A 53,097-nucleotide genomic window follows, 5' to 3' on the forward strand; every position below is an offset into this window, starting at 1 on the left:
GCCTTGTCCTTCATGAGTTTCCTCAACATCGCCGCAGCAAGGCTCTGGATTAGGTCTTTTGTCAACACGAGCTAAACCGTGACACGTCCAGTCATTCACAATGCTGGTTTTGTGCCACCATGAAGCTCCAACCAGCTCCCCGCGACATCCACCGAAATCGTCGCAGGCTTATAAGCCTCCTTGGGCGCAAGCATGATATTTTCTACGTAAGTCTGAGGGTTTCGATCATACAGCGGAAACCAACTCGACTGGACCTGTATCATAATCCGGTGTCCCGGTAGAAACGTATGATTGACCATCGGCAAGCGCACTGGATAAACCTGCTTCACATTCGCAGGGATCGCTTCGGGGTGCTCAAAACTTTTCCGATACCGCCCGCGAAGAATATTTCCAGAAACCATGAGCTGGTAACCACCCATGGCAGGCTGTTGAGCCACTTCATCTGGGTACACGTCAATCAGCTTCACAACAAAATCGCCGTCTGTGCCTGTCGTGGCGGCAGTCAGATGCATCAACGGCTCACCCGTTACAGTGAATGGCTTCGTCAGAACGTCAGACGTCAGAGACAGAACATCGGGCCGCGCAGCAGCGTTACGTTGATCCGTCGCAAGCCACCAGCGCCACTCGGAGCCTGCCTGCCCTTTTGAGATGACAGGACGGGAAACATAGGACACCGGATGTTCAGGATCAGAAACATAGCTCAGTTGCCCCGCATTAACCGGAGGCTTGCCAAAGCTCAGCCCATGATCAGGCTGGAAACGCAGGATCGAGCATCGGCTGTCACAATCTGGCGAAGGAAGAGCATCCATAGTCTCCCACTCGTTCTCGCCTGACCGATAAGCCGTCACGCGCGCGGGTAACGGGACTGTTCCATCCTTGAGATAATGCGCAAGAAACGGACTCAGGACATGTTTCCGAAAGTACAGCCCGGTATCGGAATGAAGATCCACTGCCCCTAGCGTACTGGCGGCATGAATTTCGCCCCCGTGATTCCACGGGCCCATTGCCAGCCAAAGATTGGATCGTGCATCGGAGTTCTTACGCAACGCGTCGTACATCGCGATGGCGCCATAGTTGTCTTCCTGATCCCAGAGGCTGTGAACCAGCATCGTCGGAACCTTCAGACCTTCTTTAGGCAGAAGTCGGTCTAGGGCCTGCAACTGCCACCATGAATCATACGCGGGATGAGCCAAAATCTGCTTGAAAAAGCCAATTTGATCCATACCGCGTGACTTACCAACAGCCCCAGCGGAAACACCGCTCAGGAAGAGCGTGTATGAATCATAAGCGCTGTTCCACCATTCGACAGTGTTTTTCCGAGTAGCTCCCTGGTCGTAAATGTAGGGCAGCATTTCTTCACGAAACGCACCGTTATGGAACCAGTCGTCGCCCATCCAGCCATCAACCATCGGATTCATCGGCACAGACACCTTTAATGCCGGATGAGGATGGAATAGCGCAGTGATAGCCGTATATCCGTCGTAAGACACACCGAGAATGCCGACCTTCCCATTACTCTGCGGAACGTTATGTGTCAGCCATTCGATAGTATCCCAGGTATCGGTACTCTCATCGACGTCCGTGCCATTCAGTGGGCCCCGCATCGGGCGGTTCATGACAAAAGCCCCTTCAGAACCGTATTTTCCACGAATGTCTTGAAGAACCCGAATATATCCCCCCTCGGTTATGACATCCGGCATGTTGTCATAACCGGGCAAGATCGACGCCAGATGATTGCTTGAGCCGAGAGATGCCATATGCGCAGCATTGTAAGGGGTACGCGTCATCAGCATTCCAGCATTCTGCGCACCTTTTGGAACGAGAATAACAGTGTGTAGCTTCACGCCGTCCCGCATCGGAATCATGACGTCTCGACGCGTATAATCGAAACTGGCATCGGAAATATGAAATTCAGCCGGCATGTCCGTATAGACCGAGCCGTCAGCCTGCTGGGCCAGAGCAGGCTGCGAGAAAGCCAGCACACAGGCCGACACCATGAGAATGTTTTTCATAATCGTTCCAGGAATAAAGGGCGCGCACGGTGCAACCGGGATGTATATTACACATAATTGCACCGCACCATCATGTCACGTCAAAACTCAGCAGAGACTGTGCCGAAATATTGACGCGGCGCTGCGACGAAGAGATTGGCGTTATTGTCGCCTGAGACTGATGCCGCCCCGTAAATTCCGCCGATGTAGTTAGTATCAAACAGGTTGGTGATACCGAAGGTGGCTTTTAAATTCTGTGCAAAGCCAACTTTGCCGAAATTATAAGCCAGATTAAGATTTGCCTGCCAATAAGACGGAACATACTGGTCGTTGAGGTAGGTCATCGGACGCGCACCAACGTAATTAACGTTGAAGTTAAACATTGCCCGATGCCATGTATAATTCAAATTCGCCTTATACATGAATTTTGGATAATAGACCTGATGCTTACCCTTCAGGCTATATGTGCGACCGCTATAATTAATTGAAGACGTCTGATACTCTGCGTCGTTCCAGCTAAAGCTGTTCGTAATTTCCAGCCCACGAAACGGGCGGATCGTGGCGACTGCGTCAGCACCATTTATGGTCTCCCGTCCAACGTTCAGATAAGCGCTGTGTGCGGTCGCAGTGCTACCCTCTGTGATAGACGCCAGTCGATTATAGTAATCGGTATGGTAAAAATCTGCACTCCCCGAGAAAAAGCGGGAATCATATCGATATCCCACGATATAATTCCAGGTTCTCTCAGGCTTGATGACCTTTTTATTCGCATCGAACACGGATTGAGCAGACTGAGACGAATTGCCCAGACCACCCCACGGCGTCGCGCTGGACGTCTGTGAATAGTAGTCGTAGGCACGCAGGTTTTCGGCGATATCCCAGTAAATTTCATGATGATCGAGGAAATGATAATCAAAATTGAAATGAGGCAGGAATGCACCTGACGCTGTCAGCGTACCACTTGCTGCATGACGATAATACGTGTTCCACCCTTCAGCAGCGAGTTGATCTGTATAATCGTTTTTTGTACCGCCATGGGTCGTTTGTGTCAGTGACTTGAAACCGGCAAGCAGCGTCATGCCAGGCATGATCTTCCAGCGATCCTGGAGGAAGAACTGAAACGTGTTGGTATTATAGGCGTCATTATACCATGTGCTGCCGGTCCCTTTTTTGAACCCGGACAGCGGATTATGACCAGTTGTCAGACCGTCTTCATAGAGCATGGAATCATATATCCAGCGGCTATTTTCATACCAGACGCCACTTTCAATATAGTTGTCATGCGGGGCTTCATACGAGAACTTCTGCGTGAACCCCAGTCGTCGCATATCGGCATGTGACATGCCCAGCGCCATGGGAACCCCCGTGACCGACCCGTCCGCCTGCAACGAGGGCGTGCCATAGCTCGGCGATGTCACAAAGTTATTGGTTCCTCCATACAGACCACTGCTGACATTTCCATAAGCAACCGTGTCCGAGTGAATTTTTTCGGAGAGATCGAAATGACCCGTCACGGCCGAAAGATAGGTTCTCTGCACCTGGGAGGCGTCCCAAGCATAATCACCAATCTCATCATTGGACAGTTTCCCCTCATAACCTGGAGGAACATCCGACGTGTACTGAGCGTAATAGGCCCACTGTTTGGCCTTCTCGTAGTCCGGCTTCAGATAGGTCGTATCGCGTCCCATCTGCCGCCACATGTTTTTAGTGAGCGTCAGATAATTCATCTGCTGGAAATTGCCATAACCGAAGAACCCAGTGAGCTTTCCATGCTCGCCCACAGGCTGAACAATCTTGGCATCAGCCTGTAATTCGCTTTGCCCCCCTGCCCCTTTCCACATGTCCGTGTCAGTGCGCGCAAAAGAGGCATAGAATTTTGTGCCCGTAGAGTTCAGAATACCACTGTCTGCGCGAACATATGTTCGGTAAGCATTGTAACTACCAAACGTCTGGCTGATCTTGCCGCCCGCCTTGTCCTTCGGATCAGAAGACATGTACGTCATGGCGCCGCCAAGGTTCTGAGCAGAAAATGAGTCAAGTGCCCCGGCGCCTTGCGACATTGTCATGCCGCCAACATCATCCTGGATCATCGCCTGTGTGATTGAGACACCGTTATTATTGGCGAAACCTTGCGTCCCCAATGGTATGCCATCAAGCGTTGCGCCGATCTGCATCTGGGTAAATCCGCGCACATAGAACGTGTTGCCATAGGTATCGAGACCAAAGGCGTCGGTCGACGTGAAATTCGCACCTGGCGTAGTCATCGCGAGGATCTGCATGGGGTTTGTGCCTTCAACAAACCTGTCCATGACTTTACGCGTGACAGCAACTTCAGGCCCGTGACTCCGTACACGGGACACACTAACCGAAATCGATTCCGGATCAGCACCTTCAACCTTATGATGTCGCTGAGGTTTTGAAGCAGCCTGGGATACAGCTCGCGGCGACGAAGGACGGGCCTTCGTAGGATGGTGCGACTTCGTTGCAGCATCCGCTCCCGTAGACACCACACTTGCAACAGCCATGCTGAGGATGCTCGTCGTGAACAGATAACGAGATCTTCTTCTCAGCTTACCTGACGATTTCACAACACACATCCGCCGCACTCCGGGAAAGACTTTGATTAAATTACGTTACGTGTCCGATATATTACGCGTCCATATTGCTTTATTTTCGTAGGTGATAGACTGAGGTTAACTCGTCATCATTATCGAGACCTCGCAAGACCGAAAAATACCGACGAGATCCGAACATTAAGTTTTTTTGATCAAAAAATGCCTTCCTCGCGCAATATTTTCCAAATGACTGTAAGAGAGATATGAAGACCCTCTTCCCAGTTAGTGGGTGAATACCGTTACTCGTTTGTCCCCAGGAGAGTATGCATCGTGAGATTACGTCAGATCGAAGTCTTCTATGCGATCATGACGACGGGATCGCTCCGAAAAGCCGCAGAAGTCCTGAATGTTTCGCAGCCGGCGGCCAGCAAGGTTCTCCGTTATGCTGAGCATTCTCTTGGCTTCGCATTATTCGAGCGCAAAGGTGGTCGACTTGTCCCCACGCGGGAAGCGCAGATCATGCTTCCTCATGTGAATGTCATTTTCGGCAAACTTTCTGACCTGCGGCGCCTCACTCATAACCTGCGCTATGCCCGGGCAGGACATTCCATCAGTATCGGGTGCGTGCCAAGCCTGGGCCTGAGCCTCATCCCTCGTGTGGTCCGCAGTTATTGTGCTGATCATCCCGATACGGAGGTCACGATTGATGCGCTGCATGGCTCAGAGATCGTCTCACGAATTTTCAACCATGATCTCGATCTTGGCGTTGTATTTGGCAACTACTCACGAGAAGGCCTGACGCCCCAGCACATTGGCGACATTCCCTTGGTCCTGATTGATAAAGAGAAGGATCAAGGCCCCGTAGCACTGACGGATATTGATCAAAACCGTTATCTCGGCTTGTCCGAGAAAGATCCGACTGCTGACCTGCTTGATATGGCACTTGACGAAGCAGGCATATCTGCAACCCCAGCCATTCGAGTGCGGACGCATTTCATGGCGGCAGAACTCGTTCGATTAGGCGTTGGTTGCGCTATCGTAGATGCCCTGACAGTCCTTCATCATCCGGGGCTTCCCCGCCCTTGCACACTCTCTCCCCCTCTCAGCATCAAATGCACAGTCCTTTATCGCGCGGATTATGCTCTTTCACATATTTCGCGCGATATTCTCGGCCTTTTAAGGCACGAGCTCGACAAAGATCTGCAGGATTTGGAAGCAATGATTTAGCCTTAGGTTATATATTCTTCATATTTATCAATGGTTTATGTTCTAGTTTTCGTTGGTTTTTAAAACCGCGAAAACTAGTTCTCTCCCCACTTTTCCACCGCACTTATAGCCATATTTTCCTGGCTTGCAGACGCCGTATAAAGCGAGATCATGGACAGAGATTTATGTCCGGTTATCGCGGCGATTTCGTGCATACTACATCCGGCGTTTGCCAGTTCAGCCGCAGCAAGCTTCCGCAAGCCGTGAATATTCAAGCCTTCCCTCATTCCTAAGGCGCGAGTGAGAGCCATGACGGTGTTCGTCGCAGTGCCTGCGTGCAGCGGAAGTCCGCTCTTAGACGTGAGGATATGAACTGATTGAACTTCACGCTTCCAGGCGTCTAATTCCACTTTCAGTTTAGGATGAACTGGGATCAGGAGAACGGTCTTTGTCTTCTGCTGTGCAACCTTGATCGAAGTGCCATTGTAAGCGCTCCACAGCAGCCCAACCAAATCTGAACGCCTCTGCCCAGTGTAGCGCGCCAAGACTATCAGACGACGAAGATGCTCAGGGAAATGCGCCTCTGCAAAGTCTGCCTCCGCTGCCGTCCAGGCTAACAAATGGCCGGTCTGGAGCTTTTTGATCCGTGCTGCTGGATTGCTGACAAGCCATTCGCGATCAATGCCCCAATTCAATATGCTGACAAGCACCTTCACGGTCATGTTTGCCGTGCTCGGTCCACTCGTAACGGCCAAAGCATCGCGCATGCTGAGGACACTTTTTCGTTTTAAGAGGGTGATATCAATGTTCCCCAGCACTTCGATATGCCTGATGTGGATGAGATATGTTCGCTGCGATTGCTTGGCGAGTGCCCGGAACTCCGGACCGTATTCATAAGCCCTCAGAAGAGCCCCTACTGTTTGAGTAGGGGCAGGTTCTGCGGATTTAATTGCTGGGTATCGGTACTCTTTGACTGTTCCGTCTGCGAGACGCTTTTTGACGACGCGCTCTTTCGAAGATTTCATTCCTTATCGCCTCGTCTAAGATACCCGTTTCCACTGCTTTTTTCCCGCCAGATAAAAGACGGTCAATCTCTTCCCTGTCATAGCGCGGCGACTTCGGGCCAAAGTGATACGATGGAGCGGGTAGTTTTCCCTTTTTGACAAGGGTAAGGATTTGCCCGGTTGGTTTTCCGATATGCTGTGCGACATCCTTTGGCCTGAGCCAACGGCCTTGCGTCTCACTCATCTCAAACACTCCCCGGCTCAGCGCCGGACACAATCAGCAGCAGGAACACGAGGGCCAGCGCCTCGCAGATGGTCGGTAGGAGTTCAGTCACGCCGCATCCTCCAGCCATGCCCGGTGATCCCGTCGTGGAACCACACGGACAGCGAGCGCAGAGCGTGATCGACCCACACAAGGAACGGGTGCGGGGTCATGCCTCACCTCGGGGTTGTGCTAGAAACGAAGCAATATTCGTGAGCACTGCCAGTAGGTTAATGATCCAAACCCAAGCTGGATCACCATGCAGCATGACTTCGATGGCGAGCCCAAGATTTATCCCAGCAATAGAGATATTGACTTCGCGCATAGACATCACGCCTCACCCCCGACAAAGCGCCCTTGGAGGCGCATCATCCGCACGTCGTCAGTCGCCAGCGCCCTGCCCCAGCGTTTGTCTCGGTTCTCCTGCGACAGTTCCCGCAGCGTCTCCGCCATATGCTGCACCCAGATGGCAGCGCTCATGTTCTGGTCCAGGTCGCGGGTCATGCTGGCATCTCCTCAAGATCGACAGCGGCGTTGTCTTCGGCCTGCTGCTGTTCCTGCTGAACGAGTTCGCCGTAACGATCCGCGATCAGATCTTTCACCGCGTCGAGTGTCTCTTCAGAGATCGGCTTCCCTGCCTCAGCGGCTTTCTTCTGCGTCTTCGCCCAGTTGCTTTCGAGCGCGAGAACGCAGCCCGTGTCCGAGCAATTTGCCAAGCGGCTCTTGAACCACTCGATGTGGTTTACCTGACGTTCTTCGCGTGGAAGCTCCCGCTTCTGAGGTGTCACATCCACGGGGCGCTGGTTGCTGACGCTGTTGCGGAACTCGTCCTGAGGAATGTCTGCGGCTTCCTCGGCTGTAATCAGACCGCGCAACACATCCGGAAATGCATCACGGAGAGCAAAACCACGGGCTCGCATCTGAAGCATGCGGCGGGAATACTGCTTCCATGGTCCCTGCTTATTCCACAGGCCCGCATCTTTGGCGTCCTGCACGCTGAACCGGGCTTCAACAGGTGACTTGCCCTTACGCTTGGCAACGCAGATCGCCGTCATCTGGTCGCCCTCCCCGTCGGTTGTCTCAATCACGTCGTCGCAGACGGGAGACGCTTTCACGAGACCAAGAAGCGCATCGCCCCAAACGCTCGGACGCCCGTTGATGACTGCGATATTCTGAAGTGACTGCATGGGAGCGAGACCAAGCTCAGAACCCATCTGCACAGCAATCAGCACAGCGCCTGGCTTGCCATTGTACTGGCTCGGCACCATCCCGCTCTGAGATGCCATCTCAGCAAAGCGCATCAGTTCATTGAAGCTGGTGATCTGAATTGCAGGCGCATGACCCTGCATGGTCGTTACTGCGTTCATGACTTCAAACCTTCCGAATGGCGAGCGTTGGCGCGCCTGTGCTGAGTTTCGCGCCCGGCACTGAGCCGATGGCTTTGAGCATTTTCGTGAGACGCGAACGGTCGAGCTTGTCCGGCTGCGGGAGATACAGATCCGGATGAGCGGCCTTGAGCGCCTTCTCGTCCGTAACCTCTCCTGTCGTCGATCCAGCCCGCAGGGATGCAGCAACGCCGTTTCCCTCGACTTCGAACTGTCCGGTTGCCTGCATTTCTGCGAACAGCGCAGCCCGCATTCTCCCAACGTGCGCCTTAAATTGGGCTTCAGCCCGCTCGGCTGCATAGATCAGATCAACCGTTGCACTATCAGGGTCATTGGCTACTCGAAGCGCCTTCAACGCATCGATGTATGCCTGCACTCCGTCCTTGATGAACCCTGCATACTCGGCGTTCGCCACGTCGCGCAGGTCTTTTGTGAGAGCCTCGCTCATGCTGGCAGCCCCACTTCCATCATGACAAAAGCCAGACCGGGCTTAACGGCTTCTGCCAGCTTGCGAAGGCGAGCGACGGCTGGACCGTTTTCAATGGCTGCGATCTCATCCAGCTTGCCGATGAGCTGCGTTTCGTACAGCTCGCGCAGCCCTTGCGTTGGGGCGATGTTGCGCTGGTTACGGAGGTAGTCTGCCATCCGGTTCAACTGCCGGATCTTGCGGACTGTATCTGGGTGAGGAACGAATGACATAGACGCACCTCTCCCGTTCACTGCTTCACGCATTTTTCGAATTCCTAGTCTAGATTATCGGTAGCAGTTGAGTTCGACGTCGTTCATCGCAGTAACTGCGGCGTCTATTTTCTTTTTCTGCTTCCAGTATTCGTTATCACGGCGCCTGCCCCAGTATTTCTGTTCGAGAAGCTGGTAAGCGATTGCGAGACCCGCATCGATTGGCTGAAGCTCTTCCACCAGTTCGTTGGTCGGATCGGGCTTGCGCTCGTAGCGCTCAGCAAAGGCCACGTCGCTGAAGTTGTCAGGGTGCGCCATCAGTGCAGCTCCATCTCGCGGGCGATCTGTGCCTGCTTCTCGCGGTTGGCCGTGAGTTGCTTGGCGAGATGATACGCGATGCGCTCGATACCCTTGCGGGTCAGGCGGAAGTCTTCACGCACCTTGGTCTCACCTGTGAAGCGGTCCGTGTAGGGCGCGGCGCACATCCGGCAGTACTTCTTGGTGAGGCCGTAATGCGCGGCCTTCAGTTTCCCGCCTTCCCGGCAGGCCCATCCGTGCTTGAGGCAGAAATCGACAACGCGGTTCTGGCCAATCTGGAGTTCCCGGCCAGCATCACGAACGCCAAGGTCGCTGTCTGCTTCGGTGATGACCCTCAGTGCCTCGGCCTTGGGGCGAAGAACTGCAATCTCTTCGTCCTTTTCGCGGATGATGTCCTGCGAGAGAAGGAAAGCCTCGTTGATCTTCTGCTCACGTGAAAGGGTCTGCACAGTAAGCGGACCCTTTCCACTCACCATCGCATCAAAGGCGCGAATGACGGTCAGGCAGAATTCTGGATTGATCCACATTGCATAGTGAATGACGGCTTCTTTGTTGCCCCAAAAGCCGCGCCCTTCGTTCGGGCCGTACTTTACGACATCTACAGGGGTGAGACTGTTTTCCGCCTCACCTGCAAGAGTGCGCAGAAATTCCTGCGTCTTCTCGGCCTCATACCACTTCGTCGGGCGGTTTTTTTCAGCTTTACCCGAAAGCTGCCAGCAGTCGCCGAGCGAGTAGCGCCCGTTCGCGTCCTGCCTGATATTCGTTCCAAGGATCGTAAGCTGTGTCACGAGCGTTTCTCCCATCGCCGTTCTGGCGTGGGATTAACTTATGCGCATTAGTGCGCACATAGCAAGCGCAAAAATGCGCACTATATTAAAAAAAGAAACCCGGCCGGAGCCGGGTGGTGTATTGTTCCAAATCTTGAAGTCGCACAGGCCGCAAAATGACTGACATAAGAGATTATATTAGAATTATGCAGGGGAAGCCTACGCCGAGTGGGGAAAAGACAGACTTGGAAATTATAACTTCAATCATTGAGGTGCATTGCGATGTCAGCCCTGCAACCGCTGTGTCGACGGCCTATGAAATACTTCAGGAAATTTCTCGCTCTTATAAACATCATGATCATAAGACTGAGTAATCATTATGGCGTACATATGAACCATTCCCCGGAAAGCATAAGTCTTATCTGCGAATGATTTAATGAATTCGGATCCATAATAATATTTACTACCATATTTTTCTATATCGTAGGTAAATACCCTATCATCCCCCGGATATTTCATTTTTCTTGAGTTATATGAAGGTGAAACCAAAGAAAAAACTTCTTTTTCTTGCTTGTTAAAAAATCTTCGTCCGACACCATGCGCAATATTGTTTCTTATTGCTGAACATTGCACATGATGGTTTCCTATTTCTTTGAAGTCATCAATGTCTGAGAGAAAAGCGTTCTTTCTGGTAAAAAAAGTCCCAGCAGCGGCTTGCAGGACATCTTTCCGACTAGATGTGCAGACACCATAGGCGCGCTCTGCGGCGCTTGATGAGCTCTCGACAAATACTGAAAAAAGGTAGGACATTTCCTCTTCCAGCACTTCATAGACTGATAGAGCCTCTCCGACACTTTCAAATAGCAGCTTAGAATCAGCATCTGATCCATGCATCCCAGTAGGGAGTGGCCAAAATTCCTTAGCCGGGGGTATGTTGAAGATAGTTGGATTGGCACCTTTTTTCATGTCAACTTCATTCCCAGCGTTGTTTGAGTTGAACTCTTCTATTCCGGCCGAATACTCTGAATGATCAAACCCTCGATCCAGTATTCTGGACGGCATCCGTTGTCTGGCATCTCGACAAGATCAGCCATCGATGGGAGCACAATTGCCGCTGAGAATTCAGGATTTGAGCTGCGAGGCCAAAGCACGACCTTGCCGTCTTCCTTGATCTCGATTTGCTTGATTGTTGCTTCCTGGTCGCCATTGGTCTGACGGATCACAACGACCTTTTCCCCAGTCTTTGGCGCTCTAGCCAAGTCGCTGATCCGGACCGCAAGCACGATCGTTCCCTCTGGATACAGAAGGTCCATGGAATCCCCTCGCACTCGAAAAGCTACACGCGGGAGGCTAGGGTATCGATGGTCAGGTGATACTGAGACGAATTCTGTTGGGTAGTCCTGCGAGAAGCCATGCTGGAAAACGCCCGCTTGAACATAACCAATCACGGGTACGCGGTTAAAATCAGAAATCGGCTCAAGGGCAGGCTTTGCAGCAGGTTTCACATTGAAAGCTGCGGCGATTTTGGCTTCGGTCGTTGCCGACAAGCTATGAGTAGCCGCCTCATCATTCATAAAGCGCACTACGGTTGAAGGCGCTACGCCACTTTTCCGGGCGATGCCTGCATAGCTTTCATCAAACTTATCACGGATCTGGTCGATCCAAGCACGCTGCCTATCGCGGACGTCTGAGATGATCGGCTTCTTAGTCATATGCGCATTTTCGCACACAATGGAAATATCGTCCCTGCGCACTTTTGCGCTTGTTAATTGCGCAATAATGCGCATATCATATCTCCATGAACAACCTACCGACGCCCCAGCAGATTGAGCAAAGCGCCGCTGATGAGGGGCTGACCATGCGAGAGGTGTGTTCCCTCTCTGGCATGGCGAGAAGCACGTTTCAGCGATGGAAGTCCGGGAAGACTTCCCCGACCGTCACCACCATCAACCGGATGATGGAAGCCATTCATTCCAAGCGCGCCGCGAAGGAGCCCGCGCATGTCTGATAAAGAATTGCGCCGTTGGGCAATTGAACTCGTCATCTCAAAATTGCCGCGCTCTTGGCTGTCCATGTTCATTATCTCGGAAATCCTCGTTGAGTACATCCGCGATGGAAAGCTGCCGCCGCTCAACGACGAGAACAATCTGGATCTGAGTAAGTGGCTGGAAAACACCCAACAGGCGCCCGACACCTCTAATGAGGAGCCCGCGCATGTCTGAGCTATCGGGACCTGAATTCGACCGCCTGCAAAGTGCTGCAATCGAATTCCACGGCGTGCTTATTACAAAAGATCCGGTCCTTTGCCTGACCCCTGTGTCGCAAAATATGCGTTCGCTATTGTCCGCAAAACTTCAGCGGGAAGTTGAACGGTCCGTGTCGCCATGTCCTCTGTCAGGATTTCATCAGACACCTGGACTGTCAGAGTCCCTGAAAGAGGGAACCGTTCGTGATCTGCAGTCAAAGCTATCGTCAGCTCTGCTTTCCCTTCTGAAGGACCTTCGCCTTGGCGACGTAAAGACAGAAGTTTTAGCGTCATGGCTGACTGAGATTGAGACATCCAGTTCATCCTCTGTGTTGGCAGATGGTGATAGCGGGGACTCGGTTGCCGCCGATCCCCGCAATAACGGTACTCCCGATACTTCCGAGAAGGGAGTCAACGGCGATGCCTGACTTTCTGACTATTGAGGCGTTCATTGTGATCGGCTCGGGCATCGTGATGATCCAGGCCGTTGTGCTGTCTCTCGCCTTCATGGCTCCGTTTCGGGGGATGAAGTGATGACGGCGCATGGAAAGCGCGTTGGCATCAACTGGGATGCTGAAACGAAAAACGTCCTCAAAATGCGCCGTGATGGCCTGACTTATAGAGAGATTGGCCGTGCCTACGGTTGCTCAGAGTGGTCTGTACGCGATGCTATGAACGTGCGTGGCGCGAATGCTGCTCGGACAAAGCGGACGAAGACTGCCGAGGAAATCCGAAAGGCTCATCAGGAGAAGGCTGTTCGGGATGCTCTTCGCAAACTTGCGAAGGTGCAAGCCAAGAAGACGGCAGCGCTGTTGATCGGCGGTTATGTGTCCTTCAATGCTCTGACAAAACTCGACCATGACATTCAGGCTGGAATAGACCCGGTTGAAGCAGGACGGGCCATCTTCGGAAATCGCATCCCTCGCCCACTTCTCGGCGTGCGGGGCTGACCTCACCCGATGCGCGCCCCTAACTCCTCAGCAACGCGAAGCGCGATGTGGTCCCTGACCTCCTGGCACATGCCACGATGCAGGGTTGCCCATATCCGCGCCTGCACGATCAAGCCGCGAGCCAGTACCGGGTCGTCCAGGTCTTGTTCAAGCTGTGGTGTCTGGGGCGGCATGTCCTCCATCGCTGTTCTCCGTTCTTCGCTCAGTGACATGACGAAGAATGGAGCACGCTGATGGAAATTTCTCGGTTCAATCTTTCCCCCAAAAGTCACGCCCAGATGGTGACGAACGAACAGTGCATTGAGACCGTCAGCGGCGCTCTACAGGCGCGCTACGGGGAACTTCGAAATGCCGCCAAGCGCGTGTCACGAGCACGCGGCTGGACGGTGAAAGCTTTCACGAACTGGCTCTACGGCAAGAACGCGCCTCGGATGCATGACCTCATCGTCCTGATGGCAGACGACCCTGACCTTGAGAGCCGGATCAAAGAGATGGTCCAGGAGACCCGCGAATGTTTGCATTTACAGCAATACAGACAGTGAGGTGGCGTGGGTTCGGCTTTGACCGAGCTACGGGCCTCATTGAGTTACGTCTTGGTATCGTTGGCTTCGCCTTTGTGTCTGGCGACCTATGGACCAGGCACAAGGCCCTGCAGGTTCAGTGCGATGAGCTGATGCGCGAGAACACTGCCCTTCATGCGGAGGTGCGACATGACTGACCGCCTCGACCGATTGGACGTGTTCCGCATTCTACGTGAGACGATCCGAATTAAATACGTCAATCAGCGTACTTTTGCGGAGCGGATGGGCTGCACGCCGCAGTACGTTTCTGACGTCATGAATGGGCGTCGCGATATCCCGCTGGCTTTTTTGAAGGCGTGCGGAATACGTCAAATCACGTACTTTGAGCGCGTGGAGGCCGAGCATGAAGCGGCCTGAAGATCGTCTGCACGAGCAGGTCTGGGACGCGTTGCGTTACGCCCTGCCCTCCGATGCCGTCTGCACCAGTCACGAGAACCGACAGAACGGCGCTCGTGAAGGTGCCAGGCGCAAGCGTCGCGGTTGCCTGGCAGGCTGGCCCGATATTCAGATCCTGTGGCGCGGTCGAACCTATCTGATCGAATTGAAGGCGCTCCGTGGAACGCTGTCAGATGCTCAGCGGGAAATGCACGCACGCATTGAAGGTGCTGGCGTGTGCGTTGCGGTCTGCCGGTCTGTGGACGGCGTGTTCTCAGCTCTTACGGAATGGGGCTTTGAGCTTCGTGCGGAGGTGGTGGCCTAATGGCTCGCATACGCAGCATACATCCGGGTTTATACACGGACGATGCATTCATGACGCTCTCCATGGGCGCTCGAATGCTCCTTATTGGATTGTGGAGCCATGCGGACGACGGCGGCGGCTTTGAGTGGAAGCCCGTTGTCCTCAAGGCTCGCGTCTTTCCAGCGGACAACATCGACGTGACAGACCTCTTGGAGGAACTGGTACGGAATGATGTCATCCAGAAGTATGATTTTGGAGACCGTAGTTACGGAGCGGTTCGGAACTTCGGCAAGTGGCAGCGCCCTAAAAAGCCATCTCGGTTCGTACCTATGCCAGAACCGGTACGGAATTACTGCGCCTCAAAAGACATTTGCGCGGATACCATTCCAGAACTGGTTCCGGCTGAGTGTGGAACTTGTACGGAACCAGTTCCGAACCAGTACGGAAATTCGTCCGCAGAAGGTAGGAAGGTAGGAAGGGATCTACCTCTCACTACGTTCGAGGACGCGGCTCCGCCGTCGTCGCAAGATCAGGCACAAACCGAAATTGCTCGGATTGATGCTGCAGCTCCCCGGGCAGTTGATGCCAGGGATCAGCTTTGGGCCCATGGAACCCAAGTCGTTCAGCACTCGACCGGGCTGCCGATCAAACGCGCCAAGAGCCTGATCGGCAAATGGCTGCGGGATTGCGGAGACAGTGCCGAGACGCTGAACGCAATCCTCGACGAGGCTGTGAGCCTCCAGCCAGCGGTGTTCCAGGAGTGGGTGACGAAAGCCATCCAGCACCGGATGCAAACAGGCTTCCGGCAAATCGAGGATCAATGGGGCCTGACCGGCTACGACATCGACGCCAATGCCAAGCGCTTCGAGGAGATGGGCCAGTGAGCGATACCCTCGCCCCTCTGAACCGCGACCGCTCCCTGCACATCGCGGGCTGGCTTGGAAGATTAGCACGCACCACCCGACACCAGCAGCGACTATCGCCAGAAGAGACCAAGGCCATGCTCGCCGAGTACACGGAAATGCTGCTCCGGCGGGACATCCCTGGCTCGGCCTACTGCCTCGATGCCCTGAGCGCCGTGACGGAACAGTCCGACTGGTGGCCTGCTGTGGGTGCCCTCGCCCGGATGCTGGAAGAATTCGCTCTTGTACAGCGGGTTCGCCGGAGCAATGCGAGCCAGCCGCTCCAGATCGCAGGCTCGACCACGAAGGCCCGCGAGTTGTCCGAGACCGACAAGAACTGGCTTCGGAGCTGGCAGCAGAACGAGCAGATGAACTGGAACCTGCCGAACGAAACAGGCGCCACGGATCAGGAGCGATCGGAGCGGCGGAAGATCTGGCTGTCCATGCTTCGGCGCTATTCCCCGGCCGTGCACGAGATGGTCACCGGCGTAGAGGCTGGCAGTCGTGATCCTCGGGATTGGAAGGACACCGATCGGCTAGGTCACACATTGCGCCGGATCAGCGAAGGACCGTTTCAGCCGTCGTTTTTCCGCTGCGTTCAGGCCGCGGTCGGCAAGCACGCGCCGGAAAACATGGGCCTCGTGGTCGAAGCGATGAAAGCTGCGAATGTGCCACTTCAGGAGCAGCGGACAAGTGGGGGGAAGCGTTGATAAGGTTGATGGGGTTGATATGAAGTCGAAACCCACCCTGAGAGCCGCGAGGTTGTCCGTAGAGAGCTTTAAAGTCATCCGATAAAGGCATCTGACCCTAAACGGAAAAAACGCGCTGTGCGGCAAAATGCGTTGCTATGGGGCGTAATGTGGGTTACATTCGATGCAGATACGAAAAAAGGGACGGGATTGAGCCCCCGCCCCTTTTAACTTCACAAGCATCTAACCCGCCTGTGAAAATCTTGGTTTGATAGTTGATGAGTGGTCGGAATCACCGCCCACTCTTGGTTGAGTTGGATTCTTTAGATGAGAGTGCCACTGTCTAGCATATTATTCTCCTAACTTGGGAAGTCTTGCTTTTTCCGCGGTTAAATCCATTAACTTGGACCGCGATATATGAAGTGAACAATTGAATGGAAATGTCAATTCTATTCAGCATCACTCTTCGTATCATCGCCTTGATCTGCTTGGGAAGAAACGTCATTTTTCCACCACCACATAATCCCCTGATACGGCAAAACGTACTCGCTGATTCGATAAATTTTGGTGGTGGTATCATCCGAAGATTGATCTGCAAGCGGGTTCTTGTGTACCGATTTTGCAAAGAATTTTCTCGGTCGATCGCCAGCATCTACTATCGTCACTTTCATCGCCTTACTGGGCGTTCGTGTATGCAAGAATTCCGTATCTTCAAGCTCTTTGGTCATCGTATACTTTGCAACGACCTGAATTTCTTGATTTGGATCCAAAAACACCGTCCCTGCGTCATAGACGGCAGAATTTTCGTCCTTGTTTAAGGAAGTAATAAATTCCGCACTTGCGTCTTGAGGGCTTTTATCTAGATTTATTACTGTTCCGTTACTTGTGCACTCAATTTTTTCAACCCTTATTAAGGATTTCATTTCTTTATTTATTTGATTTGGCAAGCTTACTTTAGCTTGGTAATCTGTTTTTTCTGACGAAATATTTCTTATAGTGAAGGAGACATTTGATTTAATAATAAGAAAGTCATGATCGTATTCCTGCCCTTTATGAACATCTTTTATTTCGTATAAACCTTCAAAATCCCCTCGTAGTAACGGGCACTCAAGGTTGACGGATATGGCTTGACTTATAAGTTCTTTTGGTAGGTTTTTCCGTAATACAGAATTGAAAACGTTATTAGAAATTTTCTCAATCCTAGAATTCCATAAATTTTCTTCTTCTTTTTTTCTAAGAACATCGAAAATTGTCCACATCATTACAGAGACCATTGCGGCAAAGCCTATTTCTCGCAATACATCTTTAAATATGCTTTCATTTCCTCCAGGGGAGGGTTTGCACACAACAACAAAAAACAATCCCAACAAGAAAACAGAAGTACCAATAGCTCCAATGGAGCGCATTTGGTTGAAAAATGATCTAATAAATCCATATAAGAATGTTTTTGCTATCTTCCACTTAGAAGGTTCAGATTGTATATTGTCGTCATCGCTTCTAACCACTTGCATTTACTCACCTTAAAAAAACTTTCTGTATTATGCACGATCTAAAAGAAATACAAAGACACGAACGCATCTTAAGGGTTTGTAGAGATAGTATTTTTAGGCTTTATAAAAACATCCAGGGGGAGATATATCTTGACGAAGCCAAACCCCGTATTCTGCGAAATCCGCAGCCTTACGCCAAAAACTAAGCAGAAAAACCGCCCCGAAGGGCGGCTGTACAGTCAAGCCAGAGAAGTGCTTCGCTTGAGTGCTGTGTAATGCTTATCTGGTGCCAGCGTAGCGAACGACAGATTAAAGCGACTCTGAGGGCGAATGCGAGGGATGTTGTGAAGAACAAGCATTTGGCGCTGATCGGTGGCGCGACTTTTTGCGTGGCCTTGTTAATTTTGGCCGCCAGCGGTCCTCATGGGTCTGCTGGCAGGCTGTTAGCCACTGGAATACCAATGTTCACGGCTACTGCTCTCGCGGTCAGCAGGAACAGGCGTCGGCTCTGATGTCGCGCGGCAAAGGAAAAATCGAGCGTAAGCCTGCCAAACAGGATCTGCCATCGAAGGTCTGCCCGGTCTGTGATCGCCCGTTCACCTGGCGCAAGAAGTGGGCGAAAGATTGGGATCACGTCCGGTATTGCTCCGAGGCGTGTAAAAGTACTCGGAAATTGTGACCTGACCCGTGTGTGAGAGTGGTGCTCTCCGCAAGGTGACCTTTCGTCACGGGAAAAACCTTGTCTCAAAATTAAAAGTTCGTTAGACGCCTCATGCTTTTTGGAACTTAACAGTAGAATTGCGTTCCATTGGCAGTCGAGAATAGGATTTGGGTTTATAGACAATGAAGCGGTTAGCACTCGTAAAAATTGCCATTCTGCTGGTGGCAGCTTGTGCAGTGTATTTTCGAGTGCAAGACAACTATGATCCCGACGGGTATTACGAGTTTGGATTGCTTCTGACGCTCTCAGCTTGTACCATCTATCCCATAGCATGGTATATATTACGTACTGACAGCAAAAATCCCCGGAGATATCAGTCAATAGCTTCGCGGAAAACCAATAATTAAATAACGAAGCATTACCGTATTAAATCATGTCGGGATCTCTTAAAATCGATAGAGCAAGAGATCGCTTATCGTCATCGGTACTAACAACTGACTTAATGCATCCGTTGAGAGAGAATACATAAATCATCTCGCCCCGAATTATAAACCATCCCATTAACTTTCCGTCCTTGCGGATTTCAGTCTTGGGGTAACCATACATCCTACACAAACCCAACAAGATTGAGATATTTTATTACAGACTATGCAGATCTGTTTTGGTGCTCAATCCCCAAAAAATATTTTTAGAGATTGCAGTTTGATCTGCTGCCACGAGGGTTGGGCATGCCATATTCTGCGGTGAAACCGTACGCAGCGGAGTGAAATAGAAGCTTCTGGTTCGGGCCTCCCAAGAGCGCACAGAGACTATAAAATCCTCTGACCGTGAACTCTGCCAACGATCTCGCGCTCTATAAAAGATGACCAATCCGGGAGGCCCCCATGCGCATCATTCTCGCATCCCTAACCGCAGTAATTCTCGCAGGGTGTACCTATAATTCACATAAGCCGCAGCATCATGAAACGGCAGCCTGCATGAACTACAGATCCATGATGACCGCACCAATGCCGCCAGACGCTATGCAGCGGCTTCAGGAAAAGTGTGCGGCCTCACGGCGATAACGTGACGAGAGCTTACCAGCCCCAGCCTGGGCCAAATCCATAGCCCGGGCCAAAGCCGCCGCCCCAAGGGCCCCACTCCCCCCAGTTCCACTGAGCGTCCTGATAATCCTGAGCAGCCATTTGCTGTTCATCAGCGATATTCTGCTGCTGCTGATAGGCTTGGTATCGTCCGTATGCCGTCTGATCGCCAACGTACAGGCAGCCGCAGACTGTTGGATCAGCGTAAACGTAGCTCACCGTGTCACCGTGGATACGGCGGACGAAGTGATGCGCGGGCAGCTTTTTGAGCATTGCAATCCGCTGGGGGGTTGAGGCGGGTTTGAGCTGAAACCCCGCAGCGGCAAGGTGATCTTCCTTTTGGGCCACTATCTGCTGTGGAGATTCACAAGCAGACAGAGCGGTTACGCAAATGAGAGATGCTAGAAAAGCTTTTTTCATATTGAGACTCTCGAATAAAGGCGCAATGGCAACGCTTGCCTGAGGGAATACTCACACGATTTGTCAGCTCAGTCCTATGAAAAGATATTGAAAAACCTTTTATGAAAAATCGTCCCGAAGGGCGGCTTTCCTCAGTCTCCATGTTCAGCGTCGGATTCAGGCAGCAGCCCACCGGAACCATCCACCAAAGGCGGCGCGCCCTTTCCGCACCTGCAGCAGTCGTACGCCCAGCCTGATTTTGTTTTTTGAGTGGTCAATTGTTTGGCTCGTACTGATCCAAAAACGCCTCAATATCCCCACTCATAAGATCCTTTACGCGATCCTGAAGAATATCTTCTGGCCAGTTCCACCATGCCAGAGTCAGCAATCGTGCGATAACGCTTTCAGAAAAGCGGAATTTGATCAGTCTGGCCGGATTTCCCCCTACTATTCCGTAGGGGGCGACATCTTTGGTCACGACCGCACCAGCCGCAACAATTGCTCCGTCGCCTATCGTGACCCCAGAGAGGATGGTTGCGCCCGATCCAATCCAGACGTCGTTACCGATGACCACATCGCCTTTCGATGAATGGTCCCCTTCCCCGTCTTCAGCTTTCGGCCAGAACTGGGAGAGGGTTTTGAACGGATATGTCGTCACAAGATCTGCTCGGTGATTGCCCAGAGCGATCGTGACATTCGGTCCAATGGAGCAGTAGTCGCCGATTGTGAGGTGAGCTTCTCCGGCTTCTAGAATTAATGGAGACCCATAAGTGTGAGGCCCGATGACCCAACCCCACTCAGCGATTTGGTAAGCAAGGGCGAAGTGCGTCAGCGCAGAAAATGCGTTGTTCCCAAATGACATCAGCACAGTTCCTATTAGAATTGCTGCCAACTCCGACTGTTCATCTGAACAGCACATCATGCAAGGTCTTTGTTGGTTTATGTGGTATTCTGTTACCGGTTTTGCTTGTACTAGGCGGGGCCTGATGATAGGTTGGGCCTATGACCGAACCCACTGCAAACAGCGGCAAGCAGCGGAGAAAACCGCCAGCAGGCAAGCCATTCCAAAAAGGACAATCCGGCAATCCATCAGGGCGACCCAAGGCCCTGAAAGAGGTTGTCGAGCTTGCGCGGTCTCATACCCTCACGGCCATCGAAGCGCTGGCCCAGATCGCAGGCAAAGCCACAGCGCCCGAAAGCGCGCGCGTCTCTGCCGCCAACGCCCTACTCGACCGCGCTTGGGGTAAGGCGAAAGAGACTGTCGAGATCAGCGGACAGGATGGCGCCCCGCTCGGCCTTGTCGTGACCGTAGTTCGCCCGAGTGAGTGAGGTCCAGTTCCCTGAGAGCCTCGCCTTCCTATTCGAGCCTGCGCGTTACAAGGTCGCGTATGGTGGCCGAGGGTCGGGCAAATCTTGGGGCATGGCTCTTGCTCTGCTGATCCAAGGTGCAGAAAAGCCGATCCGCGTTTTGTGCGCGCGAGAGTTTCAGAAGTCCATCTCTGACTCTGTTCACTCGCTGCTGGCTGACCATATTGCGCGAAACCTGGCTCTGGCCAGTTTCTACACGGTCCAGAATACCTCGATCCTTGGACGCAACGGGACCGAATTCATCTTCGCGGGTCTGCGGCACAACATCGCTTCGATCAAATCTATCGAAGGCATCGACCGCTGCTGGATCGAAGAAGCCCAAACGATCACCAAGGGCAGCCTCGATATTCTCATTCCGACGATCCGTAAGGAAGGCTCTGAGATCTGGCTTGGCTTCAATCCCGAGCTTGCTGAGGATGAGGTCTATCGCCGGTTCGTCTTAAACCCGCCACGCAATGCCATCGTCCGTAAAGTGAACTGGGACCAAAACCCGTTCTTCCCTGTCGTGCTGCGCGAGGAAATGGAGCAACTCAAGGCCACGGATTACGACGCATGGCTGAATGTCTGGCAAGGCAATCCGAAGCAAGTTCTTGAAGGCGCGATCTATGCCAGTGAGATCCGGCAGGCCACGGACGAGCAGCGCATTTGCCGCGTGGAATATGACCCGTCTGCACCGGTCTTTACCGCTTGGGATCTGGGATGGTCTGACATGACCAGCATTTGGTTCTGGCAGAAGATTGGCTTCGACATCCGAGTGATCGACTTCTATCAGAACAGAATGGAAGGCCTCGACCATTACATCAGCGTGCTGGAGCGGCGCGGCTACAAGTACGAGCGGCATTTCCTTCCGCATGACGCCAACCAGGGGCAGTTATCGGCCGCAGGCAAAACCATCGCGGCTCAGCTACGCGCCCGCTCTATGCCGATCTCGGTTCTGCCTCAGTTACCAATCATGGCCGGGATCAGCGCGGCCCGTGCTCTGTTCCCTCGCGTGTGGTTTGATGAGCAGGCGACGGCAGACGGCATGAACGCTCTGCGACGGTATCGCTACGACGTGGACCAGCAGACCGGACGATTCAGCAAGAAGCCGCTGCATGATGACGCCTCTCATGGTGCTGATGCGTTCCGGATGCTGGCTGTCGCGATCAATGACCCAAAGCCAAAAGCTGAGAGCGCCAAGCGCCCGCGTGTGTCACTGACAGGTTCATCTTCTGGATGGATGGGTTTGTAATCGGTCCTGATTGTCGTTTTCGCTTGTACTGACAAGTTTTGGTGTGGTATTTCAATACCTCATGAGCGAAAGCGTTTCCGACACAGCCGATATCATTTCTGAGGTCCAGAAACGCTACGAAGAAGCGTCTGGCCACACGAGCCAATGGCGCGGTCGAGCTCGCGATGATCTGCGGTTTTTCCATGCGGACGCGTATAATCATGCGCAGTGGGATGATGCGGTCTATCAGGCGCGTGCCGGAACGTTTGGCGGCTCCCCTCGCCCTTGCCTGACGATCAATAAAACCGCGCAGCACGTCTTCCAGGTGGAGAACGAAGCGCGGCAGTCGCAAATGGGCGTAAAGGTCAACGCGACTGGCTTTGGTTCCATGGCTGAGACAGCGGATGCCATTGAAGGCATTATCCGCCATATCGAGTATCAGTCGAACGCTCAGCAGAACGCCTATGCCTGTGCCATTCAGGGGCAGGTTCGCACGGGTCTGGGCTGGTTTCATGTCGTGACGGATTATGTTCCGGGTGTAGACACGTTCGATCAGGACTTCTTCATCAAGTCCGTTCCGAATGGTCTATCCGTTTATTTTGACCCGGCAGCCCGCGAGCCCGATCACTCGGATCAGAACTGGGCGATGATCGTTGAGGAAATGGACCGGGGCGAGTTCGACAAGCTCTATCCCGGCCATGAAGACGTATCGCGCGATCCGATTTCAGGACTGCAATCAGACAGCGAATGGGTGAGCGACAACACGGTTCGCGTGGCGACTTATTATCGCCGCAGTGAGAAGAATGACACGCTGTGGGCCACGCCTACGGGGCCGATGCGTCAGAGTGAAATGCCTCCCGAGCTGGTGGAGGACTTTCGCACGATGAAAGCCTCGTCGCGGCCGATCACATCGCACATGGTCGATAAGTACGTCATCGCGGGTAACACGGTGGTGGCTCAAGGCGAGACCGTGTTTTCGCTTATTCCCCTGATCCCAATGGTTGGCATTGAGACGCGTGCGACTGACGGCAACGACGCAGATTATGCCGGTCTTGTACGGGCCCTGATCGATCCGCAGCGCATGTTCAACTATACGGCCAGCGCCTATGTCGAGAGCGTGGCGCTTCAGACGAAAGCGCCTTGGTTGGCCTCTGCTGAGGCGATAGAGGGTTACACAAACGAGTGGTCGCAGGCCAACACGAGCAACGCTGCTGTCCTGCCATATAACGCCCTCTCTGAGGATGGGCAGCCAATTCCGATCCCGACCCGCATTGAGCCACCATCTGGATCAACCGGTCACATGCAGGGCATGCAATCTGCCGATCAGTGGATGCAAATGGTCACTGGCCAGTATCAGGCTGAGATGGGGGCACCTGGTAACGAGAAGTCCGGCGTTGCAATCCAGCAGCGTCAGCGCCAGTCAGATACTGCGAACTATCACTACACCGACAATCAGGGCATGGCGCTCCGGTATCTCGGGCGCTTGCTGATCGATGCCATTCCCCGTGTGTACGATACACAGCGCGCGGTTCAGTCGCTCGGGATGGACGGAGCGCAGACGGGTGTTGTCATTGATCCCAGCATGCAGACATCAGCGCAGGTGGCTCTTCCGCCTGGCGCTGATGGGCAGCCGCAGCAGCCGCCACAAGGGATCTCGCTTGAGAAACAGCGCCAGATCGATGGCGCAATTCTCGCGATTAACCCCACGATTGGCCGCTTCGATGTTGAGGCTGATGTAGGGCCCGCGTTTGCGACCCGGAAACAGGATGCGTTCAACGCACTGACGCAGATCATTCAGGCTGCTCCGGCTCTCATGGGGCAGATTGGCGATCTTGTGTTCCAGAGTGCTGATTTCCCGCTTGCTGACGAGATTGCCGACCGGCTCAAGCCTGCTTCTGATGATCCGCGCCTCGGTCAGGCTCAACAGACGATCCAGCAGCTACAGGCGCAGCTTCAGCAGGTTACGCAGCAGCTCAAGGATAAGCAGGCCGAGCAGCAACATACCGTCGTCAAAGACGCGATGGCTGCCGACACGAACCAGTACAAGGCCGAGACGGACCGAATGGCCGCGATTGGCTCTACTGATCCGGAGGCATTGCGTGTGCTGGTCCACCAGCTTGTTTCCGAGGCGCTGCGGAATGGAGCCCCTCCCTCAAGCGGGACAACGCCTGCCGTGCAGGATGGTCCACCGGGCCCACTTCCGCGTCTTCCTTCTTCCAATCCCCCAGGCGGCGAAATTCATGCTGCCAATCCAGTGACAGGAGCCGTTGAGGCATGAGCGAGACACTCGAAACCCCTATCCTTGACGGCGCGCTGGCAACGCCAGACGTTACGAACACGCCAGCAATCGAGACGCAGAACGAGGGCGCACCAGAGGGGCAGTCACAACCCGACGCCGCCCCCCAGCCCGAGAAGACGCCTGCGTGGCTTCAGCGCAAGATTGATAAGCTGACGTTCGAGCGCCGCGAGGCTGAGCGGCGTGAGCAGGCCAATCAGGAAGAGCTGGAGAACATGCGCCGCGCGCTGGCGGCTTCTCGTGGTGAAGAGCAACAGGAAGAGAGCCTGACGCCAGACCAGATCCGGCAGCAGGAGCGTCAGCGTTACGAGCAGCAGGCAGCAGAAGAGCAGTCCGCTCAGAAATTCATGTCGCAGACTGAGGTGATCGCCAAGGCTGTTGCAGGAACTCATGGTGATGCGGCGGTCAGTCAGGCCACGCAACTCCTGTCCGAGCGTGCAGGACTGGATTTCTCTAACAAGTCACACCGTGAGTTAATCTCCGACATATCGGAGTTGCCGAACAGTGGAGACGTGTATTATGCTCTCGCTCACGACCCTGATGCAGCAAGCAACATCCTCGACGCCTCACCGCGTCGGCAGTATGCGCTTCTGACGCAGTTCGCGGCAAAGGTAGGTCAAAAAGCTCCGGCAGCGCAGGCAGAAACGCCCGCAGCGCCAGCAGTTTCGAAAGCCCCGCCTCCCGTCTCGGCTCCATCCGGTGCGGCACCTGCGGGAAAGAAGTCGATCTACGACCCAAATGTTTCCGCTGCTGAATTTGACCGCCTCTGGAAGGCTGGCGTTCGGTCCTAACCTGTCGCGGAGCAGTCTCTCCGCACAAGCCACGGGGGCTCTAACCCGGCTGTTTCCGGTTCCCTAACCGGCACACGTTCTGCCTTTGGCGAGAGCGGCACGATAGGCGCAGTGGCGCCGTGTATTGTGAGCCGAACCCGTGGCCAACCAACTGATTAACGACATGATCATCACGAAGCGCGCGCTGCCGCTGTTTCGTGACACTAACGGTTTCATCAAGAACATTGACCGTTCTTATGACAGCTACTTCGGCAAGTCCGGTGCGAAGATCGGTGCTTCCGTGAACGTCCGCCTGCCAAACGACCCGGTTGTTGGTGATGGCCCGGTTGTCAGCCCGCAGTCCATCGCAGAGCGCTCCGTGCCTCTGACGGTGGCTTACCGCAAGCACGTCTCTCTGGGATTCGATACGCAGGAACGCACCCTGAATGTTGACGACTTCAGCGGTCGTTACATCGAGCCGTCCGTCAACAACCTGACCGGCTCCGTTGCCGATATCGCCATGACGCTGGCTCTTGGTGCCGCGAACATGGTGCGCAACACGGATGGCGACGGTAATACGATCGCCCCTACGTCCGAAACGTGGCTTCAGGCCAAGGCCAAGCTGACGAAGCAGCATGCCCCAACGGCTGATCGTTTTGCGGTTCTTGACCCGGATACGGATGCCAATACGGTTTCCGGCCTTATGGGACTATTCAATCCCTCCGCACAGATTGGTCAGCAGACCAAGACGGGCGCGATGGAAGCGCCTCTCCTTGGCGTCCGCGAATGGATCAACGACCAGACCTGTCTCGTCACCACGACCGGCTCTTACGACAGCTCTGCCACAGCGACCGGGTCAGTCACGACGCTCAGCAACGCGGGCAATGCGATCCCAGGCCAGATCAGTTCGACGGCCTATCCTCAGAACTCGGTCATTGCCACATCAGCCCTGAACGGTGGTCTGAACGCAGGTGATGTCATCACCATCGCAGGAGTCAATCAGGTCAACCGCGCGACCAAGCGGTCCTATGGCACTCCAATGCAATTCGTTGTTACGCAGGCTGTTGCGAGCGGCGCCACGTCCATCGTGGTCTCACCTGCCCTTGTCGGCCCTGCTGCTGATGGATCGCAGAACCAGTATCAGACCGTCGATGCGCTGCCAGTTGCTGACGCCAAGATTACTCTTGTCGGCAAACAGGGCGAGACGATCCGCCGCAACCTTCTGTTCAACAAGAAGGCCATGACGCTGGTCACCGTCGATCTGATGGAGGTCAACAAGGGTGTCGTGGATTGCGGTATGGCAAACCTCGATGGCATCTCCATGCGTACCCTCACCTACTACAACGGCACTGACGATACGCTCGGAACGCGCCTCGACGTGCTGTTCGGCATCGGTGTGTTGCGCCCTGAATGGCTCTGCATCGTTCCGGATATCGTCGCCGCTGGCTGATGCTGGTGAAGCGATATCCCAAAACGTTGCACCACCCGAATGGCTACGAAACCGTGACCGTTCGGGATGAGGCAGAAGAAGAGCGGGTGAGAGCCCGCATGTCTGGCCGTCCGGAGCCTTCGGGCCGGGAAGCGCCGCTTAAGCCTGTCATGAGGCGAAAGGGGCGCACCCCAAATGTCCGAAACCAATAACGGCGGTACTCCGAATGTCACAGCTGGCTATCTAGTCTCTGACCTCGTCGGCCTAGCACTGGAGCAGCTTGGCGTTGGCGTAGGTGGTCAGAATACTGATCCGCAGGGCTTGGCCTCCGGGGTCATGCATCTCAATATGATGCTAGCGCAGTGGCAGCGTCGAGAGTGGCTCGTGCCTAACCTGACGGACGTGTTCTGCATGGCGACTGGGCAGTCTGTTTACTCTGTCGGTCCAGGCAGTGATATCGACATGCCGGTACGCCCAGCAAAGGTCTTTGGAGCTTACGCTCGTTTGCTGTTCAACGGCGGAGCTGCGGTCGAAGGAGATTTCTCCGCCAACGATTTCGACCGCAGCGATTTCTTCGATAATGATGACGGGCTATCTGCCGCCAATCCCATTGACTATCCCCTAACAGAAATCCCGTCTTATCAGGACTATGCGGCTCTCGGTCTCAAGGGCCTGAAAACATGGCCAAGCTACTACTTCTATAATCCCGCCTTCCCGCTGGGTGAGTTCAGACCTTGGCCAATCCCAGCAGGCGGAAACACATGGCAGTTACATCTTCTCGTAGCTCAGCCTCTCCCAAGTAATCTTAAGGCAGACACGCCTCTGAACTTGCCGCCCGAGTATTGGGACGCGGTGATGTGGTGTCTCGCTGCGCGGCTGGCGCCGTCATATGGGCAGGAAGCTTCTCCTACCGTGGCAACGTTCGCACGCGCGGCTCTGAACACAATCCGCACAGCTAATTTTCGAGCCCCAACGCTAGGAATGCCTTCTATCCTTTCACCGCGCGGAAACCCTTTCTGGTTCCCCGGAATGGAGATCCAAAAAATATGAAACGGTTTGCTCTTCTCGTTGTGGCAGCGCTTATCACCACGCCAGTTCAGGCGCAGACAGTCCCCGCGATGACGAGGCCTGTCACGCTCGCAGGGTCTCAAGGCCTCAACGCGGCCATGGCGCAAAAAGCCGATGTAAACAACGGCACCCTGGCCAATCCGTTGATCGGAGCGCCTGCAGTCACTGGAGGCACCATTAAAGGGTCGGCAATCTCGGGTGGATCCGTGAGCGGCGCGAGCCTGGATGGTACAAACACATTGGCAGGGACACTGGTTTCGGCCCTGCTTGGTGGCGTGATCAGCACCGTGCAGATGATAACGTCGCAGAGCAGCGCAACCGATTGGACACCTTATTTCCAAACGGCGATTACGACTGTCGAGAAGCTCGGCGGCGGCGTCATCCGCATTCCAGCCGGAACATATGCATTTTCTGGACAGCTTACCGTGAATGCAGACGGCGTGGTTCTGCGTGGCGATGGTCGTAATACGATCCTGATGCTTAACCAGAACACCAAGGATTTCCTCACCTTCTCAGATTGCGTAAAATGTGGCGTTGAAGATCTGGCTATCAGCGGTAACACGTCTTACGCCTCTGTTTTTCAGAGCAGTAGTCTATATTCGCCGTTTATGGTCACGCTCGGCCACAACACGAATAGCGCGTTCGTGCGGCGTGTAGATTTGCGTTTTGGCTATAACGGCATCCACGTCTATCAGTCCAATGGCGAGGATCAGGTTTCCGATCACGTTACGCTCTCCAACATGGCCGGTTATTACGGGGTGATGTTCGAGGGCACTGCGGACAGTAAGTCCTATCGCATGATGGTTGATAATTTCGTTGCTGGTAACGTACCCCCATACTCATACGGCAATATCAACACAGCTGGCCCGAACTGGGAAAGCGGAACGGCATATACGCCTAGTCAGACTGTCAGCGCCCCCGATGGAACGATATGGACATGCGTATCAGCCGGGACGTCCGGCAGCACGCCACCATCTGGCATCCCAGGCAGCGGTGCCAGCACATGGAGTTCAACGGTTGTTGACGGCGGAGTAACGTGGGTATTCACGAGCGGCCCCATGTCGTGGATCGTACAGAACAGTTATGCTTCTTCCCTCGTGATCCGAAACGCTGCACTCCTTGGTGGCGCGCATGGCTTGCGTGTGATTGACACAGTCCTGTCAGGCAGCAGTCGCCCCCAATGGGCGTGGGCACAGGATCTGGAGGTTGATCACCCTCAGTTCGTCGGCATCGATCTCCAGTCTGCGGACGGCTTCTATTGCGATGCGTGCTGGATAGGATCTCAGGCCGGATACGGCGTCGAGATTGGTCCCAACTCCACAGATGTCCATTTTTCGAACGGACGCGCAGCTTATAACGGCGGCGGCGGTTTCTATCTGAGCCAGCCCACCAATGTCACGATCAGCGGCATGAGTATCGGCCTCAATTGCGGAGCGGCAGTTAATTCCGGCAATACGCAATGCGCAGGTGTGTGGATTGCCAATGGCACGACAGGCGTTGCCCTGACTGGCAACATCATCGGAACGCTCGGAAACCCGCTCAACACGGTCAATCCTCAGCTTTACGGCGTTTACTACGTCGGGGGGAGCAATACGGGATATACTCAGGTTGTTGGCAACATTATTCTGAATAATAAAACCGCTGCGATCTTCAACAACAATCAAGGCCCCAACAACAACCAGGCCAATAATTCGGTGAGTAACTGATATGTGGTATTATGTGGTCGAAAATGGCATCATCACTGGTAAAACCACGGCAGAGGGTTCCGGGCGTCTTGATGCAACAGTCTATCAAGAATCTGAAGTAGGGTCGCCCCCCGCATGGCCGCGCCTGCATCGCAACGCTCTATTGACGGCCTCAGACTGGACACAACTCTCAGACGTATCCCTGACGGCTGACCAGATCGCTCAGGCTAAGGCTTACCGGACTGCATTGCGGGGCCTTCCGGTAAGCCAGAGTATGGCGACGACAGTGACTTGGCCTACTGCACCGGATTTCATCTGATGCCCCGCATCAATCTTTCAGGCGGCTCCTATCTTGCTCGCTCGGCTTCTGTCTCGGCACAGCGATGCCTGAACCTTTATCCTGAACCCACCGTAGCAGGCAGCGGCGAACCCACCGCATATGCCTACTATCCGACGCCAGGCTTGGTTCTCTCGTCCAAGCGGTCAGGCAATGGACGAGCAGCATACCAAACATCGCAAGGCCACCTGATAATCGTCCTCGGTGGCGATGTCTTATGGGTGCGCAGCGATGAGGTTTGTATAGCCATTGGCTCAATCGCCGAGGGTGACGCTCCGGTGCGTATGGAGGATAATGGAACAACCCTTTTCATAGTCGATGGCACCGATTCAGGCGGGTGGTATTGCACGATGCCCAGCAAGCCCAATGGGCATTACGGCAGCCTGACGCAAATACGCGACACCGCGTTTTATGGTAGCGCAACTGTCGCATTGCTCGACACATTCTTTCTTTTCGTCAATCCAGAGACGACAAACTGGTATGTCTCCCCAGCCCAATTCGCAGACGAAAATACCACACCTTTCGACCCGCTTTATGTCGCGAGCGATGCAACAAGCTTAGGTACAATAGTAGCCGTGGCCGTTGTCGGCCAATATATTTGGTTATTCTCAAGATTCCAGATCGAGTTCTGGTATGATAGCGGAGCGTCTGATTTCCCTTTCCAGCGCTTGCAGGGCGTGACGGTTGAAGCTGGATGTGCTGCGCCTTATTCCATTGCCAATATTCCCACCTGCAACAATACGCCAAACGGCGCGATTATGTGGTTAGGCCACGACAGATCAGGCATGGTGCGTGTCTATTTGGGACAGCAAACCTCTGCGGTTCCAGTTTCAACGCCCCCGATTGATGGTGCTCTTCAGGCAATGGGAGACATGTCTGGCGCTATCGGGAACGTTTATCAGCAGGACGGCCACGTTTTTTACGTTCTGACAATTCCCGGCCAGTCTTCGTCTTGGATTTTCGATATCACAACAGGTCTATGGCACGAACGGTGTGGAATCGATACATCTGGCGCTGAGGTTCAGATGCGCCCGCTGTTTTGGGCGCAGGCTTACGGAAAAATCTGGGCGATAGATCGGGATAATGGCGCTATCTACCAAGTGTCCATGGATGCGTCAGACGATGCTGGCGCCCCAATCAAGCGGCAGCGGGCGTTCCCTCACCTGCTGACAGATGGTAGCCGCGGCATTCATCGCAAATTTACACTGGATATGCAGCAGGCTGCCAACGTCTCAGTCAATGTGGACTGGTCAGATGATCGCGGCGCCACATTCACTACCCCGCAATCCTTGGCGCTCGGGTCGAGTGGAAATTTCTGGCCGACACTCTGGCGTTTGGGGATGGCGCGGGACCGTGTGTATCGCGTCACCTGGACTGATCCGGGGGCAACCGCGCTCATGGGGGCTTTCATTGATATCGATCCGGTGCGGTCATGACCGGCCCCCGCGATCTCAACTCTCCCCTGCCTGCGGGAAAAATCTGCAATACGGACGGGACACCGACATTGCAGTTCCAGGCATTCATTCGGCGTATGTGGGAGCGTACAGGGTATTCTCCGGGGAACGACACAACTTGGATTGCGGCTGAGGCAGATATTGCATCCCTCTCTACTCAAGTTGCAATTACCAAAGCGGATCATGCCCAAAGGGCCGCTTACGAGGCTCAAAGTCTTACTGCTCTTCGCTGTAGCCAGGCCATTCTTGCCAAAGCTCAAGAGGCTCTCGACGTTGCCACCATGGCATTGTTACAGGCTCAGGCCAGTGAAACACGCGCACTAAAAGCCTTGGAAAACGCGCAGGAATTGGCTACACTTTTTCTCACGGCGCGCTCTGAAGCGCAGGCGGCACAATCTCAAAATGAGAGCATGACGTTTACAGTCATGAACCGCCCGTGGCCGTCGTCGCACAATCCCTCGTAAAAGGCACTACCCTTACCGGTGACAGTTCCTCCGTTTACACGGCAGGAGCCGGGACAACCGTTGTTAGTGGTGCTGTCGTCGCTAATCCGACAGGTACTGCTGTCTCCCTGACCGTTTCCATCCAGCGTTCAGGCGGATCGGCTCTCGAGATTATTCCCGCCCGCGCAATTGCTGCCGGCGGCACGGATCTGGTCCCTGAGCTTGCGCGCGTTCTCACCGCTGGTGACGTGATCATTGCATCCGGTAACGGCCTGAACCTGATCGTTGATGGATATATGCTGTCGTGATCTTCTCCGCACCTGCCATCCCCGGGGCAGCTATCAACGACATAGACGCCATCAATGCCGTCATCACACATCCTGCCATTTATGGTGAGGCAGGGCGGATCGCCGATGTTCAGGACCGGCTTGTTGTGTCCCTGCCCGGTATTGTTGTCGGCTTCCGCGCCGTTGAGGGGCGTGTGCATGAATGTCATCAGGCCGTTGTGCCGGAACTGCGCGGTAAAGCCGCTCTTGCGGCAATGCGCCAGATCCGGGACTGGTGGTGGAACACACAGCCATCTGACCTGATGATCGCAGCAATTCCTGACGACAGGAAATCCGCCCGGTTTACCATGCGCGCTCTCGGCTTTGTTCGCTGGGGTGCAATCGATGCGCCCTGCCCCGATGGCATCGTGCGCCATCACGTCACATACAAAATGGAGCGCCCGCAATGAGTGATACGTTTGGTATCGGTCAAGCAACTCAGGCCGCGAGCACTGCTGCAACGACCGCTGCTCAAATGGCGCTTGAGAAAACGGCCATGGATCGGGCGGCGAAGACCGGTACCGGACAAGCGCAGGCCATCGCCAACGCCGGAGCGGGTGCGCAGAGCTATTATGATCCTTATGTCTCCGCTGGGAATGCACTCCTTGGCTCGATGACGGGGAATTCTGCGTACAACACGACGGACAACACGTACGTCAATAACGCGACCAACGCACTGAACCAGACGACACTTGAGCAAACCCCGGGCTATCAGTGGAACCTGAGCCAGGGCGAACAGGCGGCAACCAATAGTGCCGCAGCGCGCGGCTTAGCCAATAGTGGTGCAGCCCTTAAAGGCGCATCCACTTATGCGTCTGGCTTGGCTGATAGCACGTATCAAAACCAGTTCAATGACCAACTCTCTGCGAATAGTGCTGCTCAAAGCAATCTGACTAACACGTTTAACCGCCAGAATTCTTTGCTTGGCTACGGCGCAAACGCTGCCTCAGCTAGTGCAAACAATGAACTCAATACGGCGAACCTATCGGCTCAGGCGCAGATGGCTGGCGTGGGGGCAAGCATGGCCGGCACAACATCCATGGCGAACAGTCTAACGAATGGTTTGACCAGCCTCGGCAACCAAGCGTCCAGCTATGGCAGTAATTATCTGACTTATAAGAACCTTCTTAATGGAGGCGCAAGCTAATGGCGGGGTTTGATACAGGCGCCAGTGCGTTGCTCGGTATTGGCCAGAACACTATCCGGCCAACAGATCCCTCAGATCAGCTCGCGCAAGCCCTAAGCATCAGGAATGCGCTGCTGGGCAATAAGATCCAGCAAGCTGAATATGATGCGCGGATGGCCGGGGGGAACGCTCTACTTGGCGCTACCGACGATACTGGGCGCACTGACTACGCCAAAGCACGTGCAACAATGGCTCGTGACCCGAAAGCTGCCTATGGTGCTGGGCAGGCCATGCGCGAGCAGAATGCATCCCGTCAAGAAGACGTGCTCAATCAGGATGAGCAACTGGCGTTTCAAAACCATGCCTCAACAGCGGCCGCAAACGGAATGGGCCGCTTGGTCGATGACCCGTCCAACGCCAACGTCCGTGGTTATGCTGCCTTCATGAAGCGGCTGACGCCTGCGGCGTCAGATCAGATCAACACGATTACCAATCAGGTTCTCGCTCTCCCAACGACTGAACAGCGCAAGGAAGCTCTCAAAGCTGCCTTCACAGCGCATATGGGGCAAGAGGCTTCGAGCCGTGTGTTCGGCACGCCCACGAGCGTAGATGACGGCCAGACGATCCAGACCGGAACACAGGCTTCTGGCATGGACGGTGGCGCGTTCACTCCTGCTGCAGGTGTGCAGCGTCAAATCTCGCCTGAGACAAATTCCACGCCAACAGAGATCATCAACCCCGACGGCTCCCGCAGCTACGTCAGGCGCGATCAGGTGGTTGGCGGCGGCAAGCCTACCGTTCCGCCCGAGGCGATGGGATCAGGCCGCTATCCGACGCAGCAGCCCGCAAACCCCGGCTATCAGGCCGCGCCCGCTGCGGGCCAGACGGAAGCCCTTGCCGCAACCGCGAAGGCCGGAGCCGATGGGGCCAATGCGCTCATGCAAGCGTCCGCGAACCGTAATGATCGGATGGCGATGCTTGGGAATATGGGGTCGGATCTGGAAGGCTTCACCTCAGGTCCAGGCCGAGAGCATTGGCGGAATCTTGAAGCTACGTGGAACAACTGGACGCCATATTCCGTCCACGCGGACGAGAGCGAAATCGAAAAAGCTCAGTCATTCAACAAGTGGGCGCAAAATCTTGCCAATGCTCAGTCACAAGCCTTGGGAACTGGTACCGACAGCAAGCTTGCGGCAGCGGTCCATGCTAGTCCGAACAGCTCGCTTCAGGACAGCACAAACCGCCTCATGATTCATCAGCTTCAGGGCAATGAAGATGCGATCAATGCCAAGGCGCAAGCGTGGAAAGCCTCGAGGATGCAGCCCGCGCAGTTCCAGCAATGGAATCAGCAGTTCAGCCAAAGTTTTGACCCGCGTGCATTCCAGATGATCCGCATGACGCCCCAAGAGCGCAGCACGTATATTGAAGGGCTGAAAAAGTCCGGGCAGTTCGATGAACTGAAGAACAATTACAACGCCATGGCCGCAGCCGGGTTGGTGCCAAGTGGCAGACATTGACCGCGTTTATGACGACGCCGGGAAATACTGGAACGTTGACCCTGATGTTCTGCGGGCCGTCCATCAGGTTGAGGATCCGCAGAATGATCCGAAGATCCGGTCTCGTGCTGGCGCTACTGGGCATATGCAGTTCATGCCGGATACAGCACGGCGGCTGAGTATTGATCCCACCGACCCAGTGCAAAGCATTTATGGCGCAGCTCGTCTTCTGGACGAGAACCTGAAGCACTACGGCAATCTTCCGGATGCACTCCGGGCTTACAACGGCGGCACAAACCGCACCAAATGGGGAAACCCCGAGACAATGGCTTATCCGGGCAAGGTCGCGACGAATTACCAGCCAGCGCAAAAGTCTCAGCAGACACCTGGGCCTGATGCGTTCGAGACAATGTTCGGCGGATCGTCAGACACGAAAGCCCCCGCTCCTGCTCAGCAACCAACTGGCAACGCATTCGAGACGATGTTTGGTCAGTCAGGATCGGCGGACCCTAGAGCGGCAGACCCTAGAGCGGCAGAACCGTCACGCGCTGAGAAGGCCTGGACGCTTGTAAACGATACGGTGAACTCCGCAGGACGGGAGATCGACCGGACATTCGGTGTTGGCGTCCCTCACCTTGTGAGCTGGGCCACGTCTCTTGGTCATCACATGGACAATCCAGTTTCACGTGCGGCGCATGACGTGGGTGATTGGGTTGCCTCCAAGGAAGATGGCGACGAAGCGGCGCGCAAGAATGATTATGGTGCTCCCTACACGGATGCAGCCGGGACGATGCTTGGCGCGGGGTTGGCAACCGCGCTTGGTGGCCGTGTCGTTCGCCCGGCTGCTGCGGCGCTTGATGAAACGAGGGCCGGTCGTGTTGTCGCAAATGCGCTAACTGGCGAAGGTCCGTCTGCGATGAAGTACGCGAATAACGCTATTGCGGCAGGTGTGCAGACCGGTCTTGCTGGCGGCGACTGGAAAGACGCGACAGCCCTGACGCTTGGCCTCGGTGCCGCTGGAAAGCTTGGGGGTAAGGTCCTTTCGCCCGTTACGGATCGCGCCTCTGCGGCACTCCGTCGTGCCGGGGATTATCTGGACCCGCAAGGCGCAGCTGCCAGAGGCGCAGAAGAAGCCCCTACAGAAATCGGACGGACTGCCAGCACTTCGACGCAGAAGGCGGAAGAGAAAGCCCAGATCAAGGCCATCTCCAAGGTTGGTGCGTTCAGTGACCCGGAGAAAGCCGCAGATGCCATCATGAAGGCCTTCACGAGTGAGGATGGAACGCGACTGTATCAGGCGCAGGTTCCGGGCGTCTTCCACACGACTGCGGTGCGCACTCAGGATGCCAAAATGGCGGGATTGGAAAACAACCTACGTGATCTTTACCCGGATGCATTCAGGACGCTGGATAGCGCCAATGATCATGCATACACGCAGCATCTTCGGGAAACGATTGGCACGCCGGAGCAAATCCATAATCTTGAGGCCGAGCGTTCAGCTTTCGAAGAGGCACAGCGAACCAAGGCGTTTGAGAACGAAGAAGCCGTGCCGGTGGGGGGGCTTCATTCGATACTGGATAGCCATGTCTCAGCCAATAAAGGCAATGAGCCCGTTCGTCAGGCGATCATGAAAGCCAAGAAGGCGCTTGAGGATGTGACGTTTGCCAAAGAAAATCCGTCGCCAACGCATACTCTTTGGAATGAGCCGAAAGACCCTGTTCGGTGGGCCAATCCGTCCGATCTTTGGAACGTTCGCAAAGCCATCGGTTATGGCCTTCAGAAAGCCGCAGCCGGTGAAGACGGGCATATGCGTGCAGCGGCTGCGCGTCTATCTCCCTTTATGGATGACCTTGCGCACCATATCGACCAGGGGGCACCGGGCTTTCATGACTATCTGGAAGGATACTCGCAGCGCTCAGGCACTATCGACAGCCTGCGCTTTCTTCAGTCACGCGGCCTGATGCAGCCTTCGACAAATGCGCCAACGGGTGAAAGTGTAAATTACACGGCGCTGAAGAACCTCATCAAGCAGATCGACAAGAATGAGGTTTCGGTTGCGACCAAGGGAACAGACGCCGTTACGCCTGAGCAGGAAACGCGCATTCGGATGCTCTACCGCGACATGCTTGCAGAGCGCACCATGCGAGACGCGGGCGGTTCCGTGGGGTCAAAGACCTTCAAAGCAGGGATGACGCAGCGCCAGAAGGAAATCCGAGGCGGTCATTTTGGTGGAGCTGTCAGTACGCTCGGCGGCCTACTTGGAGCACAGGAGGGCGGCTTAATGACGGGCGGTGCGACAGGAGCAGCGCTCCATGCGGGTAATGCTCTACTTGGTCACGCTCTTGCCAATCGTCGCCTGACCAAGATGGAACAGACGGATCAGGCAGTCATCAATCACTTGTTGGGTCAGTCGCGATAATTGAACCGAACGCCATTCAAAACCCGATCCGCCTTTTCAGCGCGGTATCGGCGGATGGCGTAAGGGATGAAGAATGCGACGGCCATCAAAACAATGCTTATCCAATGGTCAGCACCGTATTCTACATGATGCAAAATGACGTCATCATATGTGGCTACCGCGAGAAACACAGGAACCGGAAGCGCCGCCCAAAGCCTCCCCTTCACCCAGAAGAAGCACCAGGCCGCAGCCACGACGAGATAGAGGAAGATCATGGCAGAAATTATCTCAGTTTACTGCGGTTTGAGCAACGTTTTTTGCTTGTACTGACGCGCGGAACAAAACTAGAATCTGAGGATGATTCATCCCCCGTCAGAAGCGTTCTGCTCGTTACTCTCTGCGGTTGCAACGCTGGCATGCTGCGGAATTCTGTATCTATCTGTGGAAAAGGTTCGGAAAATCGAAAACGAATTGCGCGAGCAACGTATCGTTATCGCCAGACTTTTGTCCGCTCGTGAGGAAATATAGTTTCTAGGCGGAACCGCATAAATTCGTTCTTCCACGCGATTTGGCGACAAGGATCTATCGAGGCCTTTCCCGTCGCCATCTTTTCTCATTAAGCGCATTGGGATCGGAAGCCACGTTGCAGTATTCAGGTGTTTTTTATCCCGGTATATCACATCGATAACGCGACGGATGTTAGTAATTATCTTCCATCCCTTCGGATAGGAAATTTTTACAGCCTCAACCTCGATACTTCTATTGGAATTGTTTGTGATATTAAAATCTATGCTCAGAATAGGGCCAACTCTCGGGTAATCATTCCAGAACATTTTATGTTCAACCACGGGTCGGTCTGCTCTCACCGTGCGATAAAAGAGTATCCCGGCGATTGTCACGCTGGCAAAAGATATTCCTACAGCAGCCCAAGACGTAATTTCACTCATTCTTCACCTTCCCCGGCAGAGCGGATTCAGGTCAATGCGCCACTGTGGCGCGTCGTAGTGCCTCGTTAATGCGCGTCTGCCAGCCCGGTCCGGTGCTCTTGAACTTCTCAAGTACATCCTGATCGAGACGAAGTGAGACTGAACGTTTCGTGGCAGCTTTTTGCGGACCACGAACGCGCCTGACCTTTGCCAATGCGGGCACAATCTCTGAGGCTGACTTCATATCCTGAAAATCCGCCTCAGTAATTTCCGGATTGTCACGATCAAGCGCGATGCCCTGATTGATCCGGGCGTCTTCTTCGTCAGTCGGCATGATGATGTTAGTCTTGCGAGACATAGAGCAGTACCTCCCGTTTGTTGGCCTTCCGCAAGCTGATAATACGAACGGTCCGGGTTTCGATGCTGAACACCAGCACATGAAGACGGTCATCAATCGGGCCAAGCGCAACAAGACGCGGCTCGTTCGAAGACTGGCTGGCCCTGATGAACGCCGCATCCCATTCAAAGTCTTCGGCGCTCACGAAATCAACGCCGTGCTTCTCGATGTTGCTTAGGCGCTTGGCTTCGTCCCAGTCGTATCTCATGGCTTATTGTATATACGGAAAGAGAAAGAGTAACGCAAGCTAATTGTATGTACGATCTAATCAGTATCGGACGAGAGAGAAAGGCCAGGTTTATGAACCTATTCCCCTACGTCGCGCTCAAGCGGAGCATTATTACGGCCTGACTAAGGAGCCGCCCTACGAGACGGCTTTCTGCGCTTAAACTCTCATCTTCCCGAAACCATAATCCGACAGTACGATCTCCCCTTGTTCACGGAGATGTGTTGCCAACTATGATTAAGAATATTCCCGGTTTTTTGAAACTGGCGCGCGCTTCGGACCTGTTCGAAGAAGCGGCCATGCTTATCCTGACCTTGTGCATTACTGCCGTAGCCTGCGTTGGCCTACTTCACGTTGTGGTCGCGGTCGTTCGCATGGTGATGAGCACAGGACTTGAACCAACGAACCCGGTCTTGTTGCAAGCCCTTTTTGGCATGTTCTTCACAGTGCTGATTGCGCTGGAGTTCAAACACTCCATTCTCGTGCTGCCGGGTGGTCAGGCTCACAGCATGGCCCGAATGCGGTCGGTCCTACTGATCGGCATGATGGCGACAGTCCGGAAGTTCATTGTACTCGACCTGAACGGAGTCAACGTGCAGGAAATGGCCGCACTTTCGGGCGCCGTGCTGGCTTTGGGGGTCGTTTATTGGCTCGTACGCGGAAAAGTTACGCCCCCCTTGGGGGACGGCTCAGGCGGCTTGCTTTCCGGGGCCGAAGCTGATCACTGAGGCATTTGGGAGTTGCCGCCCCTCAAAGGGCGGCTTTTCTAATGGCCCTCAATTCGGATACAGGCTCGATCCGTCAAATTTCCCTGCCGAGTTTTCGGGCGGTGGCGGTGGGCGGCATCCGTCTGGCGGAGGTAGCGGCCGACCATTGCTGTCCATAGGTGGCGGCGGTGGTCGGCCCCCATCATTACCCTTACCTTGTGGTGGCTTGTGACCAAAGCCACCTGGAGGCGGCCCGCATCTGTGATGAGACTTATCGCCTCCATTACGTTCACTCTTTTCAGTGTCGCTGTATGACGGAGCTGAGGTGCTGAGGGTTGTGTAAGTCTGGCCGTTATAGACAGTTGTACCCTGAGCCGAGAGCGGCAAAGGCATGGCACTAACAACCAGAATGATCAAAGGTGCAATTCGGGGGCTCATAAACATCTTCCCAAAGTCGGATGCCCACCCTTGAAACGAGCCCTCGTAATTTGCCAGTAAGGAATGGCAACGGCGTGTTTCCCCTCCCTACACTCCCAAATTATAAACCTCCCTCACCCCTAAGCCGTCTTCAACATGGCGGGGTGATATGCGCTGGGATTCTGTACAAAAAGCAATAAAAAACAGTACTCTCTCAGGCGACAGAGGGAGCATTGATATGCACGCCGGTAGCGAGGGTTTCAGCTTCAGCGCAGATACGATCATGACGCGCTGGATACGGTTTAGTGTTGGATTTGCGATCATTGCAGGAGGCGTTGGCTTGCTTGCCATTGGTGCAACGCCGCTCATTCTCGGTTTAGCGCATTACGGTCCTTTATAGCGTTGCTTTCTGCGTCCACTTTGTCCTAGAATCTCGTCACGGCATGCTTCGCGCTGGCGGCACAATTCGTATCCCGAAATGTCGCCCATGCGCCGTCTATTGCTTGTCGTTCCCCTTCTTTTCGCCGCCCACGCTTTCGCACAGACGCAGGCTGCTAATCCGGTTGAGCCGTTCTCATATGGCGTGCGCGTTGGCACGGCTAAGAACCCGCTTATTGCGGCGCTGTCTTCAGTTGTTCCGTCTGCTCAGGCTGGATCGACCCAGGCCGCTATGCCGGTTGAGATGTTCAGCTACGGACGCCGTGTCGGTACGCAGTCGAACCCGATTTACGTCAATCTGGGAAATGCCCTCGACGGCTATCTCCCCCTGACGGGCGGTAACACGACCGGGGCGCTCAATGGCTATTCGTATTTCCCGGGATTGGTTGGAAGTAGCGCTTCTGGCTCTACCGTGACGCTAACGACAGATAATAGCGGGAACCTCACTACAGCCAACTGCATGGTTATTCCAGGGCAAGGGGCGACGGAATACGACATCAATATCATCGGTGTTAGCAGCAACGGCGCTGATGCGTTCTTGCAGCGGTTTTCCGGCGTCATGAGTTATCTAACGACTTCTGGCTATGTGCTGACGGCCAGCTCGTCTTCTAACAACTATCCCGCCATTGGTTCTGATCATGGCACCGTTGCCGCTACTGTAGCGGCTGACACCAATGGATGCTTGCGCCTCACTGCGACAGGTGGCGGTTCCGGTTCCTGGAAATGGCGTGCGGGTGTTCACTACGAAAATCTGGTGCCCTGATGGGCGACGCTATGCCAGTGCTTGCTGATGCTAGGCTTGATGACCATGAGCGGAGGCTGGACGATCACGAACGCCGCCTTTCCTCTGTGGAGAGCGGTATGACAGCGATCCAACTCAAATTGGTGGAAGTCCAAACTGAGGGGCGGATGCGCGGGGAGCGCCAGGACGTGGATTTACGTGACCTGAAGGATATGACCCGCGATCTCCTTGGAGGAATGGCGTTTTTCAAGTCTGCCTTCACATGGGTCGTGGGTTCGCTTGCTGGCATTCTGATCTTCATTGCAATCTGGGGGCCGAAGCTGCTCGCGTTCTGGCGGGACTGGCATCACGTATGACCGGCCTCGACGTTCGCCAGCTCAAATACGAGATCGTGCGGCCTACGCTGATTGCGCTCGGGCTCTGGTCTCCTGCGGCTGAGAACCTGCTGACGGGAACGGCTCTTGCGGAAAGCCGTGCCGCTTATGTCCGGCAGGTTGGCGGCGGCCCTGCCGTTGGTCTTTGGCAAATGGAGCCAGCCACGCATGACGATTGCTGGACGAACTTCCTCAACTTCCCGGCACAGTCTCGGCTGGCGACGATATGCACTCGCATGCGCGCTCCTGATCTGTCTGCGTCAGCGCAGTTGGTCACGAACTTCCGCTATGCCTGTGCGATGGCGCGCATCCGGTTCTATCGCGTGCGTGATGCCCTGCCCGCCTCCACCGATGCGGCCGGACTGAGCACCTATCACAAAGCTCATTACAATACGGCACAGGGCGCGGCTGATCCGGTCGCGAATGTCGCCTTCTTTGCGGAGGCCATCGCGGCATGAACCCGAACGTCAACACCTTCCTCAAGGCTGGCGGCGTCGGCTCTCTGCTGGTGCTGCTGCCTGATCTGATCCCGGCTCAATATTTGATCTATCCGGCATGGCTGATTGTTGGCTGCGCGATCCTGCGCGCCGTGATCCAGCCCCCGGAAGCGACGAGCAAGTGGGCCGGACTTTACGAATTGATGTCAGCCATTGGCGGTTGCATTGGATGGGCGCTCCCTCGCCTGCGTCCAGGCATTACCGCCGTTCCTGTCGCTCGCGAGGACGCAGCGAAGGTGAAGGCCGCCATCCCCGAAATCCTCAGCAAGCCCGCGGCACCAGTCGCGGATTGACTGCGGGACACCCCAACCCACTCAGAAGGAAATGCCATCATGGCAACTGACACACTCATTCAGGAAGCTGGCGCACTTGGACAGGAACTGCTTCCGGTTCTCGGCGGCTTCATCATCGAGAAGCTGGATCCGAACTGCGACACGGTAGCGGCCAAGGCGGCTCTCGTTGGTCTGGCGGGCAACATCGCTTCCCTCGTCACGGCGCTGGAAACGAAGACGACCACGACTGAAGCGGCTGCGACTGCTTGAGCCAGTACGTCTACATCGGCGGGGGCATCATTGCCCTCTCCTTTGTCTCCTGGCTGATCTGGTTTTCGTACCGGGCCGGGAAGAACAACGCGTCCGTCACGACGGCAGAAGCTGCGACTGATAGCGCAACAGCAATCACCGAAAAGGCCGAAGCGATGGCGCAGGCGCAGGCGGATAAGCCCGCTACGACAGATGCTGTTTTGGCGCGGCTCGATGGTAACAGCGCATGAGATGGCTCGTCTTGGCGCTTGCCGTCACCGGCTGCACCTCCGTGCGTTATGTGCCCTGCCCCACATTAGTGACTTACGCGGCTGCCGATCAGAAGGCGCTGGCCACGGAAATCAGAGCGAACCCACAGCCCCAGACCGTGCGCTGGATCGGTGACTATATCGGGCTGCGTGATCAGGTGCGGGCATGTTCGAAAAAATAGCCGTCGTCGCCCTGATCGTTTTCGTCCTGCTTTGCGCTGCTGTTATCGTCCCGATTGTCTGGGATGAGATTACGCGGGACTAGATCCCGCCGAGAGATCGCTGCAACCTGATACCCTCGGCGGTACGCTGCATCGCGTGCAGTCACTCTGAGGCAATGTGCGGTCATGCCGCAATTAATTATGTCTTTATATTTCTGACGTGTCTGCGAGCACGAACTATTGAGTATCACTCAATGGTTGAGCTGGTGCGCCCGGAGGGACTTGAACCCCCAACCAATCCGTTATGAGCGGACGGCTCTAACCAATTGAGCTACAGGCGCGCTGCCGCTTTGTAACAGCCATTTAGGGAGAATAAAAGACCGACACATGTACAGTTCGGACCACTATCCGCATTGAACTCTTGGGAATTTCCCAATGGCTCAGTCATCAAGGAATTCTTGACCACTGAACCGTCAAGCGATCCTTGACGGTTGAACACTCCGGAAATTCCGGATGGTTGAACTTGTAAGAGATGCTGAGGAATAAGACCATTTCCCCTATTGTCACAGAACTGGGCGCTTCGTTCATCCGACATGAAGCCATACAGAATTGAGCGTGCACCGGTTGCAAACAAACAAAGAACATACCGCTACAACCAGCGAAAGTTTCTTTTTTAAGTTATTGATAAAGCACTATGTTTCATAACCTTAGGTTATCACCTACGTATATCTCGTCACGGGACACTCCCCTGATTCCATGCTTTATTTCTCTTATCTGACACAGAGGTTCGTTTCTGGACCAATATAAGATGAGAGTTTTCGAGCAGTTATGAACAAGCGTCGCGCCCTGTATGGAACTGCTCTTCTCGCAGGGGCGCTGATGCTCCGTCCGGCATATAGAGTTCAAGCCGCAGAGCTACCGTCTGGGTTAACGGCTCCATATATCGATGCAACTGTAGAGCAGGCACGTAAGGCTTTTGACGTGCCTGGTATTGCTGTCGCTGTCGTGCAGGATGGAAAAATCGTTTTCAACCGCGGTTACGGACGCCGCGCAGAGGATGTCCATAGCGCGCCTGTAGATAGCAGCACCCTGTTTGCCATTGGGTCGAATACAAAGGAATTCACGGCCACTGCTCTGGCACAGCTTGTAGATGCCGGGAAGCTGAAGTGGGATGATCGCGTGATTGATCACCTGCCGGAATTTCGTGTTTCGGACCCATGGATCACACGCGATTTCCGTGTCTCGGACCTGCTGACTCACCATAGCGGCATGGGTCTCGGAGCGGGAGACCTGATGCTTTTCTCCCACAGCACATTCACCCGCAAAGACGTTTTGGCCGGGCTCGCATATATGCCTTTCACGGCTCCTTTCCGGAAGGAGTATGCTTACAACAATCTGCTCTATGTCGTGGCTGGGGCGCTTGTGGAACGGGTAACAGGCCATAGCTGGGAAGATATCGTCCAGACCCGCCTCATCGACGCATCCGGCTTGGCAGCATGCCAGTCAACACCACCATATAAGGGCGAGACAGACGTTGCGACCGGCCAAGGGGATCACACACCCCTCCCCGAAAAGGTAGCTCGCCGTTTTCCAGCAGTCGGTCCGGCGGGCAGCATATGGTGTAGCGCAGAAGGAATGGCGCGTTGGGCTCAGATCTATCTTGGAGGAGGACAAACGCCAGAAGGAAAGCGCATTTTCAGCAGCGAGAGCCGCGACACGCTTTGGGCGCCCCATGCTCTCCTTCCCTTGCCAGACATGGCTGCTTTAACCGGAACGCATTTTCGCGCCTATGGCTACGGGTGGTTCATGGAGGACTTCTTCGGGCACAAGCGCGTCTGGCATACCGGTACGATCGGAGGGATGGTTAGTTACGTCACGTTCCTGCCGGAACTAAAAAGTGCCGTTGTGATCCTAACCAATCATGATGACCACAATGCAACCTACGCCCTGGCGACCACATTGAGCGCGCGCATCGCGACCGGTCACAGTGCTGACTGGATCAGTTACTGGAAACACGAGGAAGACGAAGCAAAAGCGCACGATAGCGTAGCTGCGACTACGACTGGGCCCGGATCGCCTGCTCGTCCTTTCGTGACACTTCAGACGTCACAGCGACAGGACTATATGGGCGACTATCTGGATAACTGGCGCGGACCAATCTCCGTCACTGAGCGCGGTCAAGACCTACGGCTAACATTTTCCAAGGCCGATGGCTTGGCGGGGACCCTAAAGGCTCTTCCGCATGACCTGTTCGTCGTACGTTGGGATAATCGAGACGAAGACAGCGAAGATGACGCGTATGTCCAGTTTGAACGCGACGTCACGGGCAAAGTGATGGGTATGAAGATGCAGCTTTTAGGATCTGATTTCAGTTTCGATGCACAGGATCTCCACCCCCGTAAAGTAGAGACAGCGCACGGAGAGGCACACCCGTGAAACAGCATATTGCGGTTATCGGCGGTGGCGTCATCGGGCTTTCGACGGCTTATGCCCTCATCCGAGCGGGCCATCGCGTAACTCTGATCGAACAGAACGCAGATGTCGGCCTAGGAGCAAGCTATGCCAATGGCGGTCAACTCAGCTACCGCTACGTCACTCCTCTAGCTGATGCTGGTATTCCGCGTCAGGCGCTGCGCTGGATGCTGAAATCCGGGTCTCCGGTCTCCCTTCGTCTTCGGGCCGATCCGAAACAGTGGCGTTGGATGCTGTCCTTTCTTTCCGCCTGCACACGCACAACAAACCGTCGAAATGCAAAAGTTCTTTTACAGCTGGGCTTGGAAGGACAGGCCGAGATGGAAATATGGCGCGAAGAGGGATTGAAAGGTTTCCTTTGGCGTCAACCAGGAAAGCTTGTCCTCTATCGGAATGAAGCCGTTTTCAGGAAAGCTGTATCAGGAATACAGGACACAACCTTGGAAAGAGCCCTTTCTCCTGCCGAATGTGCTGAGATAGAGCCAGCTTTCGCTCACCTGACACCAGATCTCGCAGGAGGCATTTTTTCACCGGAAGATGAAGTCGCGGACAGCCATCTCTTCTGCAAGGCCTTGAAGGCAGCCCTTCTGGACGCACCTGGATTTCAATACCTTCAGGAAAAAGCCACGCTCGCACCTGACACGAACAACACGTGCATGCTGATTGTCGGCGGCCGACATCTTGAAGCAGGTCAGATTGTCTTGGCTGCGGGCCTGAACTCACGCACACTCGCTGCCCCGCTGGGCATTCATCTACCTCTTTATGGCCTGAAGGGTTACAGCCTTACACTCCGCCCCGCACCCGAGACGCTACCGTCTGTGAGCGTTACCGACTACGATAACCGAGTAGTCTATGCACGCCTTGGCGATGCACTGCGTGTTGCCGCAATGGTCGATATCGGGGCGGAAGATACGTCTCTTAACCCAAAGCGTCTCGCATCGCTGCGCGCCCTCGTACGGCAAACGCTCCCGCGGGCGAGCACAGATCATGGCCGTGACTCTCCATGGGCCGGTCTACGACCTGCCACTCCCACGGGTGTTCCCATTATCGGCCGGAGCAAATGTGACAACCTTCTGCTCAATGTAGGTCATGGTGCGCTCGGCTTCACACTTGCTGCCGGTTCAGCAGCGCGAATCGCCCAATTAGTCGCCGCCGTTCATACCGATGGAGTTCAGAAATGAATGCACACCTACGTCGTCGACTTTCTGCATTCCTGCTTATGGCAAGCGCTTGCACAGCATATGCCGTTCCCCCTGCTCCCACAGACGCACTACTGACGCACACTTTAACAAATGGGGAGGCCCGCCCGCTGGCAGCACTCGCCGCACTGCGCATCCATAATGGTGCCGTGTCTTACCGATATTTGGGCGGTTTTGCGCGCAAAAATGGCGCTGACGTCACCCCCGTCCATTCAGATACCCTGTTTCGCATCGCATCTGTCTCGAAATTCGTTACGACGATCGGTCTGATGCAACTGGTGGATCAAGGCCGGATCGATTTGGACGCCGATGCCTCTAAGTACCTTGGCTTCCCGCTGCGGAACCCTGATTTTCCAGATACACCGATTACAACACGCATGTTGCTCAGCCATACGGCAAGCATCGCAGACGCAGACGACTATGTAATACCCGCAGATCACACCGTTTCAGAATTTTTCGATGCGTCCCGCCGCCCAGGGGCCGCAAACTACCACTTCCTGCCCGGACGGAAGCCGGGGTCATGGTTCAGCTATTGTAATCTGTGTTACGGCCTGATCGGCACTATAATTGAGCTGGTGAGCGAAGAGCGCTTTGATCTTTACCAGCAAAAGCACGTGCTAACGCCACTTGGTATTGATGGCGGCTATGACCCGGCACTTCTTTCCCATCCTGAACGTCTCGCAACGCTCTATCATCATACCGCCACCGGCTACGAAGCCGCCAAAGACAGTGATACACATTTCGCCCCAGAAGCCTCCGCCCAGTACCGGATCGGGACGAACGCCACGATCTTTTCACCGCAAGGTGGCCGCCGTATTTCCCTTGATGGTCTTTGTCGTCTGTCACAGTTCGTGTTCGAAAACGGGACGCTTCAGGGGGTGAAAGTCCTTTCCTCCCAATCGCTTCAGACGATGCTGCATTCGGGCTGGCATTACGATGGTCATAATGGCGAAGGACCTTATCCCATCGCAAGCTACGGTTTGGCGACCATCCAGTTGACCGGCGCGCGCGACCCATCAGGGCACCCGACAACCCCATGGCGTGGCTACCACGGCGCCCTGGTTGGGCACCTTGGGGATGCTTACGGTCTGAAGTCCGGGTTTTGGCTCAATCCAGCAACGCGCGATGGCTATCTGTTTATTGCCGATGGTTTTCCTGAGGACGGCAAGGAAAAGCTAGGAAAAATATCATCTTTTACCAATGTCGAAGAAGAGATTTTTAGCGCGCTTTCAAACGCAGGGTCTGTTTCAGGAACGGTTCAATGAAGATTACCATGCCCCGTAGACGCACATGCGCGTTGGTCTTGTCACTTCTCTCATGCACATCCTGGACAGCCCACGCTCAGGACGACGCATCGACGCAGTCACGCCTTTCCAGCCTAATGGCGATGCCATTTGCGACGGATATGGTAGGAGCAAAGCACGCGCAGCGTCTGGCATGGGTAGAACAACGCAAGGGCGTGCGTAACGTCATGATCTCGGATGCCGGAAACGCTCCCCATCAGGCCACAACCTACTTAAAGGATGACGGAACCCCCCTTTGGGGCCTGGCGCTCACACCGGATGGCAAGGCCCTGGCTTATGTAGAAGGCGGCGATCCAGAAGCCCTCACAGCCCCTGCTCCCAACCCGGATAATGCCGCCTACCGCCCTACGGCCACAGTCCATGTCGTTCGCGATGGCAAACAAAATACCATTTCGGGCCAAGGCTATCTTCCAGAGTTCTCTCCCGACGGGCGGCAACTCGCTTTTGCACAAGGAAGCACTCTGCTGCTCGGGGCAACCGGCTCCTCTGCCCGGGCAGTCATGACTACGGACGGAACGATTACAGCCCTCCGCTGGTCCCCGGATGGCACGTTTGTCGCATTGGAGATCAATCGTGGTTCACACGGCATGATTGGATTATGGGACACGAAGCACAGCGTTCTCAGCTTTATTCCGCCAGGTTTAGGGTTCGACCGGCTACCCACATTCTCGCCTGACGGCAAGCATCTTGCTTTCGTCCGTGTACAGCAACCTCCATTATTGACGCGTCCAGAAAACGGCCAGTTCTGGTCCCTCTATAGCTACGACCTGACAAGCGGTGCAGAACAACTGCTCTGGACACCACCAAAAGGGCCTGGAAGCAGGTTTTGGGCAGCAGACGACCTTGATCTTACATGGACGCCAGACGGGCGCATCCTGTTTCCTTGGGAGGGAAGCGGCTGGCTTCGGATCTGCGCCATTTCTGCTGCTGGCGCCACAACGCCACAATGTTTAACCCCTGAACAAGCCGAGGTTTCGTCCTATCTTCTGTCGTCCGACGGTAAATCCATTTTCTATACCTCCAATGTCGGGGAGCTCGATCACTGGCGCGTATGGTCCAAGCCGTTGAACGGAAATTCAGCAGCTATGACGGATGCAGCAGCAGAAGCGGGCTCGCTTGCTATGGCTGGCGAGGACCTAGCCGTGATGGTCACAAGTGCCACCCAGACGGCCCACCCTATCCTTCACCACGAGGGACAATGGAAGGTGCCGGTAACGCCGACACTCCCTAAAGATACCAACTTCGTTGCACCGCAGAGTGTCCAGTTTCGCAGCGAGGACGGAACCAACATCCACGGTCAGCTTTTCCTTCCGCCGACTGAAATGCATGGACCTCATTCAGCGCTGGTGTTCGTCCACGGCGGACCCAATCGGCAAATGATTCCGGCTTTCAATGCCATGGGATACTATTCCAACGCTTACATGATGAACCAGACACTCGCATCACACGGTTACGTCGTGTTGTCCGTGAACTATCGCAGCGGTACGGGCTATGGACAAGCGTTTCGTGAGGCCGACAAAATAGGGAGCGCGGGAGCCAGCGAATACCAGGATGTCCGTGCCGCCGCGCAGTATCTGCGGGCAAGACCAGACGTAGCGTCGAAGCATATCGGGATCTGGGGCGGAAGCTGGGGTGGCTATCTTGTCGGATTAGCACTGGCCCGCGATAGTGGATTGTTCGCTGCCGGTACAGACTTCCATGGAGTCCATGACATGACAGAGCCAGATCATCCCGGTCTGTCCCCTGAAGAAAACTGCAAACAACATGAAACGGAATGGCGGTCCTCCCCTCTGGCAGACATCGCGCACTGGCGCGCGCCGGTCCTGCTTGTCCACGGGGATGACGATCATGACGTGGAATTTGAGCAATCGGTGTTGCTGTCCAAAGCATTAACTGCGGCAAGTGTAACGCACGAGGATCATATATTCCCAGGTGAACGACACGAATTTCTTCGGCAGCAAAACTGGCTGACAGCATACGGCTGGACCATTCGATTTTTTGATCACTATCTCGAAAACGCTGAGGTGCAATAAAGCGGCTTATCCCACGACAGATGTTATCTGATATTTTTTCACGCAAACTTTGAGTACGTCTAGAAAAAATCGACTTTAATATACCTGTTCGCTATAGAGGCAACATTCTTCAACCGGGTCTTCAAGGGTTATGTTGTGCAGTGCGAGTGGCGTAGATCTTACGACAGGCTGGTTCCAATGCTGATCAAAGAACATTTCGGAGACCCGGGTGTCCTTACACGGCAGTTCCCCTACATGAAGTCGACGTATCTATGGAAAAACGACGACTTTATCATCACGGCAAAAGCCCTTGCCAACCCGAATAGCAAGTATCATGAACTTGAACGGCAGGCCGTAGCGCTTCATCAGGCCGGATCTTGGCGACTTGCCGGTGAATATTGGCTAATCGCGGCCGGCTGGCGTCGGAATATGATGGACGCAAGCAATGAACAACACGTAGAGGCGCTGCAATTCGTGCTTCGTCATGTCGAGTACAATAGAGCACTAGCTGAATGGAAAAAGAAAAAGATCAGCCGAAATGCTATGCCCTATCCTGATCAGTTTGGACTTTTCGAAGAGTAAAATTTCAATATAGTCGTAGATCCTAATTCTACACAGCTTCTCAATATTTTTGAAATTTTAGAGGGTGCGAATTCATGAACTAACACCCAAAACAAATTGCGTTTATTCTTCACAAGTACACATAAAAATACTTTCAATCTTCTATTCCATTTCTTCCGTCTCTCTATAATTCCAGAGGCAGCAAGTCTTCATAGGAAAATAGAGGTTTTTCTAACCTCATCCGTCATCAAACACCGCAGATTCAACATTGATAGCAGAACGCTTCAAGGGGGCTCGCTCGAAGGTGATCGACCTAAAAAGCGTGCTGATGCGTTCTTTTCTTCAGTGATCCTCTGAGGACGAAAGATACGATGAAGCGCTTCTACAATCACCGCGACACTCTTGTTACAGAAGGTCTTGATGGGCTTCTCAGGTCATCCGTCGGGCATCATCTCTGCCGACTTGAAGGACACGAGAATATCCATGTCGTTCTCAGAAGGGACTGGGATAAGTCGAAAGTGGCTATCATTTCCGGCGGAGGCTCAGGCCATGAGCCAGCTCACACTGGTTTTGTCGGCAAAGGCATGCTGACGGCAGCAGTCTGCGGTGCGCTCTTCGCCTCACCTAATGTGGATGCCATTCTCGCCGCCATCCTTGAAGTGACTGGCGAGGCAGGATGCCTCCTAATTGTTAAAAATTATACCGGAGACAGGTTGAATTTCGGCCTTGCCGCAGAACAGGCCCGCACTCTTGGAAAGAACGTTGAACTCGTCATTGTGGCCGATGACATCGCACTTGGCCGCGGAACTCATGCCCGAGGTATCGCTGGGACAGTCCTTATTCAGAAAATCGCGGGCCATCTGGCAGAAACGGGATCTAGCCTGGCAGAGGTAAAACAGGCTGCCACTGATGCCATCCAATCAACAGCGTCGATCGGCCTCGCTCTATCAGACGTCAATGTTTACGATGTGGAGCATAAAACGCGGCTAAGTGACTCAGAGGCGGAACTGGGCCTTGGCATTCACGGCGAACCTGGCGCTGAGCGGATCTCGGTAGATAAACTCGATGTTTTAGTTAATAAAGCCGTAGATACACTCGAAAAATTTCTTACAGATGATAAGCAAGTCATTATGGTCAACATGCTGGGCGCAGTTCCAGTGCTAGAGGCTCAGGCCATAGTTGATGCTCTTTCCAGAACCGCATTTGCAGACCGCATAGAATTTATTGTCGGGCCTGCCCCGATGATGACTTCCTTGGATATGTATGGATTTTCTTTGTCAGCCACGCCTGCCAGAGAAGACATTATCGACGCCTTAAAATCTTCTGCTGAGCCTCGGGCTTGGCCGGGTTTAGCCCCTTTTATGGGGGTACAGACAAAGCAAACTCCAGCCTTGCCTGAAACTTTCTCCTATGAGCCCTCATCCGACACTTATGTAGAGAGCCTTATCACTCAAGGCGCAAAGGTCCTCATAGACAATGAAAAAGATCTCAATGCGCTTGATGCCCTGATTGGCGATGGCGATGCAGGCTCAACGTTCGCTGAGGCGAGCCGCGTTATTCTCAAAGAAATTGGCCGCCTTCCCCTCGCTTCTCCCCAACATCTATGTGAAACGATAGGACGGCTTCTCGCGCGCAATGCTGGTGGCTCCAGCGGGGTTTTGTTGTCCATCATGTTCGCCACAGCTGGACAACAGCAGGATTGGCGAAGCGGGCTTGAGGCAGGTCTGGACCGCATGCACAGATACGGTGGAGCGTCTCAAGGAGATAGAACAATGCTCGATGCGTTGTTTCCAGCAATAACGGCACTTCAAACTGGGAATATCCAACAGGCTGCAAAGGCTGCTCGTGAAGGTGCTGATGCCACCCGGAAGATGCCAGCACGAGCTGGCCGGGCAGCTTATGTTCCGAAAGAACAACTCAAGAATATCCCTGACCCAGGAGCAGAAGCCATAGCTCGCCTGCTGGAAGGACTGTCAAATTTCACTTAAAGAGTAGTGGCGCTTTAAAATTCTCATTGCACGTTGTTACGATTTTCAGAAATCTCTAACAACGTGCTTTGTATCTTATCCTGTAAAGTTGTAACAATACCATAATACGTATAATATATATTTACCTTATATAGAAATAAACTACACCTTAGCTTTATTTAAATATGTAAAATAACCACAAAAATTTTTACTATAAAAACCATATATTACCTTCGAACTGTAGCAGTCATATAAACCTAAATAATTATAAAAATACATCCGTAACAATATTTTTATTCTGTTTTCTTATCGCTCTCATATATTTCTACCATACTACCTCACGCTTAAAAAATCGTTACCACATCAAACTGTTGCTAAAAAAATACACACAGTTTCATAAATCATTCGTTTCTGCATCAGAACCGCTTGCTTAGTTGCAATTAATATTGAATCAGCAACAAAATGTAGTGTTCCGGACGGCTGATCCGTGATCCCAACCGTCATCGAAAGAAACCCATGGTGTATCGAAGCAGAAAGCGACGTCGTACAATCATGCTTTTTGGTGCTACTGCGCTGGCATCAACCTGGAGGGATCGAAGAACTATTGGTTGATGTACCTTGGTTTTGATTTTGGGCTTTTGGCGTGCTGATTGACGC

Annotated in this window: 63 protein-coding genes and 1 tRNA gene; 43 read left to right on the top strand and 21 right to left on the bottom strand. The window is 54.2% G+C overall.

From position 1 onward, the window contains the following. Nucleotides 1–95: 95 nt before the first annotated feature. Together HK24_RS12890 and HK24_RS12895 are read right to left on the bottom strand one after the other, a co-directional pair. Nucleotides 96–2,012 (bottom strand): CocE/NonD family hydrolase, encoded by a 1,917-nt coding sequence (locus tag HK24_RS12890; protein ID WP_086634804.1) that lies wholly within the window; start codon nt 2,010–2,012, stop codon nt 96–98. 80 nt (nt 2,013–2,092) lie between these two features. Beyond that, nucleotides 2,093–4,588 (bottom strand): TonB-dependent receptor domain-containing protein, encoded by a 2,496-nt coding sequence (locus HK24_RS12895; RefSeq protein ID WP_143412333.1) that lies wholly within the window; start codon nt 4,586–4,588, stop codon nt 2,093–2,095. Nucleotides 4,589–4,876: 288 nt separating this feature from the next. Here HK24_RS12895 and HK24_RS12900 point away from each other — a divergent pair, with 288 nt between their 5' ends. Next, entirely contained in the window at nt 4,877–5,773 is an 897-nt protein-coding gene (locus HK24_RS12900) for a LysR family transcriptional regulator (protein WP_086634805.1), read from the top strand. A 74-nt stretch (nt 5,774–5,847) separates the two neighbouring features. Here HK24_RS12900 and HK24_RS12905 read toward each other — a convergent pair whose 3' ends face one another. The 9 genes from HK24_RS12905 to HK24_RS12940 form a co-directional block, all read right to left on the bottom strand. Further along, entirely contained in the window at nt 5,848–6,570 is a 723-nt protein-coding gene (locus HK24_RS12905; RefSeq protein WP_158093012.1) for a tyrosine-type recombinase/integrase, read from the bottom strand. Between the two features lie 778 nt (nt 6,571–7,348). After that, nucleotides 7,349–7,522, bottom strand: coding sequence for a hypothetical protein (locus tag HK24_RS13635; RefSeq protein WP_156472205.1), 174 nt, complete (start codon nt 7,520–7,522; stop codon nt 7,349–7,351). After that, on the bottom strand, nt 7,519–8,385 hold the full coding sequence (locus tag HK24_RS12910) for a recombinase RecT (RefSeq protein WP_086634807.1): 867 nt from the start codon (nt 8,383–8,385) through the stop codon (nt 7,519–7,521). The genes HK24_RS13635 and HK24_RS12910 overlap by 4 nt, the downstream gene beginning before the upstream one ends. Nucleotides 8,386–8,389: 4 nt before the next feature. Then, a complete protein-coding gene (locus HK24_RS12915; protein ID WP_086634808.1) occupies nt 8,390–8,851 on the bottom strand; it encodes a siphovirus Gp157 family protein in 462 nt (153 codons plus the stop codon). Continuing rightward, nucleotides 8,848–9,102: a hypothetical protein gene (locus HK24_RS12920; protein WP_143412334.1), complete on the bottom strand. Its 255-nt coding sequence runs from the start codon at nt 9,100–9,102 to the stop codon at nt 8,848–8,850. The genes HK24_RS12915 and HK24_RS12920 overlap by 4 nt, the downstream gene beginning before the upstream one ends. Nucleotides 9,103–9,156: 54 nt before the next feature. Then, a complete protein-coding gene (locus HK24_RS12925) occupies nt 9,157–9,399 on the bottom strand; it encodes a hypothetical protein (RefSeq protein ID WP_086634810.1) in 243 nt (80 codons plus the stop codon). Next, a complete protein-coding gene (locus HK24_RS12930; RefSeq protein ID WP_158093013.1) occupies nt 9,399–10,187 on the bottom strand; it encodes a KilA-N domain-containing protein in 789 nt (262 codons plus the stop codon). The genes HK24_RS12925 and HK24_RS12930 overlap by 1 nt, the downstream gene beginning before the upstream one ends. Nucleotides 10,188–10,451: 264 nt before the next feature. Further along, a complete protein-coding gene (locus HK24_RS12935; protein WP_143412335.1) occupies nt 10,452–11,132 on the bottom strand; it encodes a hypothetical protein in 681 nt (226 codons plus the stop codon). 38 nt (nt 11,133–11,170) lie between these two features. Then, nucleotides 11,171–11,953, bottom strand: a complete 783-nt coding sequence (locus HK24_RS12940) for a LexA family transcriptional regulator (protein WP_086634813.1) — start codon at nt 11,951–11,953, stop codon at nt 11,171–11,173. Nucleotides 11,954–11,964: 11 nt separating this feature from the next. Here HK24_RS12940 and HK24_RS13530 point away from each other — a divergent pair, with 11 nt between their 5' ends. The 4 genes from HK24_RS13530 (at nt 11,965) to HK24_RS12960 (ending at nt 13,361) form a co-directional block, all read left to right on the top strand. Further along, nucleotides 11,965–12,174: a helix-turn-helix transcriptional regulator gene (locus tag HK24_RS13530; RefSeq protein ID WP_143412336.1), complete on the top strand. Its 210-nt coding sequence runs from the start codon at nt 11,965–11,967 to the stop codon at nt 12,172–12,174. After that, nucleotides 12,167–12,388 carry a hypothetical protein gene (locus HK24_RS12950; RefSeq protein WP_086634815.1) on the top strand — a complete coding sequence of 74 codons (222 nt, stop codon included), beginning with the start codon at nt 12,167–12,169 and terminating at the stop codon, nt 12,386–12,388. Before HK24_RS13530 ends, HK24_RS12950 begins: the two co-directional genes overlap by 8 nt. Beyond that, nucleotides 12,381–12,839 (top strand): hypothetical protein, encoded by a 459-nt coding sequence (locus HK24_RS12955; RefSeq protein ID WP_086634816.1) that lies wholly within the window; start codon nt 12,381–12,383, stop codon nt 12,837–12,839. The genes HK24_RS12950 and HK24_RS12955 overlap by 8 nt, the downstream gene beginning before the upstream one ends. Before the next feature lie 105 nt (nt 12,840–12,944). Next, the gene (locus tag HK24_RS12960; RefSeq protein ID WP_086634817.1) at nt 12,945–13,361 is read left to right on the top strand and encodes a hypothetical protein; all 417 of its coding nucleotides are present in this window, start codon (nt 12,945–12,947) and stop codon (nt 13,359–13,361) included. 2 nt (nt 13,362–13,363) lie between these two features. Here HK24_RS12960 and HK24_RS12965 read toward each other — a convergent pair whose 3' ends face one another. Beyond that, on the bottom strand, nt 13,364–13,573 hold the full coding sequence (locus HK24_RS12965; protein WP_143412337.1) for a hypothetical protein: 210 nt from the start codon (nt 13,571–13,573) through the stop codon (nt 13,364–13,366). Between the two features lie 21 nt (nt 13,574–13,594). Here HK24_RS12965 and HK24_RS12970 point away from each other — a divergent pair, with 21 nt between their 5' ends. The 5 genes from HK24_RS12970 (at nt 13,595) to HK24_RS12995 (ending at nt 16,233) form a co-directional block, all read left to right on the top strand. Then, nucleotides 13,595–13,903, top strand: a complete 309-nt coding sequence (locus HK24_RS12970) for a hypothetical protein (RefSeq protein ID WP_086634819.1) — start codon at nt 13,595–13,597, stop codon at nt 13,901–13,903. A 168-nt stretch (nt 13,904–14,071) separates the two neighbouring features. Continuing rightward, nucleotides 14,072–14,299, top strand: a complete 228-nt coding sequence (locus tag HK24_RS12980; protein WP_086634821.1) for a helix-turn-helix transcriptional regulator — start codon at nt 14,072–14,074, stop codon at nt 14,297–14,299. Then, the gene (locus HK24_RS12985) at nt 14,286–14,642 is read left to right on the top strand and encodes a VRR-NUC domain-containing protein (RefSeq protein WP_086634822.1); all 357 of its coding nucleotides are present in this window, start codon (nt 14,286–14,288) and stop codon (nt 14,640–14,642) included. The genes HK24_RS12980 and HK24_RS12985 overlap by 14 nt, the downstream gene beginning before the upstream one ends. Then, nucleotides 14,642–15,505: a hypothetical protein gene (locus HK24_RS12990; protein ID WP_086634823.1), complete on the top strand. Its 864-nt coding sequence runs from the start codon at nt 14,642–14,644 to the stop codon at nt 15,503–15,505. Before HK24_RS12985 ends, HK24_RS12990 begins: the two co-directional genes overlap by 1 nt. Further along, nucleotides 15,502–16,233: a hypothetical protein gene (locus tag HK24_RS12995; RefSeq protein ID WP_143412339.1), complete on the top strand. Its 732-nt coding sequence runs from the start codon at nt 15,502–15,504 to the stop codon at nt 16,231–16,233. Before HK24_RS12990 ends, HK24_RS12995 begins: the two co-directional genes overlap by 4 nt. Before the next feature lie 428 nt (nt 16,234–16,661). On the opposite strand, the gene HK24_RS13000 is transcribed toward HK24_RS12995, so the two are convergent. Continuing rightward, nucleotides 16,662–17,723, bottom strand: coding sequence for a hypothetical protein (locus HK24_RS13000; protein ID WP_086634825.1), 1,062 nt, complete (start codon nt 17,721–17,723; stop codon nt 16,662–16,664). 490 nt (nt 17,724–18,213) lie between these two features. Here HK24_RS13000 and HK24_RS13010 point away from each other — a divergent pair, with 490 nt between their 5' ends. Together HK24_RS13010 and HK24_RS13015 are read left to right on the top strand one after the other, a co-directional pair. After that, entirely contained in the window at nt 18,214–18,381 is a 168-nt protein-coding gene (locus HK24_RS13010; protein ID WP_086634827.1) for a DUF2256 domain-containing protein, read from the top strand. A gap of 866 nt (nt 18,382–19,247) precedes the next feature. Next, on the top strand, nt 19,248–19,427 hold the full coding sequence (locus tag HK24_RS13015) for a hypothetical protein (RefSeq protein WP_086634828.1): 180 nt from the start codon (nt 19,248–19,250) through the stop codon (nt 19,425–19,427). Nucleotides 19,428–19,439: 12 nt separating this feature from the next. Here the strand turns inward: HK24_RS13015 and HK24_RS13020 are convergent, their stop codons facing one another. Together HK24_RS13020 and HK24_RS13025 are read right to left on the bottom strand one after the other, a co-directional pair. Then, a complete protein-coding gene (locus HK24_RS13020) occupies nt 19,440–19,865 on the bottom strand; it encodes a hypothetical protein (protein ID WP_086634829.1) in 426 nt (141 codons plus the stop codon). Between the two features lie 253 nt (nt 19,866–20,118). Further along, complete coding sequence (locus tag HK24_RS13025; RefSeq protein ID WP_086634830.1) at nt 20,119–20,706, bottom strand: CatB-related O-acetyltransferase; 588 nt, start codon at nt 20,704–20,706, stop codon at nt 20,119–20,121. A 140-nt stretch (nt 20,707–20,846) separates the two neighbouring features. On the opposite strand from HK24_RS13025, the gene HK24_RS13030 reads away from it, so the two are divergent. From HK24_RS13030 to HK24_RS13100, 16 genes are all read left to right on the top strand, one after another. Then, nucleotides 20,847–21,173 carry a DUF5681 domain-containing protein gene (locus tag HK24_RS13030; RefSeq protein WP_086634831.1) on the top strand — a complete coding sequence of 109 codons (327 nt, stop codon included), beginning with the start codon at nt 20,847–20,849 and terminating at the stop codon, nt 21,171–21,173. Next, nucleotides 21,166–22,443, top strand: a complete 1,278-nt coding sequence (locus tag HK24_RS13035; RefSeq protein ID WP_086634832.1) for a PBSX family phage terminase large subunit — start codon at nt 21,166–21,168, stop codon at nt 22,441–22,443. Before HK24_RS13030 ends, HK24_RS13035 begins: the two co-directional genes overlap by 8 nt. 61 nt (nt 22,444–22,504) lie before the next feature. After that, nucleotides 22,505–24,700: a portal protein gene (locus HK24_RS13040; RefSeq protein ID WP_086634833.1), complete on the top strand. Its 2,196-nt coding sequence runs from the start codon at nt 22,505–22,507 to the stop codon at nt 24,698–24,700. Further along, the gene (locus tag HK24_RS13045) at nt 24,697–25,509 is read left to right on the top strand and encodes a hypothetical protein (RefSeq protein WP_086634834.1); all 813 of its coding nucleotides are present in this window, start codon (nt 24,697–24,699) and stop codon (nt 25,507–25,509) included. The genes HK24_RS13040 and HK24_RS13045 overlap by 4 nt, the downstream gene beginning before the upstream one ends. 139 nt (nt 25,510–25,648) lie before the next feature. Beyond that, nucleotides 25,649–26,938, top strand: coding sequence for a P22 phage major capsid protein family protein (locus HK24_RS13050; RefSeq protein ID WP_143412340.1), 1,290 nt, complete (start codon nt 25,649–25,651; stop codon nt 26,936–26,938). Then, entirely contained in the window at nt 26,899–27,129 is a 231-nt protein-coding gene (locus HK24_RS13640; RefSeq protein ID WP_158093014.1) for a hypothetical protein, read from the top strand. The genes HK24_RS13050 and HK24_RS13640 overlap by 40 nt, the downstream gene beginning before the upstream one ends. Next, nucleotides 27,113–27,967: a hypothetical protein gene (locus HK24_RS13055; RefSeq protein ID WP_086634836.1), complete on the top strand. Its 855-nt coding sequence runs from the start codon at nt 27,113–27,115 to the stop codon at nt 27,965–27,967. Before HK24_RS13640 ends, HK24_RS13055 begins: the two co-directional genes overlap by 17 nt. Further along, nucleotides 27,964–29,691, top strand: coding sequence for a right-handed parallel beta-helix repeat-containing protein (locus tag HK24_RS13060; protein WP_086634837.1), 1,728 nt, complete (start codon nt 27,964–27,966; stop codon nt 29,689–29,691). The genes HK24_RS13055 and HK24_RS13060 overlap by 4 nt, the downstream gene beginning before the upstream one ends. A gap of 1 nt (nt 29,692) precedes the next feature. Further along, a complete protein-coding gene (locus tag HK24_RS13065; RefSeq protein WP_086634838.1) occupies nt 29,693–29,989 on the top strand; it encodes a phage tail assembly chaperone in 297 nt (98 codons plus the stop codon). Next, nucleotides 29,989–31,443, top strand: coding sequence for a hypothetical protein (locus HK24_RS13070; protein WP_086634839.1), 1,455 nt, complete (start codon nt 29,989–29,991; stop codon nt 31,441–31,443). Before HK24_RS13065 ends, HK24_RS13070 begins: the two co-directional genes overlap by 1 nt. Continuing rightward, a complete protein-coding gene (locus HK24_RS13075; protein WP_086634840.1) occupies nt 31,440–31,925 on the top strand; it encodes a hypothetical protein in 486 nt (161 codons plus the stop codon). The genes HK24_RS13070 and HK24_RS13075 overlap by 4 nt, the downstream gene beginning before the upstream one ends. After that, nucleotides 31,898–32,212, top strand: a complete 315-nt coding sequence (locus HK24_RS13080; RefSeq protein WP_086634841.1) for a hypothetical protein — start codon at nt 31,898–31,900, stop codon at nt 32,210–32,212. The genes HK24_RS13075 and HK24_RS13080 overlap by 28 nt, the downstream gene beginning before the upstream one ends. After that, a complete protein-coding gene (locus HK24_RS13085; protein ID WP_086634842.1) occupies nt 32,209–32,640 on the top strand; it encodes a DUF2824 family protein in 432 nt (143 codons plus the stop codon). Before HK24_RS13080 ends, HK24_RS13085 begins: the two co-directional genes overlap by 4 nt. Further along, complete coding sequence (locus HK24_RS13090) at nt 32,637–33,377, top strand: hypothetical protein (protein ID WP_086634843.1); 741 nt, start codon at nt 32,637–32,639, stop codon at nt 33,375–33,377. Before HK24_RS13085 ends, HK24_RS13090 begins: the two co-directional genes overlap by 4 nt. Next, nucleotides 33,377–34,873 carry a hypothetical protein gene (locus tag HK24_RS13095; RefSeq protein ID WP_086634844.1) on the top strand — a complete coding sequence of 499 codons (1,497 nt, stop codon included), beginning with the start codon at nt 33,377–33,379 and terminating at the stop codon, nt 34,871–34,873. The genes HK24_RS13090 and HK24_RS13095 overlap by 1 nt, the downstream gene beginning before the upstream one ends. Continuing rightward, nucleotides 34,860–37,271: a lytic transglycosylase domain-containing protein gene (locus tag HK24_RS13100; protein WP_158093015.1), complete on the top strand. Its 2,412-nt coding sequence runs from the start codon at nt 34,860–34,862 to the stop codon at nt 37,269–37,271. The genes HK24_RS13095 and HK24_RS13100 overlap by 14 nt, the downstream gene beginning before the upstream one ends. Here the strand turns inward: HK24_RS13100 and HK24_RS13105 are convergent. The 4 genes from HK24_RS13105 to HK24_RS13120 form a co-directional block, all read right to left on the bottom strand. Further along, nucleotides 37,259–37,525 (bottom strand): hypothetical protein, encoded by a 267-nt coding sequence (locus HK24_RS13105; RefSeq protein ID WP_086634846.1) that lies wholly within the window; start codon nt 37,523–37,525, stop codon nt 37,259–37,261. The genes HK24_RS13100 and HK24_RS13105 overlap by 13 nt on opposite strands. Before the next feature lie 87 nt (nt 37,526–37,612). Continuing rightward, nucleotides 37,613–38,197 carry a hypothetical protein gene (locus HK24_RS13110; RefSeq protein ID WP_086634847.1) on the bottom strand — a complete coding sequence of 195 codons (585 nt, stop codon included), beginning with the start codon at nt 38,195–38,197 and terminating at the stop codon, nt 37,613–37,615. A 31-nt stretch (nt 38,198–38,228) separates the two neighbouring features. Next, nucleotides 38,229–38,534: a BrnA antitoxin family protein gene (locus tag HK24_RS13115; RefSeq protein WP_233126274.1), complete on the bottom strand. Its 306-nt coding sequence runs from the start codon at nt 38,532–38,534 to the stop codon at nt 38,229–38,231. Next, nucleotides 38,518–38,781, bottom strand: coding sequence for a BrnT family toxin (locus HK24_RS13120; protein WP_086634849.1), 264 nt, complete (start codon nt 38,779–38,781; stop codon nt 38,518–38,520). The genes HK24_RS13115 and HK24_RS13120 overlap by 17 nt, the downstream gene beginning before the upstream one ends. 251 nt (nt 38,782–39,032) lie before the next feature. Here HK24_RS13120 and HK24_RS13125 point away from each other — a divergent pair, with 251 nt between their 5' ends. Beyond that, nucleotides 39,033–39,527 carry a phosphate-starvation-inducible PsiE family protein gene (locus tag HK24_RS13125; RefSeq protein WP_086634850.1) on the top strand — a complete coding sequence of 165 codons (495 nt, stop codon included), beginning with the start codon at nt 39,033–39,035 and terminating at the stop codon, nt 39,525–39,527. A gap of 48 nt (nt 39,528–39,575) precedes the next feature. Here the strand turns inward: HK24_RS13125 and HK24_RS13535 are convergent, their stop codons facing one another. Continuing rightward, nucleotides 39,576–39,944 carry a hypothetical protein gene (locus HK24_RS13535; protein WP_143412342.1) on the bottom strand — a complete coding sequence of 123 codons (369 nt, stop codon included), beginning with the start codon at nt 39,942–39,944 and terminating at the stop codon, nt 39,576–39,578. Between the two features lie 217 nt (nt 39,945–40,161). On the opposite strand from HK24_RS13535, the gene HK24_RS13645 reads away from it, so the two are divergent. The 8 genes from HK24_RS13645 to HK24_RS13540 all read left to right on the top strand — a co-directional run bounded on the left by HK24_RS13645 (nt 40,162) and on the right by HK24_RS13540 (nt 42,946). Then, complete coding sequence (locus HK24_RS13645; RefSeq protein WP_158093016.1) at nt 40,162–40,323, top strand: hypothetical protein; 162 nt, start codon at nt 40,162–40,164, stop codon at nt 40,321–40,323. Nucleotides 40,324–40,410: 87 nt separating this feature from the next. Further along, the gene (locus HK24_RS13135; RefSeq protein WP_086634852.1) at nt 40,411–41,124 is read left to right on the top strand and encodes a hypothetical protein; all 714 of its coding nucleotides are present in this window, start codon (nt 40,411–40,413) and stop codon (nt 41,122–41,124) included. Continuing rightward, entirely contained in the window at nt 41,124–41,459 is a 336-nt protein-coding gene (locus HK24_RS13140) for a hypothetical protein (RefSeq protein ID WP_086634853.1), read from the top strand. Before HK24_RS13135 ends, HK24_RS13140 begins: the two co-directional genes overlap by 1 nt. Then, nucleotides 41,456–41,935, top strand: a complete 480-nt coding sequence (locus tag HK24_RS13145; protein WP_086634854.1) for a hypothetical protein — start codon at nt 41,456–41,458, stop codon at nt 41,933–41,935. Before HK24_RS13140 ends, HK24_RS13145 begins: the two co-directional genes overlap by 4 nt. Next, nucleotides 41,932–42,267 (top strand): hypothetical protein, encoded by a 336-nt coding sequence (locus HK24_RS13150; RefSeq protein WP_086634855.1) that lies wholly within the window; start codon nt 41,932–41,934, stop codon nt 42,265–42,267. Before HK24_RS13145 ends, HK24_RS13150 begins: the two co-directional genes overlap by 4 nt. 39 nt (nt 42,268–42,306) lie before the next feature. Further along, entirely contained in the window at nt 42,307–42,516 is a 210-nt protein-coding gene (locus HK24_RS13155) for a hypothetical protein (RefSeq protein ID WP_086634856.1), read from the top strand. Then, entirely contained in the window at nt 42,513–42,746 is a 234-nt protein-coding gene (locus HK24_RS13160) for a hypothetical protein (RefSeq protein ID WP_086634857.1), read from the top strand. Before HK24_RS13155 ends, HK24_RS13160 begins: the two co-directional genes overlap by 4 nt. Next, the gene (locus tag HK24_RS13540; RefSeq protein WP_143412343.1) at nt 42,743–42,946 is read left to right on the top strand and encodes a hypothetical protein; all 204 of its coding nucleotides are present in this window, start codon (nt 42,743–42,745) and stop codon (nt 42,944–42,946) included. Before HK24_RS13160 ends, HK24_RS13540 begins: the two co-directional genes overlap by 4 nt. 243 nt (nt 42,947–43,189) lie before the next feature. Here the strand turns inward: HK24_RS13540 and HK24_RS13165 are convergent. After that, a tRNA-Ile gene (locus tag HK24_RS13165) sits at nt 43,190–43,266 on the bottom strand. A 487-nt stretch (nt 43,267–43,753) separates the two neighbouring features. Here HK24_RS13165 and HK24_RS13170 point away from each other — a divergent pair. The 6 genes from HK24_RS13170 (at nt 43,754) to HK24_RS13195 (ending at nt 52,461) form a co-directional block, all read left to right on the top strand. Beyond that, a complete protein-coding gene (locus HK24_RS13170) occupies nt 43,754–45,361 on the top strand; it encodes a serine hydrolase (protein WP_086634858.1) in 1,608 nt (535 codons plus the stop codon). Continuing rightward, the gene (locus HK24_RS13175) at nt 45,358–46,578 is read left to right on the top strand and encodes an FAD-dependent oxidoreductase (protein ID WP_086634859.1); all 1,221 of its coding nucleotides are present in this window, start codon (nt 45,358–45,360) and stop codon (nt 46,576–46,578) included. Before HK24_RS13170 ends, HK24_RS13175 begins: the two co-directional genes overlap by 4 nt. After that, on the top strand, nt 46,575–47,861 hold the full coding sequence (locus HK24_RS13180) for a serine hydrolase (RefSeq protein ID WP_086634860.1): 1,287 nt from the start codon (nt 46,575–46,577) through the stop codon (nt 47,859–47,861). Before HK24_RS13175 ends, HK24_RS13180 begins: the two co-directional genes overlap by 4 nt. Before the next feature lie 8 nt (nt 47,862–47,869). Continuing rightward, nucleotides 47,870–49,933 (top strand): prolyl oligopeptidase family serine peptidase, encoded by a 2,064-nt coding sequence (locus HK24_RS13185; RefSeq protein ID WP_086634864.1) that lies wholly within the window; start codon nt 47,870–47,872, stop codon nt 49,931–49,933. Between the two features lie 177 nt (nt 49,934–50,110). Further along, nucleotides 50,111–50,494 carry a hypothetical protein gene (locus HK24_RS13190; RefSeq protein ID WP_086634861.1) on the top strand — a complete coding sequence of 128 codons (384 nt, stop codon included), beginning with the start codon at nt 50,111–50,113 and terminating at the stop codon, nt 50,492–50,494. A 350-nt stretch (nt 50,495–50,844) separates the two neighbouring features. Next, nucleotides 50,845–52,461 carry a dihydroxyacetone kinase subunit DhaK gene (locus HK24_RS13195; protein WP_086634862.1) on the top strand — a complete coding sequence of 539 codons (1,617 nt, stop codon included), beginning with the start codon at nt 50,845–50,847 and terminating at the stop codon, nt 52,459–52,461. The last annotated feature ends 636 nt before the right edge of the window (nt 52,462–53,097 follow it).

The organism is Gluconobacter sp. DsW_058 (assembly GCF_002153615.1).
Classification (GTDB): Bacteria; Pseudomonadota; Alphaproteobacteria; order Acetobacterales; family Acetobacteraceae; genus Gluconobacter; species Gluconobacter cerinus.

Excerpts from the sequence above, each read along its gene's own strand:
- HK24_RS12890 (WP_086634804.1), bottom strand. The coding sequence starts at position 2,012 with ATGAAAAACATTCTCATGGTGTCGGCCTGTGTGCTGGCTTTCTCGCAG.
- HK24_RS12895 (WP_143412333.1), bottom strand. The coding sequence starts at position 4,588 with ATGTGTGTTGTGAAATCGTCAGGTAAGCTGAGAAGAAGATCTCGTTAT.
- HK24_RS13635 (WP_156472205.1), bottom strand. The coding sequence starts at position 7,522 with ATGACCCGCGACCTGGACCAGAACATGAGCGCTGCCATCTGGGTGCAG.
- HK24_RS12910 (WP_086634807.1), bottom strand. The coding sequence starts at position 8,385 with ATGAACGCAGTAACGACCATGCAGGGTCATGCGCCTGCAATTCAGATC.
- HK24_RS12915 (WP_086634808.1), bottom strand. The coding sequence starts at position 8,851 with ATGAGCGAGGCTCTCACAAAAGACCTGCGCGACGTGGCGAACGCCGAG.
- HK24_RS12920 (WP_143412334.1), bottom strand. The coding sequence starts at position 9,102 with ATGTCATTCGTTCCTCACCCAGATACAGTCCGCAAGATCCGGCAGTTG.
- HK24_RS12925 (WP_086634810.1), bottom strand. The coding sequence starts at position 9,399 with ATGGCGCACCCTGACAACTTCAGCGACGTGGCCTTTGCTGAGCGCTAC.
- HK24_RS12935 (WP_143412335.1), bottom strand. The coding sequence starts at position 11,132 with ATGAAAAAAGGTGCCAATCCAACTATCTTCAACATACCCCCGGCTAAG.
- HK24_RS12940 (WP_086634813.1), bottom strand. The coding sequence starts at position 11,953 with ATGCGCATTATTGCGCAATTAACAAGCGCAAAAGTGCGCAGGGACGAT.
- HK24_RS13530 (WP_143412336.1), top strand. The coding sequence starts at position 11,965 with ATGAACAACCTACCGACGCCCCAGCAGATTGAGCAAAGCGCCGCTGAT.
- HK24_RS12950 (WP_086634815.1), top strand. The coding sequence starts at position 12,167 with ATGTCTGATAAAGAATTGCGCCGTTGGGCAATTGAACTCGTCATCTCA.
- HK24_RS12955 (WP_086634816.1), top strand. The coding sequence starts at position 12,381 with ATGTCTGAGCTATCGGGACCTGAATTCGACCGCCTGCAAAGTGCTGCA.
- HK24_RS12960 (WP_086634817.1), top strand. The coding sequence starts at position 12,945 with ATGACGGCGCATGGAAAGCGCGTTGGCATCAACTGGGATGCTGAAACG.
- HK24_RS12965 (WP_143412337.1), bottom strand. The coding sequence starts at position 13,573 with ATGTCACTGAGCGAAGAACGGAGAACAGCGATGGAGGACATGCCGCCC.
- HK24_RS12970 (WP_086634819.1), top strand. The coding sequence starts at position 13,595 with ATGGAAATTTCTCGGTTCAATCTTTCCCCCAAAAGTCACGCCCAGATG.
- HK24_RS12980 (WP_086634821.1), top strand. The coding sequence starts at position 14,072 with ATGACTGACCGCCTCGACCGATTGGACGTGTTCCGCATTCTACGTGAG.
- HK24_RS12985 (WP_086634822.1), top strand. The coding sequence starts at position 14,286 with ATGAAGCGGCCTGAAGATCGTCTGCACGAGCAGGTCTGGGACGCGTTG.
- HK24_RS12990 (WP_086634823.1), top strand. The coding sequence starts at position 14,642 with ATGGCTCGCATACGCAGCATACATCCGGGTTTATACACGGACGATGCA.
- HK24_RS13000 (WP_086634825.1), bottom strand. The coding sequence starts at position 17,723 with ATGCAAGTGGTTAGAAGCGATGACGACAATATACAATCTGAACCTTCT.
- HK24_RS13010 (WP_086634827.1), top strand. The coding sequence starts at position 18,214 with ATGTCGCGCGGCAAAGGAAAAATCGAGCGTAAGCCTGCCAAACAGGAT.
- HK24_RS13015 (WP_086634828.1), top strand. The coding sequence starts at position 19,248 with ATGCGCATCATTCTCGCATCCCTAACCGCAGTAATTCTCGCAGGGTGT.
- HK24_RS13020 (WP_086634829.1), bottom strand. The coding sequence starts at position 19,865 with ATGAAAAAAGCTTTTCTAGCATCTCTCATTTGCGTAACCGCTCTGTCT.
- HK24_RS13025 (WP_086634830.1), bottom strand. The coding sequence starts at position 20,706 with ATGTCATTTGGGAACAACGCATTTTCTGCGCTGACGCACTTCGCCCTT.
- HK24_RS13030 (WP_086634831.1), top strand. The coding sequence starts at position 20,847 with ATGACCGAACCCACTGCAAACAGCGGCAAGCAGCGGAGAAAACCGCCA.
- HK24_RS13040 (WP_086634833.1), top strand. The coding sequence starts at position 22,505 with ATGAGCGAAAGCGTTTCCGACACAGCCGATATCATTTCTGAGGTCCAG.
- HK24_RS13045 (WP_086634834.1), top strand. The coding sequence starts at position 24,697 with ATGAGCGAGACACTCGAAACCCCTATCCTTGACGGCGCGCTGGCAACG.
- HK24_RS13640 (WP_158093014.1), top strand. The coding sequence starts at position 26,899 with ATGGCTCTGCATCGTTCCGGATATCGTCGCCGCTGGCTGATGCTGGTG.
- HK24_RS13055 (WP_086634836.1), top strand. The coding sequence starts at position 27,113 with ATGTCCGAAACCAATAACGGCGGTACTCCGAATGTCACAGCTGGCTAT.
- HK24_RS13060 (WP_086634837.1), top strand. The coding sequence starts at position 27,964 with ATGAAACGGTTTGCTCTTCTCGTTGTGGCAGCGCTTATCACCACGCCA.
- HK24_RS13065 (WP_086634838.1), top strand. The coding sequence starts at position 29,693 with ATGTGGTATTATGTGGTCGAAAATGGCATCATCACTGGTAAAACCACG.
- HK24_RS13070 (WP_086634839.1), top strand. The coding sequence starts at position 29,989 with ATGCCCCGCATCAATCTTTCAGGCGGCTCCTATCTTGCTCGCTCGGCT.
- HK24_RS13075 (WP_086634840.1), top strand. The coding sequence starts at position 31,440 with ATGACCGGCCCCCGCGATCTCAACTCTCCCCTGCCTGCGGGAAAAATC.
- HK24_RS13090 (WP_086634843.1), top strand. The coding sequence starts at position 32,637 with ATGAGTGATACGTTTGGTATCGGTCAAGCAACTCAGGCCGCGAGCACT.
- HK24_RS13095 (WP_086634844.1), top strand. The coding sequence starts at position 33,377 with ATGGCGGGGTTTGATACAGGCGCCAGTGCGTTGCTCGGTATTGGCCAG.
- HK24_RS13105 (WP_086634846.1), bottom strand. The coding sequence starts at position 37,525 with ATGATCTTCCTCTATCTCGTCGTGGCTGCGGCCTGGTGCTTCTTCTGG.
- HK24_RS13110 (WP_086634847.1), bottom strand. The coding sequence starts at position 38,197 with ATGAGTGAAATTACGTCTTGGGCTGCTGTAGGAATATCTTTTGCCAGC.
- HK24_RS13115 (WP_233126274.1), bottom strand. The coding sequence starts at position 38,534 with ATGTCTCGCAAGACTAACATCATCATGCCGACTGACGAAGAAGACGCC.
- HK24_RS13120 (WP_086634849.1), bottom strand. The coding sequence starts at position 38,781 with ATGAGATACGACTGGGACGAAGCCAAGCGCCTAAGCAACATCGAGAAG.
- HK24_RS13125 (WP_086634850.1), top strand. The coding sequence starts at position 39,033 with ATGATTAAGAATATTCCCGGTTTTTTGAAACTGGCGCGCGCTTCGGAC.
- HK24_RS13535 (WP_143412342.1), bottom strand. The coding sequence starts at position 39,944 with ATGAGCCCCCGAATTGCACCTTTGATCATTCTGGTTGTTAGTGCCATG.
- HK24_RS13645 (WP_158093016.1), top strand. The coding sequence starts at position 40,162 with ATGCACGCCGGTAGCGAGGGTTTCAGCTTCAGCGCAGATACGATCATG.
- HK24_RS13135 (WP_086634852.1), top strand. The coding sequence starts at position 40,411 with ATGCGCCGTCTATTGCTTGTCGTTCCCCTTCTTTTCGCCGCCCACGCT.
- HK24_RS13140 (WP_086634853.1), top strand. The coding sequence starts at position 41,124 with ATGGGCGACGCTATGCCAGTGCTTGCTGATGCTAGGCTTGATGACCAT.
- HK24_RS13145 (WP_086634854.1), top strand. The coding sequence starts at position 41,456 with ATGACCGGCCTCGACGTTCGCCAGCTCAAATACGAGATCGTGCGGCCT.
- HK24_RS13150 (WP_086634855.1), top strand. The coding sequence starts at position 41,932 with ATGAACCCGAACGTCAACACCTTCCTCAAGGCTGGCGGCGTCGGCTCT.
- HK24_RS13155 (WP_086634856.1), top strand. The coding sequence starts at position 42,307 with ATGGCAACTGACACACTCATTCAGGAAGCTGGCGCACTTGGACAGGAA.
- HK24_RS13540 (WP_143412343.1), top strand. The coding sequence starts at position 42,743 with ATGAGATGGCTCGTCTTGGCGCTTGCCGTCACCGGCTGCACCTCCGTG.
- HK24_RS13170 (WP_086634858.1), top strand. The coding sequence starts at position 43,754 with ATGAACAAGCGTCGCGCCCTGTATGGAACTGCTCTTCTCGCAGGGGCG.
- HK24_RS13180 (WP_086634860.1), top strand. The coding sequence starts at position 46,575 with ATGAATGCACACCTACGTCGTCGACTTTCTGCATTCCTGCTTATGGCA.
- HK24_RS13185 (WP_086634864.1), top strand. The coding sequence starts at position 47,870 with ATGCCCCGTAGACGCACATGCGCGTTGGTCTTGTCACTTCTCTCATGC.
- HK24_RS13190 (WP_086634861.1), top strand. The coding sequence starts at position 50,111 with ATGCTGATCAAAGAACATTTCGGAGACCCGGGTGTCCTTACACGGCAG.
- HK24_RS13195 (WP_086634862.1), top strand. The coding sequence starts at position 50,845 with ATGAAGCGCTTCTACAATCACCGCGACACTCTTGTTACAGAAGGTCTT.